The sequence below is a fragment of the Saccharolobus shibatae B12 genome (genome assembly GCF_019175345.1).
In the GTDB taxonomy this organism is placed as follows: Archaea; Thermoproteota; Thermoprotei_A; order Sulfolobales; family Sulfolobaceae; genus Saccharolobus; species Saccharolobus shibatae.
The window spans coordinates 2,210,665-2,268,335 of sequence record NZ_CP077717.1 but is presented as its reverse complement, the minus strand read 5'-3'; the positions used below and the strand labels follow the sequence as shown (position 1 = coordinate 2,268,335).

Annotated in this window: 58 protein-coding genes, 3 tRNA genes, 1 rRNA gene, 4 pseudogenes and 1 riboswitch (2 of these 67 only partly in view); of the genes and pseudogenes, 34 read left to right on the top strand and 32 right to left on the bottom strand. The window is 36.3% G+C overall.

The window, feature by feature from the left end; translation table 11 throughout:
* Window positions 1–620, top strand: a 23S ribosomal RNA gene (locus J5U23_RS11890) (it extends 2,431 nt beyond the left edge of the window).
* A gap of 131 nt (window positions 621–751) precedes the next feature.
* On the opposite strand, the gene J5U23_RS11885 is transcribed toward J5U23_RS11890, so the two are convergent.
* Window positions 752–1,846 (bottom strand): HoxN/HupN/NixA family nickel/cobalt transporter, encoded by a 1,095-nt coding sequence (locus J5U23_RS11885; protein ID WP_218267547.1) that lies wholly within the window; start codon window positions 1,844–1,846, stop codon window positions 752–754.
* A 250-nt stretch (window positions 1,847–2,096) separates the two neighbouring features.
* Between J5U23_RS11885 and J5U23_RS11880 the strand changes: the two genes are divergently transcribed.
* Window positions 2,097–2,915: a sulfurtransferase gene (locus J5U23_RS11880; protein ID WP_218260813.1), complete on the top strand. Its 819-nt coding sequence runs from the start codon at window positions 2,097–2,099 to the stop codon at window positions 2,913–2,915.
* Between the two features lie 3 nt (window positions 2,916–2,918).
* Here the strand turns inward: J5U23_RS11880 and J5U23_RS11875 are convergent, their stop codons facing one another.
* The 7 genes and pseudogenes from J5U23_RS11875 to J5U23_RS11845 form a co-directional block, all read right to left on the bottom strand.
* Window positions 2,919–3,278 carry a hypothetical protein gene (locus J5U23_RS11875; protein ID WP_218258402.1) on the bottom strand — a complete coding sequence of 120 codons (360 nt, stop codon included), beginning with the start codon at window positions 3,276–3,278 and terminating at the stop codon, window positions 2,919–2,921.
* Between the two features lie 9 nt (window positions 3,279–3,287).
* Window positions 3,288–5,056: pseudogene (locus J5U23_RS11870) on the bottom strand (proton-conducting transporter transmembrane domain-containing protein).
* Window positions 5,053–5,658 carry an NADH-quinone oxidoreductase subunit B family protein gene (locus J5U23_RS11865; protein ID WP_218266286.1) on the bottom strand — a complete coding sequence of 202 codons (606 nt, stop codon included), beginning with the start codon at window positions 5,656–5,658 and terminating at the stop codon, window positions 5,053–5,055. The pseudogene J5U23_RS11870 and the gene J5U23_RS11865 overlap by 4 nt, the downstream one beginning before the upstream one ends.
* Window positions 5,655–6,830, bottom strand: a complete 1,176-nt coding sequence (locus J5U23_RS11860; protein WP_218266285.1) for an NADH-quinone oxidoreductase subunit D-related protein — start codon at window positions 6,828–6,830, stop codon at window positions 5,655–5,657. The genes J5U23_RS11865 and J5U23_RS11860 overlap by 4 nt, the downstream gene beginning before the upstream one ends.
* On the bottom strand, window positions 6,827–8,149 hold the full coding sequence (locus tag J5U23_RS11855) for a proton-conducting transporter transmembrane domain-containing protein (RefSeq protein ID WP_218266284.1): 1,323 nt from the start codon (window positions 8,147–8,149) through the stop codon (window positions 6,827–6,829). Before J5U23_RS11855 ends, J5U23_RS11860 begins: the two co-directional genes overlap by 4 nt.
* A gap of 5 nt (window positions 8,150–8,154) precedes the next feature.
* The gene (locus J5U23_RS11850; protein ID WP_218266283.1) at window positions 8,155–8,796 is read right to left on the bottom strand and encodes a hydrogenase; all 642 of its coding nucleotides are present in this window, start codon (window positions 8,794–8,796) and stop codon (window positions 8,155–8,157) included.
* 7 nt (window positions 8,797–8,803) lie between these two features.
* A pseudogene (locus J5U23_RS11845) lies at window positions 8,804–9,789 on the bottom strand (respiratory chain complex I subunit 1 family protein).
* Window positions 9,773–9,857, bottom strand: a riboswitch (Fluoride riboswitch). Its footprint overlaps the pseudogene before it by 17 nt.
* Window positions 9,858–10,496: 639 nt before the next feature.
* Here J5U23_RS11845 and J5U23_RS11840 point away from each other — a divergent pair.
* The 7 genes from J5U23_RS11840 (at window position 10,497) to J5U23_RS11810 (ending at window position 18,645) form a co-directional block, all read left to right on the top strand.
* Window positions 10,497–10,898, top strand: a complete 402-nt coding sequence (locus tag J5U23_RS11840) for a hypothetical protein (RefSeq protein ID WP_218258394.1) — start codon at window positions 10,497–10,499, stop codon at window positions 10,896–10,898.
* Between the two features lie 31 nt (window positions 10,899–10,929).
* The gene (locus J5U23_RS11835) at window positions 10,930–11,628 is read left to right on the top strand and encodes a TatD family hydrolase (protein WP_218258392.1); all 699 of its coding nucleotides are present in this window, start codon (window positions 10,930–10,932) and stop codon (window positions 11,626–11,628) included.
* Between the two features lie 54 nt (window positions 11,629–11,682).
* A complete protein-coding gene (fdhF, locus tag J5U23_RS11830; RefSeq protein WP_218266282.1) occupies window positions 11,683–13,656 on the top strand; it encodes a formate dehydrogenase subunit alpha in 1,974 nt (657 codons plus the stop codon).
* 34 nt (window positions 13,657–13,690) lie between these two features.
* Entirely contained in the window at window positions 13,691–14,434 is a 744-nt protein-coding gene (locus J5U23_RS11825; protein WP_218258390.1) for an SDR family NAD(P)-dependent oxidoreductase, read from the top strand.
* A gap of 80 nt (window positions 14,435–14,514) precedes the next feature.
* Window positions 14,515–15,675 carry an extracellular solute-binding protein gene (locus tag J5U23_RS11820; RefSeq protein ID WP_218266281.1) on the top strand — a complete coding sequence of 387 codons (1,161 nt, stop codon included), beginning with the start codon at window positions 14,515–14,517 and terminating at the stop codon, window positions 15,673–15,675.
* Window positions 15,650–16,447 (top strand): ABC transporter permease, encoded by a 798-nt coding sequence (locus J5U23_RS11815; protein WP_218258388.1) that lies wholly within the window; start codon window positions 15,650–15,652, stop codon window positions 16,445–16,447. Before J5U23_RS11820 ends, J5U23_RS11815 begins: the two co-directional genes overlap by 26 nt.
* A 23-nt stretch (window positions 16,448–16,470) precedes the next feature.
* Window positions 16,471–18,645, top strand: coding sequence for a fibronectin type III domain-containing protein (locus J5U23_RS11810; RefSeq protein ID WP_218266280.1), 2,175 nt, complete (start codon window positions 16,471–16,473; stop codon window positions 18,643–18,645).
* Between the two features lie 209 nt (window positions 18,646–18,854).
* Here J5U23_RS11810 and J5U23_RS11805 read toward each other — a convergent pair whose 3' ends face one another.
* From J5U23_RS11805 to J5U23_RS11795, 3 genes are all read right to left on the bottom strand, one after another.
* Complete coding sequence (locus J5U23_RS11805) at window positions 18,855–19,469, bottom strand: ABC transporter ATP-binding protein (protein ID WP_218258386.1); 615 nt, start codon at window positions 19,467–19,469, stop codon at window positions 18,855–18,857.
* On the bottom strand, window positions 19,462–20,547 hold the full coding sequence (locus J5U23_RS11800; protein ID WP_218266279.1) for a hypothetical protein: 1,086 nt from the start codon (window positions 20,545–20,547) through the stop codon (window positions 19,462–19,464). The genes J5U23_RS11805 and J5U23_RS11800 overlap by 8 nt, the downstream gene beginning before the upstream one ends.
* A 186-nt stretch (window positions 20,548–20,733) precedes the next feature.
* A complete protein-coding gene (locus J5U23_RS11795) occupies window positions 20,734–21,138 on the bottom strand; it encodes a hypothetical protein (protein ID WP_244988793.1) in 405 nt (134 codons plus the stop codon).
* Between the two features lie 390 nt (window positions 21,139–21,528).
* Between J5U23_RS11795 and J5U23_RS16170 the strand changes: the two are divergent.
* Window positions 21,529–21,681 (top strand): annotated as a pseudogene (locus tag J5U23_RS16170) (putative integrase); the annotation flags it as partial.
* A 28-nt stretch (window positions 21,682–21,709) separates the two neighbouring features.
* On the opposite strand, the gene J5U23_RS11785 reads toward J5U23_RS16170, so the two are convergent.
* Window positions 21,710–21,806 (bottom strand) — tRNA-Pro (locus tag J5U23_RS11785).
* A gap of 169 nt (window positions 21,807–21,975) precedes the next feature.
* On the opposite strand from J5U23_RS11785, the gene J5U23_RS11780 reads away from it, so the two are divergent.
* Entirely contained in the window at window positions 21,976–22,200 is a 225-nt protein-coding gene (locus J5U23_RS11780) for a hypothetical protein (RefSeq protein ID WP_218267546.1), read from the top strand.
* Here the strand turns inward: J5U23_RS11780 and J5U23_RS11775 are convergent.
* From J5U23_RS11775 to thpR, 3 genes are read right to left on the bottom strand one after another with little or no spacing between them, the layout of a single operon-like run.
* Entirely contained in the window at window positions 22,183–22,782 is a 600-nt protein-coding gene (locus tag J5U23_RS11775) for an RIO1 family regulatory kinase/ATPase domain-containing protein (protein ID WP_218266278.1), read from the bottom strand. The genes J5U23_RS11780 and J5U23_RS11775 overlap by 18 nt on opposite strands.
* Window positions 22,770–24,008, bottom strand: a complete 1,239-nt coding sequence (cca, locus tag J5U23_RS11770) for a CCA tRNA nucleotidyltransferase (RefSeq protein ID WP_218266277.1) — start codon at window positions 24,006–24,008, stop codon at window positions 22,770–22,772. Before cca ends, J5U23_RS11775 begins: the two co-directional genes overlap by 13 nt.
* A complete protein-coding gene (gene thpR / locus J5U23_RS11765) occupies window positions 23,968–24,552 on the bottom strand; it encodes an RNA 2',3'-cyclic phosphodiesterase (RefSeq protein WP_218266276.1) in 585 nt (194 codons plus the stop codon). The genes cca and thpR overlap by 41 nt, the downstream gene beginning before the upstream one ends.
* 18 nt (window positions 24,553–24,570) lie before the next feature.
* On the opposite strand from thpR, the gene J5U23_RS11760 reads away from it, so the two are divergent.
* Window positions 24,571–25,137, top strand: a complete 567-nt coding sequence (locus J5U23_RS11760) for an AAA family ATPase (RefSeq protein WP_218258380.1) — start codon at window positions 24,571–24,573, stop codon at window positions 25,135–25,137.
* Entirely contained in the window at window positions 25,130–25,567 is a 438-nt protein-coding gene (locus J5U23_RS11755; protein ID WP_218258379.1) for an RNA-binding domain-containing protein, read from the top strand. The genes J5U23_RS11760 and J5U23_RS11755 overlap by 8 nt, the downstream gene beginning before the upstream one ends.
* Here the strand turns inward: J5U23_RS11755 and rnz are convergent, their stop codons facing one another.
* From rnz to prs, 3 genes are read right to left on the bottom strand one after another with little or no spacing between them, the layout of a single operon-like run.
* Entirely contained in the window at window positions 25,568–26,443 is an 876-nt protein-coding gene (gene rnz / locus J5U23_RS11750) for a ribonuclease Z (protein WP_218258378.1), read from the bottom strand.
* Window positions 26,440–27,378 carry a TRM11 family SAM-dependent methyltransferase gene (locus J5U23_RS11745; RefSeq protein WP_218266275.1) on the bottom strand — a complete coding sequence of 313 codons (939 nt, stop codon included), beginning with the start codon at window positions 27,376–27,378 and terminating at the stop codon, window positions 26,440–26,442. Before J5U23_RS11745 ends, rnz begins: the two co-directional genes overlap by 4 nt.
* Window positions 27,375–28,250 carry a ribose-phosphate diphosphokinase gene (gene prs, locus J5U23_RS11740; RefSeq protein WP_218258376.1) on the bottom strand — a complete coding sequence of 292 codons (876 nt, stop codon included), beginning with the start codon at window positions 28,248–28,250 and terminating at the stop codon, window positions 27,375–27,377. Before prs ends, J5U23_RS11745 begins: the two co-directional genes overlap by 4 nt.
* Window positions 28,251–28,304: 54 nt before the next feature.
* Here prs and J5U23_RS11735 point away from each other — a divergent pair, with 54 nt between their 5' ends.
* Genes J5U23_RS11735 through J5U23_RS11700 form a run of 8 tightly spaced genes read left to right on the top strand, consistent with a single transcriptional unit; the run spans window position 28,305 to window position 32,698 of the window.
* Complete coding sequence (locus J5U23_RS11735; RefSeq protein ID WP_218258375.1) at window positions 28,305–29,072, top strand: ATP/GTP-binding protein; 768 nt, start codon at window positions 28,305–28,307, stop codon at window positions 29,070–29,072.
* A gap of 34 nt (window positions 29,073–29,106) precedes the next feature.
* The gene (locus tag J5U23_RS11730; RefSeq protein ID WP_218266274.1) at window positions 29,107–29,844 is read left to right on the top strand and encodes a DNA polymerase sliding clamp; all 738 of its coding nucleotides are present in this window, start codon (window positions 29,107–29,109) and stop codon (window positions 29,842–29,844) included.
* Window positions 29,810–30,802, top strand: a complete 993-nt coding sequence (gene priS / locus J5U23_RS11725; RefSeq protein WP_218266273.1) for a DNA primase small subunit PriS — start codon at window positions 29,810–29,812, stop codon at window positions 30,800–30,802. Before J5U23_RS11730 ends, priS begins: the two co-directional genes overlap by 35 nt.
* On the top strand, window positions 30,792–31,247 hold the full coding sequence (locus J5U23_RS11720; protein WP_218266272.1) for a hypothetical protein: 456 nt from the start codon (window positions 30,792–30,794) through the stop codon (window positions 31,245–31,247). Before priS ends, J5U23_RS11720 begins: the two co-directional genes overlap by 11 nt.
* Entirely contained in the window at window positions 31,244–31,531 is a 288-nt protein-coding gene (locus J5U23_RS11715) for a 50S ribosomal protein L44e (RefSeq protein ID WP_009989178.1), read from the top strand. The genes J5U23_RS11720 and J5U23_RS11715 overlap by 4 nt, the downstream gene beginning before the upstream one ends.
* Window positions 31,531–31,728, top strand: coding sequence for a 30S ribosomal protein S27e (locus J5U23_RS11710; protein WP_218258371.1), 198 nt, complete (start codon window positions 31,531–31,533; stop codon window positions 31,726–31,728). The genes J5U23_RS11715 and J5U23_RS11710 overlap by 1 nt, the downstream gene beginning before the upstream one ends.
* Window positions 31,729–31,730: 2 nt before the next feature.
* Window positions 31,731–32,531 carry a translation initiation factor IF-2 subunit alpha gene (locus J5U23_RS11705; protein WP_218258370.1) on the top strand — a complete coding sequence of 267 codons (801 nt, stop codon included), beginning with the start codon at window positions 31,731–31,733 and terminating at the stop codon, window positions 32,529–32,531.
* Complete coding sequence (locus tag J5U23_RS11700) at window positions 32,528–32,698, top strand: RNA-protein complex protein Nop10 (RefSeq protein WP_218266271.1); 171 nt, start codon at window positions 32,528–32,530, stop codon at window positions 32,696–32,698. Before J5U23_RS11705 ends, J5U23_RS11700 begins: the two co-directional genes overlap by 4 nt.
* Here J5U23_RS11700 and J5U23_RS11695 read toward each other — a convergent pair.
* On the bottom strand, window positions 32,688–34,982 hold the full coding sequence (locus tag J5U23_RS11695; protein ID WP_218266270.1) for an STT3 domain-containing protein: 2,295 nt from the start codon (window positions 34,980–34,982) through the stop codon (window positions 32,688–32,690). The genes J5U23_RS11700 and J5U23_RS11695 overlap by 11 nt on opposite strands.
* A gap of 99 nt (window positions 34,983–35,081) precedes the next feature.
* Here J5U23_RS11695 and J5U23_RS16130 point away from each other — a divergent pair, with 99 nt between their 5' ends.
* Window positions 35,082–36,995 carry a hypothetical protein gene (locus tag J5U23_RS16130; RefSeq protein ID WP_322789637.1) on the top strand — a complete coding sequence of 638 codons (1,914 nt, stop codon included), beginning with the start codon at window positions 35,082–35,084 and terminating at the stop codon, window positions 36,993–36,995.
* Here the strand turns inward: J5U23_RS16130 and J5U23_RS11690 are convergent.
* A tRNA-Ile gene (locus tag J5U23_RS11690) sits at window positions 36,977–37,062 on the bottom strand. The genes J5U23_RS16130 and J5U23_RS11690 overlap by 19 nt on opposite strands.
* Before the next feature lie 308 nt (window positions 37,063–37,370).
* On the opposite strand from J5U23_RS11690, the gene J5U23_RS11685 reads away from it, so the two are divergent.
* Together J5U23_RS11685 and J5U23_RS11680 are read left to right on the top strand one after the other, a co-directional pair.
* Window positions 37,371–38,900, top strand: coding sequence for an ammonium transporter (locus J5U23_RS11685; protein ID WP_218266269.1), 1,530 nt, complete (start codon window positions 37,371–37,373; stop codon window positions 38,898–38,900).
* A 98-nt stretch (window positions 38,901–38,998) separates the two neighbouring features.
* Window positions 38,999–39,072, top strand: a tRNA-Ala gene (locus J5U23_RS11680).
* Between the two features lie 28 nt (window positions 39,073–39,100).
* Here J5U23_RS11680 and J5U23_RS11675 read toward each other — a convergent pair.
* The 4 genes and pseudogenes from J5U23_RS11675 to J5U23_RS11660 all read right to left on the bottom strand — a co-directional run.
* Window positions 39,101–39,247, bottom strand: a pseudogene (locus tag J5U23_RS11675) (putative integrase); the annotation flags it as partial.
* Between the two features lie 487 nt (window positions 39,248–39,734).
* Window positions 39,735–42,314, bottom strand: a complete 2,580-nt coding sequence (locus J5U23_RS11670) for a bifunctional DNA primase/polymerase (protein ID WP_218266268.1) — start codon at window positions 42,312–42,314, stop codon at window positions 39,735–39,737.
* A complete protein-coding gene (locus J5U23_RS11665; protein WP_244988792.1) occupies window positions 42,307–42,468 on the bottom strand; it encodes a CopG family transcriptional regulator in 162 nt (53 codons plus the stop codon). Before J5U23_RS11665 ends, J5U23_RS11670 begins: the two co-directional genes overlap by 8 nt.
* Before the next feature lie 49 nt (window positions 42,469–42,517).
* Entirely contained in the window at window positions 42,518–42,652 is a 135-nt protein-coding gene (locus J5U23_RS11660; RefSeq protein WP_218266266.1) for a hypothetical protein, read from the bottom strand.
* 1,377 nt (window positions 42,653–44,029) lie between these two features.
* Here J5U23_RS11660 and J5U23_RS11655 point away from each other — a divergent pair.
* Window positions 44,030–44,593, top strand: coding sequence for a hypothetical protein (locus tag J5U23_RS11655; protein ID WP_218266265.1), 564 nt, complete (start codon window positions 44,030–44,032; stop codon window positions 44,591–44,593).
* A 501-nt stretch (window positions 44,594–45,094) separates the two neighbouring features.
* On the opposite strand, the gene J5U23_RS11650 is transcribed toward J5U23_RS11655, so the two are convergent.
* A complete protein-coding gene (locus tag J5U23_RS11650) occupies window positions 45,095–45,367 on the bottom strand; it encodes a hypothetical protein (protein ID WP_218266264.1) in 273 nt (90 codons plus the stop codon).
* A gap of 151 nt (window positions 45,368–45,518) precedes the next feature.
* A complete protein-coding gene (locus J5U23_RS11645; RefSeq protein ID WP_244988791.1) occupies window positions 45,519–46,388 on the bottom strand; it encodes an integrase in 870 nt (289 codons plus the stop codon).
* A 642-nt stretch (window positions 46,389–47,030) separates the two neighbouring features.
* Between J5U23_RS11645 and J5U23_RS11640 the strand changes: the two genes are divergently transcribed.
* Genes J5U23_RS11640 through J5U23_RS11630 form a run of 3 tightly spaced genes read left to right on the top strand, consistent with a single transcriptional unit; the run spans window position 47,031 to window position 48,264 of the window.
* Window positions 47,031–47,477: a hypothetical protein gene (locus tag J5U23_RS11640; protein WP_218266262.1), complete on the top strand. Its 447-nt coding sequence runs from the start codon at window positions 47,031–47,033 to the stop codon at window positions 47,475–47,477.
* Window positions 47,474–47,890, top strand: a complete 417-nt coding sequence (locus J5U23_RS11635; RefSeq protein WP_218266261.1) for an OsmC family protein — start codon at window positions 47,474–47,476, stop codon at window positions 47,888–47,890. Before J5U23_RS11640 ends, J5U23_RS11635 begins: the two co-directional genes overlap by 4 nt.
* Before the next feature lie 41 nt (window positions 47,891–47,931).
* Window positions 47,932–48,264, top strand: coding sequence for a hypothetical protein (locus tag J5U23_RS11630; RefSeq protein ID WP_218266260.1), 333 nt, complete (start codon window positions 47,932–47,934; stop codon window positions 48,262–48,264).
* Here the strand turns inward: J5U23_RS11630 and J5U23_RS11625 are convergent.
* From J5U23_RS11625 to gcvH, 3 genes are all read right to left on the bottom strand, one after another.
* Window positions 48,254–48,895: a hypothetical protein gene (locus J5U23_RS11625; RefSeq protein ID WP_218266259.1), complete on the bottom strand. Its 642-nt coding sequence runs from the start codon at window positions 48,893–48,895 to the stop codon at window positions 48,254–48,256. The two genes, J5U23_RS11630 and J5U23_RS11625, sit on opposite strands and share 11 nt — an antisense overlap.
* Before the next feature lie 123 nt (window positions 48,896–49,018).
* Entirely contained in the window at window positions 49,019–50,119 is a 1,101-nt protein-coding gene (locus tag J5U23_RS11620; protein ID WP_218266258.1) for a lipoate--protein ligase, read from the bottom strand.
* A gap of 1 nt (window position 50,120) precedes the next feature.
* Window positions 50,121–50,567 (bottom strand): glycine cleavage system protein H, encoded by a 447-nt coding sequence (gene gcvH / locus J5U23_RS11615; RefSeq protein ID WP_012711182.1) that lies wholly within the window; start codon window positions 50,565–50,567, stop codon window positions 50,121–50,123.
* A gap of 184 nt (window positions 50,568–50,751) precedes the next feature.
* On the opposite strand from gcvH, the gene J5U23_RS11610 reads away from it, so the two are divergent.
* From J5U23_RS11610 to J5U23_RS11600, 3 genes are read left to right on the top strand one after another with little or no spacing between them, the layout of a single operon-like run.
* Entirely contained in the window at window positions 50,752–52,188 is a 1,437-nt protein-coding gene (locus tag J5U23_RS11610) for an RNA-guided endonuclease InsQ/TnpB family protein (protein WP_218266257.1), read from the top strand.
* The gene (locus J5U23_RS11605; RefSeq protein WP_218266256.1) at window positions 52,185–53,210 is read left to right on the top strand and encodes an MFS transporter; all 1,026 of its coding nucleotides are present in this window, start codon (window positions 52,185–52,187) and stop codon (window positions 53,208–53,210) included. The genes J5U23_RS11610 and J5U23_RS11605 overlap by 4 nt, the downstream gene beginning before the upstream one ends.
* On the top strand, window positions 53,210–53,494 hold the full coding sequence (locus J5U23_RS11600; RefSeq protein ID WP_218266255.1) for a winged helix-turn-helix domain-containing protein: 285 nt from the start codon (window positions 53,210–53,212) through the stop codon (window positions 53,492–53,494). Before J5U23_RS11605 ends, J5U23_RS11600 begins: the two co-directional genes overlap by 1 nt.
* On the opposite strand, the gene J5U23_RS11595 is transcribed toward J5U23_RS11600, so the two are convergent.
* The gene (locus J5U23_RS11595) at window positions 53,495–54,409 is read right to left on the bottom strand and encodes an FAD-binding protein (protein WP_218258358.1); all 915 of its coding nucleotides are present in this window, start codon (window positions 54,407–54,409) and stop codon (window positions 53,495–53,497) included.
* Between the two features lie 34 nt (window positions 54,410–54,443).
* Between J5U23_RS11595 and purE the strand changes: the two genes are divergently transcribed.
* From purE to J5U23_RS11580, 3 genes are read left to right on the top strand one after another with little or no spacing between them, the layout of a single operon-like run.
* A complete protein-coding gene (gene purE / locus J5U23_RS11590; RefSeq protein WP_218258357.1) occupies window positions 54,444–54,920 on the top strand; it encodes a 5-(carboxyamino)imidazole ribonucleotide mutase in 477 nt (158 codons plus the stop codon).
* Window positions 54,892–55,989, top strand: a complete 1,098-nt coding sequence (locus tag J5U23_RS11585; protein ID WP_218267545.1) for a 5-(carboxyamino)imidazole ribonucleotide synthase — start codon at window positions 54,892–54,894, stop codon at window positions 55,987–55,989. Before purE ends, J5U23_RS11585 begins: the two co-directional genes overlap by 29 nt.
* A complete protein-coding gene (locus J5U23_RS11580) occupies window positions 55,986–56,339 on the top strand; it encodes a winged helix-turn-helix domain-containing protein (protein WP_218260806.1) in 354 nt (117 codons plus the stop codon). Before J5U23_RS11585 ends, J5U23_RS11580 begins: the two co-directional genes overlap by 4 nt.
* Window positions 56,340–56,346: 7 nt before the next feature.
* Here the strand turns inward: J5U23_RS11580 and J5U23_RS11575 are convergent, their stop codons facing one another.
* A complete protein-coding gene (locus J5U23_RS11575) occupies window positions 56,347–56,868 on the bottom strand; it encodes a type 1 glutamine amidotransferase domain-containing protein (protein WP_218258355.1) in 522 nt (173 codons plus the stop codon).
* A gap of 90 nt (window positions 56,869–56,958) precedes the next feature.
* On the bottom strand, window positions 56,959–57,671 hold the 3' portion of the coding sequence (locus tag J5U23_RS11570; RefSeq protein ID WP_218266254.1) for an APC family permease. 1,207 nt of this gene lie beyond the right edge of the window; only the last 713 of its 1,920 coding nucleotides appear in the window; its start codon lies off the right edge, out of view; the stop codon is at window positions 56,959–56,961.

Below are 57,671 nucleotides of genomic sequence, written 5' to 3'. Positions count from 1 at the left end.
GCTCAGGCGGTACAGAACGCCGCCGTAGAGTGCAAGGGCAAAAGCCGGCCTGACGAGACCCTCCAAAGTACGGGGTCTCGACGCGAAAGCGCGGCCTAGCGAACGCTCGTGTCCCCCCACGTGGGGGCCGGGCATGACAGAAAAGTTACCCCGGGGATAACAGGGTCGTCGCGGGCGAGAGCTCCCATCGACCCCGCGGTTTGCTACATCGATGTCGGCTCTTCCCACCCTGGGGGTGCAGCTGCCCCCAAGGGTAGGGCTGCCCGCCCGTTAAAGGGGAACGTGAGCTGGGTTTAGACCGTCGCGAGACAGGTCGGACTCTAAGGGTGGGGAGTGTGGGCTGCCTGAGGGGAAGGTACCCCAAGTACGAGAGGAACAGGGTACCGGGGCCTCTAGTTTACCGGTTGTCCGGTAGGGCAGTGCCGGGCAGCCACGCCCTGTGGGGTAACCGCTGAAAGCATCTAAGCGGGAACCCCTCCCCGAAAAGAGGCAGCCATGCGGGGTAACCCGCGAGAGCCCACCCCTAGAAGAGGGGATTGATGGGGGCGGGGTGTAAGTCCCGAGGGCGAAAGTCTGAGGGATTTAGCCCGCGCCTCCCAATCGGGCAAGCCCTCTTGTCGTTAACGATTCTAGGCGGTCCGGTAAATCCTAAGCCAGCTGATGGGCCTTCTATATTTGTTTATGTATATGTATAGAAGGAATATTTCTATTAAATAATAAAGCTAGTTGTTGTAAAAATTATATGGTTTCATTATTCTATTTTCTTGATCTTGTATACTATTCCGGATGTTATCCAAGTCACTACAAAAGTAAATATTACATAATATCCTATCGTCTCCCAGTAAACACTGTTTAACGCTGCTATTTGATCCCAAAATAATCCAGTTAGGTTGAACTCGGCTTGTAATATTCCTAACAACTCTATTGTACCTATTCCAAACGCTATTAAAATTGATATTAGTGTCATCGTTAGGTTATACCATATTTTTCTGAGTGGTGATAGGAATGCCCAGCCATAGGTGAACCTCATGAATAGACCATCAGTAGTGTCAACTAGTGACATTCCTAGTGAAAATAGGATTGGGTATAGTAAGATTGTGTAGATTGGTATGTGTATATACGTTGAAGCTAGTATTGCCGATATTGATAGTATTGCAACTTCTGTCGCAGTGTCAAATCCTAGTCCAAAGAGGAGTCCTACAATGTACATTTGCCATTGTTTTGTTATTATTTTGAACAACTTGTTAAAGTACCTATTCATGAAACCTCTTTTCTGCAATATTTCCTCTAGTTTTTGTTTGTCATGTTTTCTTTCTTTATAAAACGAGTATAATTCGTAGAGTACTATTGTGTTTAGTAGGCCTAAAATATAAAGAAATCCTCCACTTATTAGTGTCTCGATCAAATTTCCGGTGTTCTCGAGGGAAGGTAATGAGTTAACTACCAGTCTTGAAGCCATCATTACTGCAAGGGATAGTAAAATTACTACTGTTGAATGACCAAATGAGAAGAAAGTGCCAACGAAGATTGGATTCTTTCCTTCTTGTAACATTTTCCTAGTTACGTTATCTATTGCTGCCAAGTGATCAGCGTCTACTGCGTGTCTTAAGCCAAAGGTGTATGATAAAACTCCTAGTGTTATAAAGGTTCCTATTAGCTCACCGCTATCTGTTTTTATTGTTAGCTCTTTTTGCGGTAACGTGTATAAGAAGAGAAAAAGTAATCCCGTTAGTATTACGTTAATTACGTAGAAAAGTGATAAGGTGACTAAATTTTTGTGGCCAATTGCTTGCATGAACGCATTGAAATTTGGTTTCATCACATATATGGATAGACTATCCATTATATAAAAATTTCGCTATTTTAAACTTTGTGGATTAGTTTAATTTTCTCAGATGTTAAGCTCGTTAAATTTTCTTAAATTCAAAATCAAGCGTCGTTTTAAAAGTAAGTTTCACGTTAGCTTTGATAAAGATTGAAGCTATCCACAAAGCAGCTATTTTAGTATAGATTGTTCTGGTTTCAGTAACTTAAAATGCTGTAAATTGTAGAATATTTGATTAAAAGCTTATTAACCTAAATTGTTCTTACATATTATGCTTGTAAGTATTGAATGGCTTTATAACAATTTAAAGGACGTTAAGGTTGTAGAAATTGATTATAATCCGCAGATAAGTTACTACGAGGGGCATATTCCGGGAGCTGTATTGATAAATTGGAGGGATTTTCTCAGCGATAATTCTAGGGATTTCGCTAGCCCGGAGAAGTTGAGTAAGGTTTTAGGAAATGCGGGGATAAACAACGATGATCTTATTGTGTTATATAGCGATATGAATAATAGATACGCGTTCTACGCTTATTGGATTTTAAAAGCTTACGGGCATTCAAATTTGGCTATTTTAAACGGGGGCATTTATAAGTGGTTGAGGGAAAATTACCCTATTGACAATGATGCTGTAGTAGTCAGGAGGAGTGAATACAAGGCTAGTAAGCCTGATTGGTCCTCAAGGATTTTAGTATGGGAGTTGTTATCTAGGCTTAAAGAAATTGTTTTGATCGATTCTAGGAGCAAGGAAGAGTATGATGGTTTGACTACTGCACCTCCAGAGCACAAGTGTGAACAGACTCAGATGAGTGGTCACATTCCGGGTGCTAAGAACGTTCCATGGACAACTTTGCTTAATGAGGATGAAACCATGAAGCCTAGGGATGAGTTGGGTAGGATTTTTTCATGGTTAAATAGAGAGGATAGGATAGTGGTGTACTGTAGGACTGGTGCTAGGGCTTCTGTTGTTTGGTATGCCTTAAAAGAGGTTTTAGGGTTTAGGTTGGTTAGGCTTTACGATGGCTCGTGGGTTGAGTATGGTAATATGGTTGGTGTGCCAGTAGAGAAATCAATCAGCGACCATTCTTGAACTTCATTTTTCTCGTTCAAGGTATTTATGAAATAAATTGTCTAACTCTTTATACAGTTCTTCTGCTAACGTCTTATCGTAATATTTGCAATTAGCTATTAATCCCGATAAGCGTAATGTTTCAACTTTTGCCTCCTCTGATAGCTGATATAGTTCGAAAGTTAATGCTGATTCTTGTGACGATAGATTAAGCAATTGCCTTAAGAGTTCTGAGCATTCTTCTTCGTACACTCTGTTGCGATCAGTTGTAGTTGATATATCTTCTCCAAGTCTCTCCTCGTTTCCTCTATTCTCCTCTTTAGTTCCTCTATTATTCTTTTCTTCTCCTCTATCTTCTCCTTTAGTTCTTTTTCTCTTGAACATGTAATAGTTTCACCCCATTACTACCACTATTATTAACACAATTAGCGTCAAAATAATGTATATAATGTACCATGATATGGAACTGTTAATGAACGTTTCCGCGAAGATCTTCCCAAATCTCCTTATATCATTAGCTAATTTGTAGAGGTATTCCCAGAATATATCTAAACCGTATGTAGGTAGGAATTTTTCTTCCTCTGGTCTTAGGATTTTCTTTAACATTTGTCTTATGTTATTTGCCATTGCAAAGGCCGTATACTCTGCTTGTTCGTTTACTCCATTGTTCCACGTTTCCGCTTTTCTTATTTTAGGCTTTCCAAAGGCGAGGTAGCTTATAAGGGAAAATATTGTTATCAATAGGACCACATAAAGTGGTGATATTCCTCCGAATGTATTGTTGTAGTAGTGTGTTAGAATCACGCTATTAGTTAGCATTCCGAAAATTATTGCGGAGTTTTTGTAAGGGTATATTAGATAAGGTAACGTGAATCCCAGTATGAGTACTATAAATCCAGAAAATAGGATGGGATATTTCTTTATTTTACTTAATTGTTCTCTTGTATTCTGAAATATTGACGTATAAGTTATGTATCTGACTAATAAGGCCGTTGCCAGACCTTCACCCATTGCTATAATTGCTCCAGTTGCTATAAAGAGGATTGATATCACGTCATGAAGCACGTATGAGAACATGAATAGGTTTTCAAGCAATAACCAAGATGCAACTCCACCTATATTTGGTAATAGCCCAGACATGGAAGAGGCTAATAGGACTAGCCCTATTGAGACGTTTCTTATCTTTTTTGAATAGGTTATACTCTGATGTTCTTGTAAACCAGCAGATAGGAATAGCCCAGTTTTTGCTATAGAGTGTGCGAATGAGTATAAAATTACAGTGATTAGGGAAATGTGCTCTATTGAGGTAATGCTTAGTTGCTTTGCGACCATGTACAAGCTTAAGGCTACTAATATTGCCCCATTATTCTCTATCGTACTAAAGGCTAAAATTCCCTTAGTGTTCTCGTTTACATAGCCGTAAAGTGCTCCAAAGAATACGCTAAATGAGCCTATAGCCACTAGTACGAGTGGAAATCCAATAGGGATAGTTTGCGTTAAGATTGTCATCCTCAGTATTCCGTAAACTCCCATTAGGGTCATTGTGGCACTTAATATTGCCGAAAAGTTAGATGGAGCTGTTCCGTGCGCTATAGGTAACCATTCCGATACGAGGAAGGGCATCATTCCCATCTTTATTATGAATCCAAAAGTAGCTACGATCAAGGGAATTGGGGTTGACAAATAAATGAAGCTTGTTGTTTTCACTATTACGAATCCAGTTAATATGAGATTGTGCTCAGTTCTCCGAACGCCATGAAAACGAATGGCGGTCTATTATTCTTTGCTGTTAGTCCTATTGCTACATATGCTGGAATTGTCATTATTTCCCAGCCAGCGAGGAATAGTAGATAATTATTTGAATAAAGTACAAGGACCATGCCTAAGATCGTGAGTCCGTATAACGGGGAAAGCCATTTCCCGTAATGGTCGTAATCTATTGAGAAAATTGAGGTGAGAAGCCACACTGAGGCTGAAATTATAGAGAAAACTGAGGCTGAAATTATAGAGAAAAATGAGAGAACTCCATTATATTCGTAAATGGAAATGATGAGTAGTATTGATGATGATATTGCGAATAGGATGTAGCCCGCTTTTTTGTTGAAGATAGAAACTATAATGGAAATTACTAGCAAAGGTAATATATAAAGTAAAGCGTTCATTTTCCCTTCACCTTAGTTAACGCTTCAAGTATTGTAAAGGGATTCGGTGGACAACCGGGTATTTCAACTACTGCTTCTAATGGTACTCCTTCACCTATTATTCCCCCTGAGATGACACAAGCACCTAATAATATGATTACTTTGGGTTGCGGCATTGCTTCATATGCTTTCTTCAAAACCTCTTTCATCTTTTCCGTTATTACCCCCATTACTACTAAAGCATCTGCGTGTCTTGGAGTATTGGTGAAGAATATGCCGAATCTCGTCATATCGTACTCCGGTGACGAGATAAGTTTTAGTTCCATGTTACACCCTCCACAAGTTCCAGAATCTATCGGGTAAAGGTAGAACGACTTTCTGAAAATGGGTTCAGTTTTCTTTACTGTATATATTCTTGGATTGAAATTTGGTTTATAACTGGGATAGCATCTCCTGCAGAACACACATCTTTCTTTTATCCACTTTCCATCCTTTATGGCGTTTGTTGGACAGTTTACATTACCTTCTCCTTGTATTTCAGTGCTCCATTCCGCTATTTCCTTCGGGTATTTCTCCGTCATTACTCCCTTTCTTAAACCTCTAATAAACCACCAGTTCTTCACTTTAACACCACCCCTATTTCACTTACCCAAATTCCAAAACTTTCCCAATTGAATTGAAAATCGGTAAATATTGTGTTAATCACGCTTTTCAAAAATAGGTTGAGATTGACTTGTGAAGGAGTGAGGAGTAATACTGAGTCGATAATCCCGTTATTTAACCTGACGTAATAGGCTAGATCACCAGATGGACTCTCGACTCTGGCCAGTCCCTCTCCCCATCCTTGTTTGTGATTTTTCCCTCTCTCGTTATTGTGATTCTTTATTTTATCGTATAACCCTACTAAAATTTTAGACGACTCGATTATCTCCATTCCCCTAACTAGGAACCTTCCGAATGCGTCTGCCTCTTGTGTGATAACTGTTCTAAAACCTAAGTCTTCATAAGGTAAGGCTTTAAAGTCCTTTCTCGCATCGTAATCGAGTCCAGCAGCTCTGGCAGCTGGTCCTATACTGTTTTCATCTATTAATTTTCCGTTTTCTTGGAGTCTATCTATGAAGATTCTACTTTCAAGTAGCCCATCGAAGATTTGTTTGAATTCCTTTGTAATGTCTATTATTCTTAATAAATTTCCAAAATCGCAGTTAACCCCATTAATTGTATTAACGCCAAAGAAATACCTGTGACCACACATTTTGCCTATTAATCTATTGACTTCTTCAACGAGGTGCAAGAGATGGTATGTAGGTACGTTTAGTGATGCGGTTTCAGTTAATCTCGATATCACGAATAAGTGATTTCTTATTCTTTCCAATTCTATTTCACCTATTCTCTTTAGTTGGGTTGGATAGTCTTGTTCCAATTCTAACGAATCTTCTACAGCGAGTAAAAAGGATATTGTGTGGGAAGCGCTAAATGGCGCGTTTATTCTCTCTACTCTGAGTAAGGCATCGTCCACAGTTAAACCGCTTATTACTATTCCTCTGTTCTTGTATACCTCAGCGTCTATTCCTAGAATTTTTTCACCATTAGTTGTAATAATGAATTTTATTGATTCGAGTAATCCTCCAGCTGAGGGTCCGTAAATGAACTTAAAGGAGCCATACGTTTGCGTTATATTTGGTTTGATTTCCTCACATTTCTCTTCTATTATCGTTTTTTCGTAGAGACAATAATCCCCTATTCTGCCTATTTTCCTTCCCTCGCCTTTTTGAGCCCATTTATAGTATTTCATGAGAGGATCACCAGTAAAAGTATACCGAGAACGAGTGGAATTATAGATGATACAAGAGAAATGAACGTGATTAGCCTGGGTTCTTCTGAGACTGTCAGCTCTCTTTGAGTGAATATCATTTTGGTAACGTTATAGTTTATTGAGATGAAAGCTGTTGCCAGAGAGACTACTATTAATATAAACTCTATAATATAACCTTTCTGAATTAATGTTTGTAATATGAAGAATTCTCCTATGAAAGTTGCAAAGGGTGGTGTACCAGTTACAGCTAGAGAGGACAATAATAGCGATACTGAGGTGAGTTTTAGTTTTGTATATAAACCGCCTATGTTTTCAATTCTCTTTTCTCCTAGGACTTTCAATACAATTCCGCTAGAGTAAAAGGCTCCCGCTTTACCAAATGCGTGTGCAAGAAGGAGGATTATTGCTCCGAGGGGTTGGCCTATTGTAAGTCCAAGCAAGGCTAGGTTCATGTTCTCAATGGTTGAATACGCGAACATTCTCTTTATGTGCCATTGATAAGTCAAGATAACCGATGCGGTTATTATCGACAAAGTTGCGAAAATTATAAAGATATTGGTTAATGGATTTACTTGATATACCATGTACACCACGTAAGTTGCGGCCGGAAGTAGTACTCCAGAAAATAATGCGCTTATTGGAGATGGCGCTTCGCTATGGGCATCTGGTAACCACGTATACATGGGGAAAACTCCCGCCTTTGTTCCAAATCCTATTAAAGCTAGAGCTACCGCGAGTTTAGTTATTATGTTGTTTTCTGGTTTTGTAAGTATTTCCGTTACAGTTAATGTATGATAGTTATAGTAGATGAAAATTATTGAGAATAGTGCTAATGTTACACCAGCGGATACTATGATTATATACCTCCACGTGGCTTCCAGTGAGGTTTCAGATGTTTCCGCTACTATTAAAAGAGCTGAGGTCACAGTTGTGAGTTCTATCCCAACCCACATTAGACCGTAATTGTTCATAATAACAGTGAAAAGCATTGATGATGCGAAGCAATTTAGTAGAATATAGTATAATCTTTCACTTACTATTTTGCTTGGTTTTATGTAATTCATGGAGTAAAGGGTAGATAGGAGATAAATTGATGCAATCATCGATAGGAAAAACGTTGTGAACTTAGTGATGAAGAAGAAAGAGTTTCTAATTGGTGCTAAGAAGTAAAGGAAGATGCTGATGATTAATGTTAGTACTGCTGATAGTATGGATAGGGTCTTAATTAGCTTGAGTTTGAAAAAGCCTACGTTACTTATTATCGGAATTAATAATAAGAGTATGGGTTCAATATTCATTTAGATCACCCTTTTAGTTCGTCTAACCTAGAATGTTCTGCTTTTTCTAACGTCAAAATTGAGGAAATTATCACTAGCCCTAATACATCAAGGAATACACTCACTTCTATTAAGAAGGGAATGGACAATACTAAAATACCAAAAAGAATTGTGGAGTTCTCTTCTTCTATAAAACCGACAAATTGAAATATTGTACTCCTTCTAGAAATAATAAGGAATAAACCTTGGAAGAGTAAGATAAAGGCGAACAATAGCATTAGCGTGTTGTTGATTTCCGTACTTATGGGTATTTTCTCCAATACGAAATAATATACTACTAGAGATGCTATAATGGAAAATGCGAGATTCAATATTAGTTCAGATGCTACTCCCTTAGAGCTTTCTCTAGTTCCTGGTTTCTCTTTAACTAGACCTCTAAATAAAAATATTGTGATTATTACAGTTCTCAGTAGTATTATTGTTATTCCTAAAATTATATAGTCGATGGAAAAAAGTGAGATTCCTAGATAGAAGGCTAGAATTGCGATTAAGGTAGATTGAAGGGCTTGTACATATATTGCTGGTTTAAAGTAAGCTTGTCCTTGAATGTAAAAGGCTGAAATTAATATGAACGTTGAGAGTAGTTCTAGGATTTCTGAGTTAATCACTATGCCTTCACCCCAACAAGACAGTAAGCGTTAATGAAAGAAGGGAAAGGAGGAACGCTACTGCTAGATAATCTTGAACTTTAAATAGTCTTAATTTAGCTAGAGTGGTGTTTATTATAACGCTAATAAGGATTAGGAGTAACCATTTGCCGAACATCACTGCAACGTCTATTAAAGAGCCTATAATTCCAACTTGTAAAAACCAAGGGAATATAAATACGTTTAGGAGTACTGAGCCTAATAGATATTGTTTGATGTAAGAACCCCACTTTAGTATTGCGAGTAATTTTCCACTATATTCGTAGAGAACTCCATCGTCTATCATACCCATTTCGCTTAATCCAGGGCTCTCTACGGGTAATTTACCGGTTTCGAATAACCATAACATGAAGAATGAGATCGATACGAAGATGTGGTCTAGTTGAAAGTAATGAGAGAGGCTTTGGGAAACGTAATCTAATGTTACGTAAGGGTTGTTTGACCAGTTATTAATGCGACACCAAAGAAAACCGTTATCAGTGTAGCTTCAGATAAGAAGGTGAAAGAGAGAATTCTACTTACTCCTAATGCTACGAAATTACTTCCACTTTCTAGGGAGGCAATTATTTTTATGAACGCAGCTAAGGAGAAGAGTAATGCTCCCCCTAAGAAATCCACCGTAGGGGTGAGTAAGATGGGTACTGGATAAACTACTGGGATGACGAAGGAAATAAGGAGATAAATTCCAAAAACTATGTAAGGAGCATAAACAAATAGAGATAATGAGTTATTTGAAATAACGGTTTCTTTTCTTAGTAGTTTAATTATATCATAGTAAGGTTGCAGAACACTAGGTCCTTTACGCCCTTCTATTATGGCTTTTCCCCTATCGTAAATTCCTTGATATAATGGGGATAGTAGAATAACTATAATAACTTGAGTTATGGTTGAAACTATTACCTGAGCTTCATTTGCGCCATACTTCCCACCCTTTTGTGGTGAAGTAGGCGTCATCAGCCCCTATCATTAATCAAGAGGCGGTTCGGGGTTACCCCCAGGGGGACGCCATCCCCTACTTCATTGAATAAACTCCGCATGTTAATATCGAAACAAGCCATTTTTAAAGCTATCGCTACACCATAACGATGAAGTAAACTCGAACTATATCATGTTAACTGCTACTTAGAGTAGAGATAGGATCGAATATCAATTTATTGTATCACGTATATTTAGTAACCTAAAATCAGATCATTAAAACTAATAAACATATAACAATAGATCGAATTTATAGAGACTTTCTTTTACAAAGTAACGAAGTAGATAAACGAAGATAAACATAACATATTTTTAACACAACTCGTACATCATGTTCTGGGTTTTTATATCCTCTTCAAAAATAGGAGTTAAGTAAAGAAATCAGAGAGGAAATGTTGTTCCTTCTTCTTCAAACAAAAATGTTAAACCTGGAACTCACATGACCTACCTAAATCCGTCAAGTATCTGATAGCTTTATTATCACTATTATACGAGCTCAAATTAGACAAAAATACTACAAAGCTTAAATGAGATCTCAAACTAGCCGTACTTCCCCTTGAACAAGAGATGTAATTCCGAATCAATGAGAAGAACCAGCCCTAACTCATCTTTTAGATTAATGTAAAAAGGGTTGAATTATCGTATTTTTCTCCTTTTAAACTTTATCCATTTAAGTATTGATTATCATGATAGGCAAGGTAATTGTTGTACTAGCAATCATTCTAGTAGGAGTGTTTCTCTTAACTCATACTAACCTATTCTATCATCCACAGACTCCAGTTTCTAAAGGGCAAGAGTACTATACGACTACAAATGTTCAAAACATAACTTATCAATTTGCTATAGTATCAAATGCTTCAACAAATTACACTGTTCCCTTGAAGTTAAGTTATGGCAATGTTACAATTAAAGTAATGGGACATAACGCGTTTAACTTAACCGTGGTAAATAACTCTACTGTAATTTACTCTGGTATAGTTGATGGATATTTTAGTAAGTCATTTATGATTGGTGGCGACGTTAAGTTAATGTTTTCATCAAGGCAGGGGTTAGAAGTTAATGTAACGATTTTTGATGTGTTAAGTTAGTTTTTTCTTTTTCTCTTCCATTTCTTTTTGTATGTATAAGTACTTTGACGCTCATTGCCATTATTCCTATTTGAAGAAGAAGTATGAAGGTTATCTTATAGCTGCTGTTTCAATGGATTACCAATCCGCTATGGATACTCTCTCCTTAAAGAGTGAGAACGTATTAGTAGGAGTTGGTATTCATCCTTGGCGCGTTCACGAGGAGGATCTGACTAGAGTTTTATCGTTGATTAGTAAAGCTGATTTCGTTGGAGAAGTTGGTTTGGATTACAGGTTTGCTAAGGCTCCTAAAGAGTTGCAAATTAAGTATTTTGAGGAGCAGATAAAAGCGGGAGAAGGTAAGTTGATAAACGTCCACGCTTTAGATGCTTGGGAGGACGCTTTCAACATTTTAGTTAAAAACGACGTGAAGAGTGCTATCTTTCACTGGTATACTGGTCCCATTAATCTGTTGAAGGATATTGAGAGTGCTGGGTATTTCATTTCTATAAATCCTTCCGTTTCTTTCCAGAAGAAGCATCAAAACGTGTTGAAAAATGCCGACCTAAAAAACGTTCTTACAGAGAGTGATGGTGGGTATGAATATAGGGGTAAGCTATTAGAACCTAGTGATATACCTAACGCTATCTCATTTATGAGCAATTTTTTAGGTATAGAAGAGTATAAGCTAGTGAGAATAATAAGTAATAATTTTTTCAAAGCTTATGGAATAAACCCAGTTAATAATTGATATTAATACGGATAGTAAGATCATTTTAAATTTTCTAGATCAGTATAGTATTGTATGGAAGTTAGGAAAACCATATGCCCTTTCTGTGGTGTAGGTTGTGGTCTAGATTTTTATGTAGAGAATAACTTTATATTTAGAGTATCTCCATCACAAGAGCATATTGTTAGTAGAGGACACGTTTGTGGTAAGGGCGCTGTTGCTTCAGAAGTAATTTACGCTTGGGACCGTTTATCTTATCCTTTAAAGAGAGTTAAGGACACTTTCGTTAGGACTACTTGGGATGAAGCAATTAGCGATATTGCTAGCAAGTTAAAGGAAATTAGGAGTAAGTACGGTCCAGAGGCTATTGGCTTTTACGGTGGTTGTCAGAATACGTTGGAGGAAGGATATTCGTTCATGAGGTTGGCTAGAGCTTTGGGTTCTAATAATGTTGACTCGTGTGCTAGGGTTTGTCATGAGCCCTCCGCAATGGCTTTAAAGGAGTTAGTCGGTATTGGGGCTTCTTCTGTTACCGTTTCTGAAATTTTGAAGGCTAGAAATATTGTAATTTCTGGAGAATCTGTGACTGATAGCCATCCCGTTTTATCTCAATATTTAGTTGAGGCTAAGAGAAAGGGTGTGAAAATTGTAGTTATTGATCCTAGGATGACTGGTACTGCTAGGATTGCTGATTTGTTTTTACAGATTAGTAGTAGTACTGATATTTATCTATATAACGCTGTTGCGAACTATTTGATAAGTAATGGATTATATGATAGTAAGTTCGTTGAGGAACGTGTTGAGAACTTTGATGAGTTTAGGGAGATTGTAAAGTCTTATACTATTGAGGAAGCCGAGAGGATTACTGGTGTTAGTAAGAATAAGATTATTGAGTTCGCTAAGATTATTACAAATAAGCCTACAATACTCTCATGGGGTTTGGGTTTAACTCAGTCAGCTGGCGTTAATGCCGTAAAGGCCTACATTAACCTAGCATTGCTTACTGGGAATGTTGGTATTGATGGTGGGGGACTATTAGTTTATAGGGGTCAAACAAATGTTCAAGGTTCTGGTGATTTAATAAAGCCAGATGTTTTCCCAAATGGTCCAATGAACGAGGATAACGCTAAGGAGTTAAGTAGGGTTTGGGGTTTTATTCCTCCAATCAAGAAGGGTTTGAGTATAACTGAGGCTTTTCTAAGGGATAGTAATGTTAAGGCACTTTTTCTAATGAATTACAATCCAGCTTTTAGTTTGCCAAATAGAGACAAGGTTATTAAGTTCTTGAAGTCGTTGGAATTGTTAGTAGTAATGGATCCGTTTATGACTGAGACTGCTAAATATGCAAATTACGTTTTGCCTACTCCTTTATGGGCTGAAAAAGAGGGTTCAGTTACTAATTTAGATCGTACTGTTAAGTGGAGGTTTAAGGTTGTTGATCCTCCTGGGGAGGTTAGGAGTGAGTTGTGGATAATTAAGAGGATTGCTGAGAAGTTAGGTTTTACTGGTTTTCATGACGATCCTAAATTAGTGTTTAAAGAGATGAAGGAGGTTGCAAAGTTGTACTCTAATTTGACCCTTGATGAATTGATGGATTACTCTGTAGACTCCAGGTATCCTAATCACGAGTCTAGTCTGTACAAGGATAGGTTTATGACTCCTAGCGGTAAGGCTAAGTTTGGATTAGTTAGGTATAACGAAATATCTGGTGATAGTTACATTTTAATTACTGGTAGAGTTGTGACTAGGTATAATTCTGATGAGTTGATCAAGAGAGTTCCAGGATATAGGAATTTCAGTTCTGATTTGTTGATAAACCCAGAGGATGCTACAAAGCTGAATATCAAAGACGGGGATATGGTAAAGGTTATTTCTAAATGCGGTATGGCTGTGATGAAAGCCAAGCTAACTAACGAGGTTAAGGTTGGTCATATGTTTGCTTATATGCATGATTACTACGTAAACAACGTTGTCTGCGACGATTTAGATGAGATTTCTAAGACTCCAAGATATAAGATAACCTTTGTCAAGATTGAAAAATTGGGATAAATTATTTTTAAAAAGGAATGTTGTTTCTCTATATATGTCTGAAGTTGCTATTGTAACTGGAGCATCAAAAGGTATAGGGAGGGCTGTTGTTAAGTTACTTAAGGAGAATAATTATACTGTTGTTTCGATTTCTAGGAGTAAATCGGATATTGGTGATGTAATCTATGAGGCTGATGTCAGTGATAGGAGCACTGTATTTAGGATTGTAAATGAGGTACTGGAGAAGTTTGGCAAAATTGACGTCCTGGTTAATAATGCAGGTTTTGGAGTTTATGGGTCTTTTTTAGAGACTGATTTAAATGAGGAGGAGTACATGATTAGGACTAATCTTCTAGCCCCGCTATACTTCATGAAGGCCGTGCTTCCACATATGGTTTCTAGGAGGAAGGGAAGTGTTGTTAATATTGTTTCGGAAGCTGCTTACGTATCTACACCCAAGCTTTTAGTTTACTCAGCAACTAAGGCTGGTTTAGCCAGTTTAACTAACGGTTTGTGGGCTGAAATGAGGAAATATAATGTTAGGGTAAGTGGTGTTTATCCCGGTCCAGTTAGGACTAATTTTACCTCTCATCCTTCATTTAAGAAGAATAATGGCGATCCTTTTGCTAATTATAGCGTTGAGTCAGAGGCTGTAGCTAAAGCCGTTCTAAAAGCAATAAGGACTGGTAAGAGGGAGATTTATGTACCTTCAAGGTTGAAATTGGATCCCTATTTCCTTAAGCTTGCTAACCTTTTCCAGAGTTTCACTTATACTATAGTAAGTAAGTATTTTAGCTAACATATGGGGGAGAAACTTAAAAATGTTAGGTTATTTTATTAGAGAAAAATTTATTATCGGAAATATTACTGACTATACATATGCCGTTAAATAAAGGGTTAACTAGAGTTCAAGCTATCGTGATAGTAATTATTATTATAATCGCAGTGGTAGCTGGGGTTGTAGGATATTATTTAAGTAATCATCCACCTAATTCTATAACTACTTCATCTTCATCAACTACAACTAGTTCTTCCCTATCTAGTATTAGGATATCTTCATCTACTAATATTACTTCATCTCAAGGTATTACAGTCTTCGTAGCGGGTGCTTATCTTGCAATTCTCAACTACCTAGCTGGCCAATTCCAGAACGCTACTGGAATTCCAGTTCATGTTGTAGGTAGTGGCTCCTTCGCATTAGCTTCACAAATAGCTTCCCAGACTCCAGTTCCAGCGAGTGTTTTCATTCCAGTTGCCTATATTCAAGCTGTTGAGTTAACTGGTAGTAGGAATCCCGGTTGGGCTATAGCTTTTCTATCAGATCAGATGACAATAGTTTACTCTAACTACACTACCAAATCTCCTTATTGGTCCCAATTATACTCCAATTACACCATGGCTATGGAGACCAACAATACTAAATATTGGTACAATTTCTTCTACTTGTTGACCACCAAGTTCAGTCTGGGAATTGCTAATCCTAACACTGACCCAGAGGGATTATATGCGTATTTGATACTTCAAATGGCAAGTTATTTATATGCTAATCATAATATAAGCTACTTTGTGGATCTTGTTAAAGCGAATCCAAATGTCAAGGTAGCCCCTAGTACAGCTAACTATGTAGCGCCCTTAAAGGCGGGTACTTTAGACTTCACATTCTCTTATGTTTCCTATGCTGTATCTCAAGGATTGCAATATCTAAAACTACCTCCTTGGTTAAGTTTTGGCTATTATGCGAATGAGACTACATGGTACAGTCAATTTGCTTATAATATAAGTGTAAATGGTCAAACATTAACAATTCATGGAAATCCAGTTTACTTATACATTACCGTTCCATTAAACGCTTCGAATACACAAACTGCATACCAGTTTATTAGCTTCGTATTGAGTCATGAATCTCAACTTACCAAGTTTAATGTAGTTCCAATAAAACCAGCTTTATTGTATAATGAAACTAGTAATATTCCGCAGCCTATATTGAACTTGTTAAAATCTGGTGAGTTGAAGTATGCGGGTAATTTCTCTGAAGTTTAATACCCTACAAGCCATATCCTTTTTTCTATCTCTCCTTTTAGCTTTACCAACTCTCTATTTGCTATTTTACGGCTATGGTCCGTTTTTTGTTAAATCAGTCGCGTTCAGTAGCTCTTTACTTTCGTCAATAGGTTTATCGTTTTTTGCTTCAGCCCTTTCCATTGTAATAATTGTTCTTATCTTTACTCCCTTGGCATATTATTTATCAAGACATAGGAATCCAATTATTGAGACTTTAGTCGATTTGCCAGCATCTATACCGCATCCCCTAGTTGGCATTGCTTTAATTTTCATTGATAGTCCCACTAATCCTCTAGGTGCTTTCCTTTACTCTCATGGTATTATTTTTTACTACACTTATACTGGCTTATTGTTGGCTTTGATTATTGTTTCTACTCCTATCTATATTCGTTCGATGCAGAATTTCTTCGAGTCTCTTCCAAGGTCCTATGAAATATATGCCATGAGTTTAGGTGCTTCCGAATTCAAGGCATTTACTTCCGTAGTTTTCCCTCTTTCAATTAGGGGGATAGTATCTGCTGGGCTAACTTCTATTGCTAGAGCTATAAGTGAATTTGGATCTGTGGTAATAGTTGCACCTTATGTTACTGGCTGGTTGTTTAACAACGCGTATGTGGCTTCAGTATATATTTATAATGAATACGAAACGTATTTTAACGCTTCAATAAGTGCCTCAGCTACTCTTCTCCTTTTCTCCCTTATACTAATAGTTACAAGTAGGATAGTTAACCATCTCTTCTATAAGACATGAAAATCCTTTTAAATTATTAAGTAATGAAGTATGGTAATATGAAAAAACGGTCGCCATTAATACTATTTCTATTCTCTCTATTATTATTACAAGGAATATCTCTTCATGCCTCTTCACCATCATTTTCCGTGAATGTAAGTTATTTGGCATCATTGCCTTACGCAAATTCCCATGTAGCAGTAGTATACTATCAAGGTAGCTTATATATCATAGGTGGGGATTCATATTCAAATCAAGTTTGGATATACTCCAATGGCACATGGAATATCGGGCCTAGTTTGCCTTTTAGTTTAGTTTCACCTTCAGCAGTCGTCTATAATAACACAATTTATGTTATGGGTGGTTATAATAACACTGGGATAAATCCTTACGTTCTTAAACTTAACGGTAATTCTTGGGTTATCGTAAGTGAAATGCCACTCCCAGCATACTCACCTTACATATTTGTTTATAATAATGCGATTTACGTTATTGGTGGAGAGAACACCACTAGTCCAGCTGGCCTTTATTTTCCACCTTCTAATGCAATTAGATTGTTCTATCCCAATAACGATAGTTGGAGGATAATAGGTTACATGCCAGTTCCTACATATGGAGGTGGTTATGTATTTAATGGGACTTCCTTGATAATAGTTAGTGGTTACATTGGATATAGTGCCTATACCAATGACATATTGATTTATAGTCCCCAAAATAATAATTGGACTATTCTTAATGGGGTTCTTCCCTACTGGATTCACGATAGTGCCTTAGCCTATTATAGGGGTGTTTTGTTTATTGTAGGTGGTTATATTTATACTGCAGGTTCTGGTGGAGTTAATAACGCAATCCTTGCCTACTATAATGGTAATTTGCAAAGAGTTGGTTATCTTCCCGTCCCAGTTTATGCCGCTGGTTACGTACAAGTAGGAAATATGCTGTATCTTGCAGGAGGCATTGGTAGTTCATTAAGTGATGTTTCAGCTCTACAGTTGGTTACGTTCAACTTTCCACCTCTTCCTCCTAAGATAACATCTTATTCTGCAGGAAATGGTTCAGTTACCTTAGGCTGGAATCCAGTCAGGCTAGCTAGCGGTTATGAGATAATATATTGGAATAACATGGGATTCAACAGTTCAATTAACGTTGGTAACGTTACTAGTTACACTGTAACTGGACTGAAAGACGGCGTGACGTACTACTTTGAGGTTTTAGCTTATAATTCTATTGGCTATTCATCTCCATCAAGTATAGTCGCGTTAATCCCAGCTTCAGTTCCTAATCCTCCACAACTCGTTTCTGTGAATTACGGAAACGATAACGTTACGTTAAGTTGGTTGCCTCCAACATTTTCTGGTGGGTACCCTATACTTGGTTATTACATTATTGTTAAGAACGAGAATTCAATGGTTAGTTCACATTTTGTTAATAGTACTAGTTTGACAATAAGTAATCTGACTCCAAACGTGACTTATAACGTTTTCATTTACGCTACAAATAAACTCGGTAATAGCTCTCCCCTAGTACTTACCGTTGTTCCCATTACCAAGGCTACCGTTTTTGCATTTATAACCAAGCTGGGTAGTGGGATTTTAGTCAATTGGACTACTTCTTTTCCAGCCAATATAAGTTTGGAACTGTATAATCCCAATGGTAACTTAATTTCTCAGATTGTAAGTGTAAAGGGTAATAGCTATTTGTTTAGAGTTCCTCAAGGTAATTATACGCTAATAATAATAGCCGCAAACTCAGCTGGGGTTTCCAAATACGTTTACCAAATAGTTTATTATTTACCTCCGGTCTCTCCACAAGTCTCGCTAGTGGGATTTGGAAATAATTTATACATCAGCTGGAATGACGAACCAAACGTAATCACTTATCTCGTTTATGTTAATAATAGTCTCGTTTATGAAGGGCCAAGTAACAATGTTGTAACTAATATTAGTAATGGTACTTATTTGGTAAAAGTTATCGGTGTGAATCCAGCTGGTTCTTCACCTCCTGGCATTGCTGTAATTCACTATACAGGTGATTACGTTACTGTGGTTAAGATGAAGGTTGTTAATGTTACCATTGTCAGCAAGATCGCTTCGGCAGTATCAGGCAATGGTAATAGTTTAAGTTTAGGTCAAAGTATTGTTATCATATTACTGGCTGTAATGATTTTGTTGAGCATTGCTATTATTACAAGAAATAGGAGCAGTGGATTTGATTGGTAAATAATGGGACCAACAAGATTTTGAAGCTGGGATCATCAGTGATATAGAAGAATCTTTACAACATCGTAAATTGGTTTCATCCATGAATTCCGTTCTTATCATCTTGGACAACGTCTCCTGATAATTATGTATTTCATGATATAATAAATATATCATGTCACTATTTTCCTCAAATTAAAAGTAGATAATAAAAAACTAAATTTTATATACTATTTGATCTCAATTCTCTCTATTTTTCCTGTTCTTAAATATATTGTCTTATTACATGATTCTTTGAGCAGAATATCATGAGAAGCAAAAATTATTGTACCGCTATACTCCCTTATCATATCCTTGACCACTTTAGAATTTTCTATGTCCAAATTAGATGTGGGTTCATCAAGTAATAATAATTTCGCCTCGGAAGAGAAGGCTAAAGCTAGCTTAAATAACCTTCTCTGACCAGAACTTAGTTGGTAAGGTTTTTTATAAAGAGGCAAATCGAATTTATTAATTAGCTCATGTGTTTTATTTATATTGAAATACCTTAATGATGTTATGAAGTCTAAGTTCTCTTGTAAACTAATATTTTCTAGAAAAATTAAATATTCCTCTAGCATATACATTTCACTTTTCCTTAGCTCTACAGTTGGATTCTTATTAAATACCCTTACGTATCCAGAATCTGGGTTTAACACGCCATAAATTAGATATAGTAAAGTAGTCTTGCCAGAGCCGTTTGGACCTTGAATTAAAACTTTCTCTCCTTCATTTACACTGAAATTTACTTTTAGTTCAAAATTTTTAAATTTCTTAAAAACATCTACTTTAACAATTTCACTCAATACTCCTCACCTTTAGGAATTTATGCTGATTACTGTAAGCAGAAAACACCGTATAGTATTCAATTAAAATAGAAGATACTAATAATCCAATTAGTCCAGCTATGAATGGATAGGCGACCGATAAGGAATACCAGTAGACATCGTATAAATAATAATAAGCCATATATACTATACATGGAATTATGCCTATTACTAGAAACGGTAATACTAGTAGCTTGAAACTTCTCTTCTCGTTAACCCCATTAATTATGAATAGTGCTAGAACATTTGAAAATCTACTTCTAATTCTAAATATAAGGAATAATGAAACTAGAATGTAAATGGTTTCGATTATTTCTGAGGCAGTCCTCAATGAATTAATCTGAAAATACGAAAATGTAAACGAGAAACCAAATCGATTTATAGAATACCAGTCCGAAAGCGGTAAACCATCGTATTTTGTATTAGATAAGAAAGCTTTGAATTCATTTAAAGCAGTGTAATTATCTTTAAGAATTATAGCATTACCTAGTGAAGCTATAGTATAGCTTACATTAGTTAAAGGTAAGATAGCAAATCCATCTGCAGAAAAGAACGCGTTATACAATATTCCGACAACTCTTAAACTTATAATACTTTTTCCTATATATACACTAACGTTATCACCTAGCTGAAGATTAAGCTGATTCATTTTACCAGCTACCAAATACACTCCATATTCTGGATATTTACCTAGCGCGACCATAGAGGAAATAGGAAATATTTTCTTGGCCAAACTTAAATTATTTATTGCAATAGCCTCAACTGTAGCTCCACCATGTCCAGTCCCTATATAAATGTATCCGAAAGGTGCTAAAGAGGTATTACCGAAGAGCTTTTCTAACTGATTTATTACTAAAGTATCGTTATTACTGGCCATACTCACTACGGACAGATTACTATAGCTTGTTGCTCTAACCTGATATATAGATATGGCGCTAAATAAGGAAAAAAAGAAAAGGTGCAAGATTGGAAGAAATAATAAAAGAATTAATAAAAATATTGCTAAATCTCTTATACTACCTCTTGTTAAGAATTGTTTAAAAATATGTTTGAGCATATTAGACACCTAATATGTTTAATCATATTGTAGAAAAAATTAAGTTATTGATAATGTTTGATAAGAATACGGAGATCCTGAACCTAATGATATTGAACGAGCCCACCATGGTGTTATATTAAGATTTATCGCTCCTGCTGCTCCATAATCCACCTGCCCTATCAAGTTTGTGTTAGATGGAATGGGTTATGCTACGTAGTATCCAATAGTTTCAGGTGATGTAATAAACCATATCGAATAATACGCAGCAGCCCATACTTTAACGTTACCCCAGTTAACAGCTACTACATTAACTGGAGGAATACCACCTATTTCTCCAGTTATTTGGAGTTTAGGCATTACTACTCCGTTAATACTGTAGTTAGTAACAACAGCGAAATTGATTGAAGCTGTAGGTACGGGTACTGGACCTACATTATCTGGGCAAACTTCTATACTTCCCATGCCATATGCTGTAGAGCCTATAGCAGCACTTCCACTAGACCATGCAAAATAAGGATTATTCTCAAAAGCTAATGTGACTATAGAGATTATAGGTACTATTATAGCCAATAGTATTATAGTTTTTAAAACTAAATTTTTTCTCATCATATATCACTATATTAACTCATAATTTATAACTTTTTTTAACTCTCGTAATACTTAATAAGATAGATTTAAAAGCCAGAAGCTTATCTTTATAAATCTAGTCTTGGATATAGATATTATAGATGCTTTGTATTTCATAGTGCTACCAGTAATCTATTTATTTTTCCTAATATGAATATTTAGGACATAATCAAGTACTCTATTGCCATTGCCCTTAGCTTGCGGGAAAAATGTCTGATCCTCGAATTTATAGGTTAATAATAACTACACTATGAATCTTAACTGTCTTCTTTCAACTCAACGTGTTTTGACGGCAAAAATTAACGGGTTGCCAATGCTTATAAGTCGGTTTTGGCAATCATAATACGGGGCGAAAAGTTGACGAAAGATAAGATGCGCTATAAATATGGAGATTATATATTGAGGGAAAGAAAAGGGCGGTATTATGTCTATAAGTTGGAAACGATAAACGGTGAGGTAAAGGAAACTTACGTTGGTCCTTTAGCTGACGTAGTCGAAACTTATGCAAAATTGAAAGAAAATAGTGGGATTTTTGGCTATCTCCCTAATATAATGGGGCCGCCGGGATTTGAACCCGGGACCACCAGCGCTCTGGTGGTTAGGGAAGTATCCCCAGGCTGGCATCCTAGTCCAAGCTAGACTACGGCCCCTCTAATAAAGATAGAGGGAGGGTTTAAAAATTAACTCGTTTCTAATACTCACATAATACTTTTACTTTCGGTCTACTCTCTCTCCCTATTTGACACGTTTGTATAACGGGTATCACAGTAGTTTGTGCTATATTAAATGGTGTAAATACTTGTTAATAGGTGGTCATCAATTCCGATAAAATACGTTTGCAGGAATTGTGGAACAATATTACATAAGTTTGAAAAGGTTGGACAAGATTTCTATGGTGTGAGGACTCCTTCAGAGATTAAATCAATATTCGGAGGCAGATGCCCTAGATGTGGACATGAGTTAGGCACTCCGACTTTGGATGACATAAAGATAAATCTTAAAAAGAAGGTAACGAAAGTTATGGTTTTAGAACAACTGAGATAACAGCTGGTCAAAGGTTATTTCAGATTTGGAATATTTGATCCCCAAGTCACGCTTATTTAGATAGTTTGAAAGTAGTTTTGTAACATTTCTGGGCTTCTCTTTTATTGTAGCGGAATCGTAATCAATGATATACGTTCTGTTATTCGTAATCATTACGTTTTTCCACGGTCTGCTCAATTCTTTATGCTCTATGAGCTTCTCTTCAAGGATTTTAGCCCTCTTTAGTAAATCAATAATTGTTTCTCTTCTCTCATTTTTAGTTAAATTTCTACCGCGTATATACTCCATTAAAATGAAGTTCTTACCGTAATCGTAAACTCTTGGAGCTACTTCCTCTCCAGCCTGGATTTGAAATTTTGCTTCAATTTCTAAGGTTTCTTTGGGAGCATCCGTTCTCCTTATTTTTAGGACTTTACGTGGCTCAACTAATACTACTATTCCAGTTTTTCCTTTCCCCAGTACCCTTAACTTCCCCAAGTTTTTTTGGCCAAATGAGTATGCATAATCAAAACCTGCCTTTTTTAGTTCTTCCTCAACTTCTTTGGAATAAGTAGGGTAAATGAAAGAGCTTATTTTAACCAAGTTGGAGTTTTCCTCAAGAATTTCATTATTTGCTGATCTTCCGTGTTTTGTAGCCAATAACTCTCGATATTATACTTCACCTTTAGAACTATATTCTTTTTGGCTATGGCTTCTGCATTGTATTCCTTTCTCTCTTTTATAGAGTACAATCTCCCATCTTCCCCAACCCATATGTTATCGTTTTTCTGGATGAAATCGTCTATGGTTTCTGAGTAGTACTGTGGTCCAATATTTAGATAGTATTGTCCAATGTTCTTACTTTCCAGTTGTACTGCAATAACAATATTACTTGTATCTCCCCATGCTTGTATATCGATTACTCTAAAACCAGATTGCTTTAACGCTCTCTCTATTTTGTTTACACTTCTCTTTATCTGACCCCATATGATATCCTCTGAGCTCTTCTCGTCCAAATTAAGTCTCAAAATCAGCACGTCCCCCTTAATTTTTTCCTCTACTTTTTTTGATGGAAAGAAGAACTCCATAGAAGGATTCTTGAGGTAATATTTTGCTGCAACAGAGAACGTCGCTATGTTCTTTAGTGAAACTGCAGCTGTTACATTTCTTCTAGGATCCACTGGGTCTGGGATAATCAATGGCTCAGAAAACGCTCTCATTGGTTTCGTTAATTCTATTTTTATTGGATGCTTCCACTTAGATGCTGCTTCTAGAACTTTTCTAAAACTTCCATAATATATGACTAGAAGTTCTGTTGCGTATCCAGAGAATCCTTGTACTTTCAATTCAGCCCCGTAAACGCCTATTCCTTTCATGAATCTCTTGAGTAGCCTAACCTCATCCTTTCCTCTCTCATCCAAATGGGAAGTAACGTATTTCGTATGGAATGGTGTTCTATCTACTGCAGTTATTGCTCTATCTCCGCTTTCCACTCTCAATGCTGGGACTATATCTACTTCTACGTTATTTATATTGACTATCACATATGGATGTTCAGCGTATGCTAAAGTATAATCTAGATCTTTTATTCTGTTAATAATATCGTTTAGAGCATTTCTTTCTAGATATTCTTTTCCAACATCTTTAGGATAAAACACGAAAACGTCTACATCTGTATCTTGTCTTAGCCAAGTTCCTTTTCTAAATGACCCCTCAACCTCGAAATCTAATTTGTTTAACCTTTCCCTAATGATTTCCAATACTTTTTCTATTCCTTTTTTGTCTTCTTCAGTGGGTTTTATTATCTTCAGTACTTCCTCCTCTATCAATTGAACTCACTTCAAACAGTTTATCATATATTGGACCTTTTGGAGTTAACGTGCTTTTAAAAAGAACAACATTATTAACTTCAAAGGTTCCAATATCCACGTTCATATTCTCATTAATCGTATTTATGAGGTTGCTAATGGAGTTGTAGCTTTTTATCCTGCCAATTGTTAAATGTGGTGAGAAATCCTTATCGTCTTCTGGTCTTATTTTTCGCTTTAATAGCTCGTTAAGTATATAAGATCTAATCTGTCTAAGCTGTTGTTGACCCTCGACAATTCCAATCCAAACCACTCTTGGTCTTGCTAAATTTGGAAATGCCCCTAAACCTTTTAGTGTAACTTTAAATTTATTGAATTTTAATCCGCTCATTGAATCTTTCACTTCTTCTACTCTGTCATCTCTAACTTCGCCTAGGAATAATAGTGTAATATGAATGTTATATGGTTCGACCAATTTTATGTCAGTTGTTGCATTTTTTACTATCTCGAATATTTCAAGCAGTTTTGGGGATTGCGGTACTTCTATGCCTATAAAGAGCCTCATAATTTTTAAACCTCTATAATGAGTTATTTGGTGGTCACAATTAAAGTCATTCTAATTACTGGAATGCCAGGATCTGGAAAAAGTGAATTTGCAAAGCTATTAAAGGAAATGGGGGCAAAGGTTATAGTGATGAGTGATGTAGTAAGGAAGAGATATTCCATTGAGGCTAAACCTGGAGAGAGGTTAATGGATTTTGCAAAGAGGTTAAGGGAAATTTATGGAGACGGTGTAGTTGCAAGGCTTTGTGTTGAGGAATTGGGCACTAGTAACTATGATCTAGTAGCTTTTGATGGCGTGAGGAGTTTGGCAGAAGTTGAGGAGTTTAAAAGACTTTTAGGTGACAGTGTTTACATTGTGGCAGTTCACTCTCCGCCTAAGATAAGATATAAGAGGATGATTGAGAGGTTGAGGAGTGATGATTCTAAGGAAATTTCTGAGTTGATGAGAAGGGATAGGGAGGAATTGAAATTGGGTATCGGGGAAGTAATAGCTATGGCAGATTATATCATAACTAATGATTCAAACTACGAGGAATTTAAGAGACGCAGTGAAGAAGTGATAGATAGAGTGTTAAAAAATGGTTAAAGTTATGGTAGTCGCAGAGGTTAGACCTTCAGAGGACGTAAATAAGGTTCTTTCAGCAATTTCAAACTTCTTTGATTTTGAGAAAATTAATACAAGGAAGGAAGGAATTATTGATATTTTAGTTCTAGAAGCTAGAACGCTTAAAAGCTTACTAAAATTTCATAGAGTATTAAGGAATGAACGAATTTTGGATTCCGCTAGGAAATACTTGATGAAGGGAATAGAGGGTAACACAATAGCTTTTATGATACATAAACAAGCTGCAGCAGTTGGGGTTCTAAGTTTTGTTGATAGTGATAAGGAATCTCCATTAGGCGCAATTAAATTTTATATAGAATATCAAAATCCAAAAGAAGTAGTCGACTGGTTAGCTCCAAGGACGGCTCATGGTGTACCTCTTTGGGATAATCCTATTCCACCAGATGTTTGACTACTTAAGAGTTATGTAAGATAAGTCATCCGGTAAAATTGATTTAGGGAAAATTCTCCTAGCCACTTTTAAGTGTTCAGTTACATCCTCATATCTGGGACTTATGTGAGTTAAGGCCAATAGCTTCACCGAGGCTTCTAAAGCGACTTTAGCGGCATCTGCAATATTTGAATGACCATACGTGTAGGCTGAAGGCTCATTTAAGAACGTTGAATCGTGAATTAAGAGATCAACACCTTTAACGGACTCTATTACTGATTGGCAAGGCATAGTATCACCAGTATAGGCTACTTTTAATCCCCTCTTTATCACTAAATAATCCTCTGGTTTTAACAACTTTCCATTATATTCCACTGTTTTTCCTTCTTTTAGTTTTCTCATTACCCTCCAGTCCTTTATTTTTTCCTTTTCTAGTTTTTCTTCGTCTATTTTCACTCTATCCCTTTCTGAAATTAAATACCCTTGGGACTCTACGGTATGGCATGTTTTAAATGTAGATATTGTAATATTCTGATCATTGTAATTATCTATAAATTCGATTTTGAATGAAGGATTAAATTTAGAGTATTCAAAGGACGTGTAGAGGAAATCCTTAAGGTCTCTCGGACCGAGAATGTATAGTGTCTCCTTTCTATCTAGGAGACCCATGCTTGCAATTACTCCTAGTAATCCAAATACATGATCTCCATGCATGTGAGTTATTCCTATAATTTTTATTGAATTTATTCCTAATTTATTATTCATTAATGTATATTGTGTTCCTTCTCCACAATCCAATAAAATGTTTAAGCCTTCTCTTCTTACCAAGAATGCTGGTAATTTCCTCTTTTTAGAAGGGGAACCTGCACCTGTCCCTAAAAAGAATATTTGAATCACTTTTTCTGCACCACGTAAATTGCCCTTGTTAAACTCTTATGTGAGTATAAGTAATGTAATCCTTTTATAATAAAACTATTTTCCTTTAATTTGTCTATAAAATTGAATCTTGAATCTGTTGCGAAGGCTAGAAATCCGCTTTTTGTTAATGTTTCCGACGCTGAGGAAAAGAATTCCTCATAGAGTTGCATTAACTCTGCACCTTTATTTTTAGTTGATCTACCATATGGGGGATCTGTTGCTATTGAAGTTATATGGTGAAATGGTAAATTAGTTGCGGAGGAAAATAATAAATTACAATCATAGTTGAAATAATTTAGGTTTGTCTTAGTTTTTTGTAGCATTGTTTTATCTAAGTCACTTCCAATACAGTCATAGTTTAACCATCTAGCTTCAATCAGTATTGACCCAGTACCGACGAAAGGATCTAGTACTTCCTTTTTAGGTCTAGAAAGGTTTACAAGTAATCTTGAAGTCTCGGGACTCATTGTACCCGATTGAGAAAACGGTTTCTTCTCATGTTCAAGGAGGCTTTTAGAGTCAATTTGCCCCTTTATTTTTCCCAATATAATCACTCCGTCAGTTAATATTATGTCAATTTTCTCACATTCTTTCGACACTTTTACTCCTCGTTTTATCTCGTGGTTTATTGCGTTTAAATTATCCTTTTGAGAGCCCATTATCACGTCTTCCTTTATCCAGAAACATCCTCCTCTTAATATCTCATTAATTTTTTTCGGATCATCTGAGATATATATAAGTTCGCCACTTCTTTTTATCCTGGCTGACCTTTTAGCTATATCTCCCTTATTTCCTTCAAATACTGCTACTCCAGTGAAGTAGTTAATCTCAGCATTATCGTCATTAAGCATAGCTTTCAATTCAGCTAATGACAAAAAATAATTGTTCCCTTTTAATACAGCGTAGGTTTTCATAAGCTTAGTGCTATTGATTGTGAGACGTCTATGGTTATTATATCTTTGTCCTTTACATTAATGGTATTGGTTCCTATCAACGTCTTCACTCCCGCCTCTCTTAGCCTCTCTTTTGCATCTCCTACTAGTAATAGGTGTACTGCTACAGCTGTAACGCTTCTAGCACCTAAGGAATAGGCTAAACGTGTAGCTTGTACTATGGTACCACCAGTACTAATTATATCATCTATGAGAACCACATCTTTCCCTTTTAGGTTTATGTTTGGTGCCTCTTTTATTCTAACTTCACCCGTTGTCCTATCCCTTTCCTTTTCGATATAAGAGTATTGAGCACTAATTTCTTCGGCGATTTTTCTGGCTCTATCTAACGCTCCTCTATCCGGTGCCAATATGAATGGGTCTTCAACGATTTCCTTTATTTTTCTCGAAATTTGGTGATAAGGATGAACTATTTTAAGTTCTCCTTTAAAGTATGATAGTTCTTCTGGTTTATGTGGCTCTACTACCACTAAACCGTTAACTCCTACTTCACCGAGTATATGTAATATCGTCTTTATGCTAACTGCTTCTCCATCTTTGAATCTTCTATCTTGTCTACTATATGCTAAGTATGGGACTATGGCAGTTAGTTTCTTAGCTCCTAGATCTCTGATGGTTTCTGCAATTAGGAATAATTCTATTAGATGTTTATCCTGGGGATAGTCTGTTGTTTGTACCAATAATACTTCTTCATTTCTAATTGAAGAGGGTACTCTTATGTAGGACTCCCCATCTGGGAATATCTTACTTTCCACTTTTACTAAAGGTATGGATAATATTTTTGATAAACTTTCATCTATTCCATTTGTGGCTGTTCCACCTATTATTATCATTATTATTATCTTTAAGGGGAAGTTTTTAAGATTAAAAGCTGAGTGAAAAGAGATATGTACTACGTTTTTATACTTGGAACCGCAGGATCGGGGAAGACGACTCTGACAAAAAATTTGCAAGATTATTTACTTGATCAAGAGATGGATACTGCTGTGATAAACCTAGATCCAGCAGTTGAACAGTTACCATATACTCCCGATTTCGATGTTAGGGATTACGTTGATGCTTACGAGGTGATGCAAAACTATCATTTAGGGCCTAATTCTAGTTTAATAGCATCTATTGATTTAATTTTAACCAGGGCAGCAGAGATTAAGTCAGAAATTGACCAAATTGAGGCTAATTACGTATTAGTTGATACTCCGGGACAAATAGAATTATTCGCGTATAGGGAGACTGGTAAGTTAATTTCTCAGCTAATTAGGGGAAGTAATAAGGCATTAGGGCTATTTCTTCTAGATTCTTTTCTTGCTAAGGAAGCTAGAAGCTTTGTATCCTTACTCCTGCTTTCAAGTTCCATAAAATTTAGGCTTGACTTACCCATTATAAACGTTCTTAATAAGGTAGATCTTCTTACAGAAAAGGAGCTAGAACAGATATTAGCGTGGGGGGAAAATGCTGAGAATTTGATTGATGAGTTAGGTAGGGTGGACGAGTATTCCCTTGAGTTAGTTAATTTATTAATAGAAAGCTTGTCTTCTAACTTAATTCCCGTATCATCAGAAGAGGGTAAGGGTTTTAACGAACTATATGCTGAAATTCAAAGAGTAATAGCTGGTGGGGAGGATTATTTGACAGAGGAGTCCAATCCAAAGTTATAAGCTTTATTAGTCCTATAGAGTAATTAAATAACTGATGAAAGCTAAGGTAATTGATGCTGTTTCATTCTCTTATATTTTGAGGACTGTGGGAGATTTTCTGAGTGAAGCTAACTTTATTGTAACTAAAGAGGGTATAAGAGTCAGCGGGATTGACCCTTCAAGAGTAGTTTTTTTAGACGTATTTTTACCGTCGAGTTACTTTGAGGGATTTGAAGTTAATCAGGATAAGGAAATAATAGGTTTTAAGTTAGAAGACGTAAATGACGTGCTAAAACGCGTATTAAAGGACGATACGTTAATACTCTCTTCGAACGAATCCAAGTTAACACTTACTTTTGATGGAGAATTCACTAGATCTTTTGAACTTCCATTAATTCAAGTTGAAACCACACAGCCACCTTCAGTTAATTTAGAGTTTCCATTTAAGGCACAACTACTTACTGTAACTTTTGCGGACATAATTGACGAATTATCTGATTTAGGTGAAGTTTTGAATATATATTCCAAGGAGAATAAACTTTATTTTGAAGTTATTGGGGACCTCGCCACCTCAAGAGTAGAGTTGTCAACGGATAGTGGGACGTTATTAGAAGCTTCGGGTGCAGATGCCAATAGTAGTTATGGAATGGAATACGTTGTGAATACCACTAAAATGAGAAGAGCTTCCGATTCAATGGAATTATATTTCGGTTCTCAAATACCTTTGAAACTTAGATTTAAATTACCGCAAGAAGGATATGGGGACTTTTACATTGCACCAAGGGCAGAGTAATTTAATTAAGAGCTTTTTTAGGAACTACTATTTAAACGCGGAATTGGTATTGCCAAATGACATGGAATTAAGGGAGTTTGCCCTCCAACCTTTTGGCTCAGACACGTACATAAGGCATCTCTCCTTCTCTTCCAGTGAGGAATTAAGGGACTACCTAGTTAACAGAAATTTGCCACTTCATCTATTTTACTCCTCTGCAAGATATCAATTACCAAGTGCTAGAGACATGGAAGAGAAGGCTTGGATGGGGTCAGATTTGTTGTTTGATATAGATGCCGATCATATATGTAAACTAAGATCGATTAGGTTTTGCCCAGTTTGTGGTAATACCATTACTTCTGAGAAATGTGAGAGAGATAACGTGGAGACTTTAGAGTATGTTGAGATGACAAGTGAGTGTATAAAAAGGGGTTTAGAAGAGGCTAGAAATCTGGTTGAGATTCTTGAGGACGATTTCGGATTAAAACCTAAGGTTTACTTTTCTGGAAATAGAGGTTTTCACGTGCAAGTTGACTGCTATGGCGATTGTGCACTTTTAGATTCTGATGAAAGAAAGGAAATTGCTGAATACGTTATGGGTCTAGGCGTTCCAGGCTATCCTGGTGGTAGTGAAAACGCTCCAGGATGGGTGGGGAGAAAAAATCGCGGTATAAATGGGGTTACTATCGATGAGCAAGTTACCATTGACGTTAAGAGGCTAATTAGGATCCCCAATTCATTACATGGGAAATCCGGATTGATTGTAAAAGAGGTAACTAATTTAGATGATTTTGAGTTTAACGAGGCTTTGTCTCCCTTTACGGGCTATACAATATTTTTGCCCTATATTAGTATAGAAACTGAAGTTTTAAGCAGGAATATTAAGTTAAATAGGGGAGTGCCAATTAAGATTGAATCTAGTATTGGGATTTACCTACATTTGAAGAATTTGGGTGAGGTAAAAGCTTATGTTAGATGAATTGGTTAGAAAGGAGTTATCAGAGGAAGAAATTACTGAAATTAAGCTAGAGGAGATAATCAAATACATGACTCTTATTAAAAAGTCTAAAACTTTCGCTAGTGCCGAAATCAGAAAGGAGGAATTGAAACTTCTTTCAGAACTGGCTGAATCATTATTTGAGCTTAGATTGTCGAAGATCCTAGAGGGAAAGGTTAGCAAGGGATTTGATGAATTTATTTTTAATATTTTTAAGTCATTAAAGCAATTTTATGTTGAGTTGTTAATTGGCAGATATATAATTTATAATGACAAGATCTATTGCATAGTGCAGAAACCACTAATTTATAATAACCATAAGGTTGATGAAGGAGATGTTTTAGTTTTACCTATGAGAGAAGCCGTACCATTAATAATAGCAAGTTATTTAACTCCCTATAAAATAGATATTGAAGAACAGTTATGAAAGTCCCTAAGGTCATTAGTACATATTGTCCGAAGTGTAAGACTCATACAGATCACTCTGTATCACTATATAAGAGCGGTAAAAGAAGGAATCTAGCTGAAGGGCAGAGAAGATATGAAAGAAAGAATATTGGATATGGAAGTAAAAGAAAACCAGAGCAGAAGAGATTTGCAAAAGTTACAAAGAAGCAAACATTAGTATTGAAGTGTTCTAAGTGTGGCTATACTATAGTAAAAGAGGGAATTAGAGTAAAGAAGTTAGAATTAGTAGAGGTGGCTAAGTGATGAGGAAATTAAGAATCCTAATTCCAGAACCAAAAAGTAGATTTCTCAGAGTAAAGTGTCCAAACTGTGGTAATGAACAAACAATATTTAGTCACTCTACATTTCCAGTCAGATGTTTGAGTTGTGGGACTGAGTTGGTCTACTCTGTTGGTGGTAAAGCAAAAATAGTTGGAGAAGTAGTTAGAATAATGGGTTAAAGATGATTTACAGTAGAACCAAAATCCCCTCAGAAGGGGAAATTTTAATCGCAACTGTAAAACAAGTTTTTGATTATGGTAGTTACGTTACCTTGGATGAATATGGTGGTTTACAGGCCTTTTTACCTTGGAGTGAAGTAAGTAGCAAGTGGGTTAAGAACATAAGAGATGTTCTAAAGGAAAATAGGAAAGTTGTGGTAAAGGTAATTAGAGTTGATAGGAGGAAAGGTACTGTAGATGTATCATTAAAGAAGGTTACTGATGACGAGAGAAGAAAGAAGAATCTGCAATGGAAGAAAATTCAAAGATTAGATAAAATTTTGGAACTGGTATCACAACAACTAAAATTAAGTGAGAAAGATGCGTGGGAGCAAGTAGCGTGGAAATTAGAGGCTAAGTACGGTGACCCTATTTCAGCAATTGAGAAGGCCGTTAAGGAAGGAGAAAAGATACTAATGGACGCAGGAGTTCCGGAAATTTGGATTAAGCCATTACTGGAAGAGGCTTCAAAGCATGCAGAAGAAAAAAAGGTGAAAATGTCAGGACTTATAACAGTTAGGACTAATGAGCCATTAGGAGTTGAAAAAATTAAAGAAGTAATATCAAAAGCCTTAGAAAATATAGAACAAGACTACGAGAGTATATTGAATGTTAAGATATATACTATTGGAGCCCCTAGGTATAGAGTTGATGTAATAGGAACTAATCCAAAAGAGGCCTCAGAGGCACTAAATCAGATTATATCTAATTTAATTAAGATAGGAAAAGAGGAAAACGTAGATATAAGTGTGGTCAAGAAATGAAGTGGAAAATGAAGAAATGTCCAAAAGACAATACTTACACTTTTAAAGATATTTGCCCTTTATGCGGCTCTAAGACTACGATTCCTCATCCATCTAGATTTTCTCCAGAAGACAAATACGTAAAATATAGAATTGAATTAAAAAAAGGAGTAAAGCTTAACTGTTAATTACTACTGTAGGTTTTAGTATAACACCAGGTTGTGTAAACTGGTACACCATGACCATTATATAAGTAGTGTAGGGAACTCCTCCAGCACCTCCATTTCCTACCGGGAATAGCGCTATATATGCAGGTTGGAAGTACATTAGCTGAACACGTGGTAATGGTGATCCAGTTATAACATATCCAGAACTGCTAGGAACTATTTGAGTTGTAAATGGAGCTATTGGTTGTCCATATCCTACTTGATACAGACTCTCAATGAACATTTGTACTATAAGTGAGTTATAAGCCTTTGGAGTCCACGCAAACGGTTCAGCTTGTGAAACTTGTGAAGCTAAGGCTTGGGCAATAGTTGGATTGGTAGTTGCATAGGTATTAATTATTTGTGTTATTGTATTGTTTAATTCAGTTAGGTTTATGTACTCTTCTAGAGGATACCCCGCTATTGTTGTCATTGCTCCCATAGCTTTTCCAATATCTCCTAAACTTGTTGTATATCCAAAGAATGCACCAGGTAAACTAGGTGGGTATCCTACGTACCATTGTGCTTGGTTACCAGAATATACTAGAGTAACAGCGTCATATGCTACTATATAAACCGGTATAGTATAGTTTGGACTACCATAAGGATACAGATGAAAATCGTTTTCTAGCACATTTGCGGCGAAAGTCTCATTGTTCAAGAACATTTCCGCCATTAGTTTAATTTGTGTACCATTAAGCGTATTATTTTCATCTATAACGCTCCTATTTGTTAAGACTTCTAGCCAATATCCGTAATCCCACCAAGATAACACAAACGCATGCTGTGGCGAATGGGTTCTTATCCAATTCGCTGCAGATACCCAAGAATAGTTAGTTGTTAAGAAGCTTGTAGCAGCATTAGTTATTGCTGGAGGTTCATTGCTTGCTAGTGTTGCTAATCCAGCATCCGCCACTAAGGATATTCCTACGATTGCCAAGAAAAAGGCTACCAATATTTTACTACTGCTTCCATTTTTAACTCCTTTTAGCAGGTTGTCTACAATATAATAGACTCCTAAACCTCCCAATGCAGCTACCATATATGCTGTGTAGTTAAATAGGTAGGGCTGTTGTGATGTGCCAAATATGCTAGCAACTCCCAATACCAGTAACCATAAACCTACTAGGTTTCCTTTTCTTATCAAGTAATACATCCCTATGACTGACAAAAATAGTGCTATTCCGAAATCTTGTATCATTGCAGTTATCGGTTGGGGAATATACTCTGCTACTGTCTTATCTATCGGTATCGTAACTTGATAAAACGGGTTTATTATGGCGTAGTACCTCGAGGGTATTGGTGCTGATGTAGGTCTTAATATAGATAATCCGGATAACCCTATAGTGAATATGAAGATTAGTACCGCGATAACTATTAAATTTCTTGAGTCTACGATTTCTTTAGGAAGTGTTTTAGATAAATATAAGTCTAAATAAAGAACTGCTGAAATTAAGAGTAGTGATAGGCCGTGCGCCAATCCAGACATAAAACCTATGTTATTTGGGGCTAGTGAAGTTAGAAATGAAGTTACGACTACCATTAGTGTGTACAAGTTTGCAGTAGTCTCATCATTCCTATTTAGCAGAATTAGTAAAAACGCTGCCACGAGCAAACTTAAGTCAATATATGTATAACCTCCCCAAGAGATCTCAGCTAAAAATAATACAACGCCTGCAGGTACACCATACCAGATGTTCTTCTTCTTTAAGCCTTGATTAAAGAGGAAAATTGCAAATAGGATAAACACTGCACCCCAAGATGTCTTAGGAAGACCACCTAACAAGTTCTTATATGTTAAGGCAGGAGAAACTGCGATTATTGCAGCTGCCATATAACCAGCTAATCTGCTATTAGTTATGGATTCTATTGAAAGATATGATGCTACGACTCCTAGTCCAGCTAATAAAATATCAGAAAATATTGCCACCGTATATACTGCGTTTGCTCCGTAAGTCCCATAAAAGGGCAATGAGGCTAATGCCACTAAGAAGGGCAAACCTATAGTATTCCCCAATTCGATGAAGTATCCCCATGGGAACCAACCTAATACATCTGGAGGTACTGCGTACCAGTTTCCATGAACTTGAGCTATTAATAATGCATTATAGAAAAGATACCAAGGATCGAATTCGTTAACTGCTAAAGGCCAATTAGCACTTAGGCTTCTAATTAATATCGAAACTAATGAAAGACCTACTATTAGGGGTAAATCTATGAATGATGTTTTCCGTAAATCTCTTCTTAGTCCCTTAACTGACTGCATGGCTGTAGTGTATTAAGTATTATACATTTATTAAACTTATTCCAAGTATACAGTTTTAGTTTACAGAGGATCATTTTAAAAATAAAGCTCTAACTTCATATGATAAGGAACAGCGCATTTGCATTTTTAGGGATTATAGTAATTAATGTTCTTGTTATCTACTCCTTTCTCTATATGCCGTTTATGTTTTCCACATTCTATCCTTCCTTCTTACCTGGGCCTATCTACGATTTTAATCCTATAAAATATGCCGAAAGTTTTCCAGTGAGCACTAATTACTCATCATTAACTTCTGGCAACCCGCAACCCCTTTTCATTTATAACATATCTGGAAAGCCAATTCTAGGACAGATTATCGATATTTTAAAGCTTAATGCCAGCCAGGTAACTCCAGAAGCTTATTGGAGAGTAGCAAATTTAGCAGGTTTCTTCTCTAATTATACTATAACAAAAAATTATTCCGTATACTTTCTAAATCCCTACTATTATGATAATATATCAGAACAACCTAATGTCACAGAAATCTACCTGAACATTTCAGATGTATATGCTTCTCCCTTTTATACCTCTTACCCTCCAAGTGATAAAGTTAACACTAGCTTCTCGTTTATTACTACGGATTCATTTTCTATCCAGAGCTATGCCAGTTGGAACTTTACTAATATTGAATGGCATTTTGGAGGAAATATATCTCAGAACGAATCTTACTATTACTATACCGCTACATTGAATTTGAATAAGTATATAGTTGTTAATAACTCTCACTACTACTATGATGGATCTCTTAGTACTCGAATAACCGTAAAACCTTGGGGAGTTTCTCCAAACGTTATTTCAAGCTATGTGGTGTATAATCAAAGCTTAAGTATTCCCTTAATTCTTCATCTATCTGCAAATTCAGTAAAGCATCAGATAGGCAATTACTCTTATGTCCTTACTCCATCTTATCCACCTAAAGTTAACCCAGAGTTTTATGGCTATATTTTTTATAATTATTTAGTTTATCTTTCTTTAAAAGTAAATGTTTATAATGGTTCATCCCCAATAACCTTCATTTTACTTAACGGCAGTAAGGTATATGCAACAGAAGAGAGATATTTTAATTTCACTCTAGATTTGAAGGAAACTAGTATTTCTCCAAAAACTTTCAATATTAGCTTATATACTTATGATAGTATTAAAGTGGGAAGCTATTATGTTGATAGATATTGGTCACCTGGATATATACTAATTTGTCCGCAGATATATATTATCTATAACGGAAATTTGAAACTCTTTAAACTGAATTTTTTTATTCAAAATCACATGATAGAAACCCCACCAGATTGGGTTTTTAATCACGAGGCATTTACTGAAATATATGGGAACAATTATGCTGATATGTATTTGCAACAAGTAGGCTACTATTACGGTCTTAATAAGTTATTGAGTGAAATAGTGAAGAACTTTACTACAGACGAGAAATACGAGAAGTACTTAAGTTGGGAGTTACTACTTCTTTCTTCTGAAATTTCTATGCAGATTAATTATTCTAATCCTGCTCAAAATTACACTATGGCGTTGGTAAGCAAAGAGGGTAGTGAGTATCAAGCTTTCATGCAAATGGTTTATATAGCGTCTTGGAGCTTATGGTATACTACGTTTAATGGTTCATACTATTTTCTAGGTAAATGGATTCCTTGGACTTACGGTCTTTTCACTGGTTTTTCCATTCCAAGTTTCTATAATAAAACAGCAATTTTACCTCATATAATATTAAATAGCTCTAATGCCTCATACTTATTTTTTAATATTGAATCGTTCAGGGTAACCTCATGGTGGTATGAAAATGTAAGTCCAAGTAATGGCTCAATTCATATGGACCATTTTAATGTTTATTCGTATGTTCCTAAGGAGGGAGACGTTTTAGTTTTACATAAATATTATAATTTTAGCAATATTGTATATATACCTACATCATCTACTGAATTTATTGTGATGGAAAATATAAGTAGTGGGCCCGACGGGATTTGAACCCGTGACCTCCCGGTTTCTGAGCACCCTATCAGCCGGGCGCTCCACCAAGCTAAGCTACGGGCCCTCTTAATTTATATCTCAAATTTCATAATATAAAGCTTACTTAGCATTTGTTATCTTCCTTTTAGTATCATGAGAAGATATCGAGTATTCTTGAATATAAACAAGATTGTATGATTTTCTAATATTGAAAAATCTAAATAATTTCTAACATTCCTATTCAAGTAATATGAAAATAATTTAGAAAGAAGCATCAAGTCTTTGCCATATATATAAATATATTTTAAAAATATAACCATATTAATGAAAAGCTATTATGTAGATCCATAGAAATCCTTAATAATTATTTTTTACCTCATTACCTAGATATAGATGAAAACGTGGAAATACAAGGTATTATTGATTAGCCAGATAATATTAATAATGTTTTTATTTTCAACCATTTTAACGCATTCTCAAACTGCTACAAATTCATCTGCAATTCAACAATTGAATCAGTCAATACAATCGATCCTTAATAGAACGTCTAGTTATCCAGCTGCAGCAGTACCATCTTGGCTTGATACTGGTAGTAACGCGTGGATGCTAACTGCAGCTACTTTTGTAGGATTGCAAAGTGTACCTGGCGTTGCATTATATTATGCTGGATTGTCTAAAAAGAAGTATGCAGTTAACTCAGCATTAATGGTATTTTATGCATTTGCAGTAGTGTTGGTCATATGGATGATAGCTGGTTATAGTTTTGGTTTCGGTTATCCAGCATTACTTTCCATTCACGGTTACGGAATATTTGGATATCCTGTTCCAGCGTGGGGAGGACTTTTTGAAGCTTCAGAAACTACATATGGCCCTAGCGGTCTTCACGCAAATATACCGACTGCCACCTTTATATTCTTCCAGTTTGTGTTTGCCGCAATAACGCCGATATTATTAGCTGGAGGAGTACTGGAGAGAATGAACTTCAAAGCTTGGATGGTTTTTGTGCCCTTCTGGTCTCTCCTAGTATATAGCCCAGTTGCATATTGGTTGTTTGCGGGAGGGTGGTTAAATCAATTGGGTGCTGTGGACTTCTCTGGAGGTTATGTTATACATGTTGATGCTGGAGTGGGAGCTTTGGCTGCGGCACTAGCAATAGGTCCTAGGTTAGCCTCCGAAAGAAGACTAGAGGCACACAGCTTGCCTTTAATTTTAGCTGGAGCAGGGTTAATTTGGCTAGGCTGGGATGGGTTCAACGGCGGTGATCCACTAGGAGCTACAGTAGATGCTGCAATAGCAGTGCTGAACACAAATATTGCAACTGCAGTAAGTGCTGTAGTATGGATGTTAATGGATATGAAATTCTTTGGAAAGCCAACGTTAGTCGGGGCTACCAGTGGTGCTATAACTGGCTTGGTCGCAATTACACCAGCTGCAGGCTACGTAAATGGGTGGGAAGCTGCGTTAATTGGAATCGCCTCTGGAAGTATACCATGGATGGCACTATATTGGTTAGAACCAAAACTAAGAGTTGACGATACGCTTGGAATATTTTCTACTCACGGGATAGCTGGAATAGTAGGTGGTTTATTAACCGGAGTTTTTGCGAATCCTGCAGTTACACAATTTATATACCCAGGTTTAACCGGTGCCCTTTATGGTAATTGGTATCAGCTAGGAATTCAAGCGCTTGCAGCAGCAATTGTATTCGTATATGATTTCGCAGTGACTTTCGGTCTTCTAAAGTTCATAGGGTTATTTATACCATTACAAGCACCACCTCAAGAACTAGCGATAGGAGATTACGCTATGCATGGAGAGGTAGCATATTCGGAATTATTAGCTACAATTCCAGAAAACGCTAAATCTAAGGAACAACAAGTCGTCTTGCCTAAGAAAGAAGAAGAGGAGAATAATGAAGAATAGATAAATAACTTTTTCTTTAGATTAAAGTTATTTATTTTCTATCTCCAGAAATATTGTATGAATGCTTAATAACTTGTTATATCTAATTTTTAATTGTTGGGCCGGTAGCTCAGCCTGGAAGAGTGCTCGGTTCGCACCCGAGAGGTCCCGGGTTCAAATCCCGGCCGGTCCATTGTGGGGGACACCCCCACACCCCCACTAACGTAAAATTCCACGATCTTATCTAAAGGACCTATGTAAGTTTCCCTTACGTAACTATTGGAGTCCTTCTCTATCTTATACACATAATACCTATTCCCTCTCTGACGTATTTTATATTGCCCCAGAGAGAAAACCTTATAACCCATATTTTAACTTTGCCCCTTTTCACTAATATAAACTTTTAAGCACGGTGTTTTGCCCTAACCAATCGTGGAGTTGAAAGGAGAGGGCAAAAATTCTTCAATAGTGTAACAAATCTAGTTTTTCAGATAATGCTTATTTAATTTACTACAATAAAAATTAAGCGAAATAATTTGATTGGAGATTAACTGCCCTTATTTAGTAAGGGAGAGTTATACTAACCTTACTAACTTTCAATTCAACATCACGAGCGCACGTGCTTTTTTATGTGTATAATGTATTAGTAAGGTTAGTAAGGATTAGTAAGGTATTTTTTTGGGTGTATGTACCACTTTTTTGTTTTTCACCCCACTCTATTTTCTGGCCCCTTCCCGCCCTTACTAACCTTACTAACTTTCAATTCAACACATGATAACTCGTAATCATTCCCAAGAATTGAAAGTTAGTAAGGTACCCTTTAATCTACTTGTACTAAAGAGAAATTCAAAAAGACTATTTGCTTATCTCGGCAATTAAAGGCGTATACATTTTCCTCTTGTACACATTAACGGTCTTTCCTTCAATTGATATTGAGGATTTGTGAAGTCCTAATTCCTTTATAAGTCTCTCAACACTCCTATCCCTCATGCCCTTATTCTCAGTCATCCACTTTCTAAACTCCGAAACAAAGCCGTGATTACATACCACCATATCTTTTTCAAAGTAAAATCCGAATTTTATTAAGTCATCCTTATTCTCTGGTAGTGGGCGTATTCCCATAGTCTTTTTGTATATAAATTCCTCAAATACTTGCTCTAAGTCCTCCTCAGTCTCTGTTTCCACAGTCTTCAGTACTGGTAATGGAAATTCATTAAACCCCTGAACTGTTGGAGTAAGCTCAATCTCATATCTTCTGAATAATTCAACCCATGACTCATATCCAACCTGAATTATTGAATTCAGTAAATCGGCTCTCTCTTTGTTGAAGTCCAAAGCCTTCAACTTTTCGCTAGCTATCTGAAGGAGTTCAATGCCTAAACTGTGGAGTATATCGTGAAGATTATAGTCATTCTTCATCTCATATTTTAGGAGTGCATCATACTCCTCAGCTTTTCTCAAATCTATTCCCTCATCCTGATCTATAGGAATGAAGATGACTTTATCGGAACTTTCACTGTCAATATCCTGAGTGAAATTAGTATCAGCTAAGACTGAAGATAATGCTAAGAATACACCATTAAACTCTGAGTTTGATGAAGTTACCTTTCTAAGTACGAAACTCTGTGCTGAGGAGTGCAAATTTCTAAGCATTTCCCTCATTTGATCATTATCGTTTGCTATCTCATTCCATTCCTCTATTGGAGTAATCAGTGTGTTTTGTGACAACAAGTGCCTCAATTGTGTTTCGCTTTTAGGTTTTATAGGAGGTAATGAGTTGTTACCCCAATATAGATATTGGTTTAGTACTGTCAGAGTAGTTTTTCCGGTCTTTGGCCTTCCAGTCATTATAATGTGTGGGAAATAGCCTATTCTCTGTCTTAAGTAATGAGCAAAGTTTCCCATCAAACCAAATGAAAGTATCCAAGTTACTAAGTCGGGGGCTTTGAATGAAATGACAGTACCTAAAATCCTTCTAAGGACTTCAACTTTCTTTTCCCTGGATACCTCTGGAGGTAATTTGTATTTGTCTATCTTCTTCCACGGTGGATTATATAGGGACTCAGTAGCTATATTCAACTTCTCACCGTCAAACCATACTCCTACTGCGTAATATCCAGAAGTGCTTTCAAACTTGTTGTTAAGCAACATCTTAAATTCGTTCTCCTTTGTCAAACCATATTTCTGCTTAACTAGTGTAGTTATTTCGTCAATACTTCCCGTTATTATATTGCCGTTAACTGCGGTTATCTTAATGAATTTGTCTTCTAAATCCACGCCAATTCCATTAAACCTTACTTCCTCAATCTTATTCACTTTCAGAGATGAGACCCGTTTTTTCTCGTCAATTTTTGTATTTTTAACCTTTGCTATCCTCTTTATGAATACCCCTTTATTATTAGCAATAATGAAAGTACCGTTACACACACCATTTTCGTATTCTAGACATAACTCATATTTTTCCTTCCATGCGTTTTTGAGGGTTGTTAGGAAATATTTGCGTGTATCCCACTTCTCATTATTTTTAGCCTTAGAATCATTTGGTAAAACCTGGAGTATTAGATCCGGATCCCCAACCCCGTGATATAATAATGTCTTGATTACCTTGAAGTCTCCACGACTCCTATCGATTCCTACATCAGCGTAAGTTTTTCCTTCGCAAATAACTTTATACTCTAACCTCTCGTGGTTCAGCTTACTGCAAATTTTACTTTTAGCCTCTTCAACACTTTTGAATTTATTCTTCTTTTTGAGTTTAGCAATAAACTCCTCAACATCTTTATCCTCTTCTGCTTTTAGTTCTTCCTTCCTATCACTTAACCATTCTATCACGTCGCGTGATGGTTCAATTCCTATCTTCTTACCCTTCTCTATCAAAAAGTTTAGTATATCCTTTAGGTCAGCTTTTCCTACCTCATTATTATTAATAGGTCTATAGCGCGTGGTGTAGTCTTGTCCTTTCCATGGACACTTGTCAGTATTGCAGTGCTTATGGTTAATGCACGACTCTGGCCCTAATACATAACTGTCAAAGCTCTGTAGGTCAGCTATCCCTTTGCCGTCTTTAGTAAACACGGGGTTAAACTTGTGCTCTGGAATGTCATCAGCAGTGACGTAAACATGGAGTCCACCGTGAGGTGTATCGACACAGAGAGTCTCACTGCACAGTTTGTTAAGCCCATCTTCACCAATCCACGCCTTCAATAACTCCTTATTCTCAAAGTCTAAGATTACTAAGTTCTTCTGACCGCCCGGCACTGCATAGTTGTAACCCTTCTCAACCATCTCCAGGTATTGTTTCTTCTCTTCATCAGTCAGAGGCGTCGTGCTATATTTTCCCCAACCTTTGATCACTGGTATCTTGGTCTCTGGGGCAATGGGGAAGATAGCAAAGCCGTGTTCAATAAACCATTTAGCCCACTCTACTCTATCCATGTTGTATCGCCTCTACTAATCTTCCGTCTACCCTAACCTGAGGGCACTCTGCATAATAGCCCATGTATCCACAAATACTGCTATCGCTTAGACAATGCCTTCCGAATGGGCATGAAGGTTTTTTATTTTGCTTAAGAGAGTTTAAACTAGCCATACACATATGCCCCACTGATTTTTTGATGATTGTCCCGTGTTGGCTGAGGTTAATGATGACTTTGTCTTTTCACTTCCCTAATTTCCGCCAACTCTTTTACTATTCCTTCACGTATAATTTGGCTTTTTGATATGCCGTATTCTTTAGCCGTTTCATCTAGCAGTGTGAAGAGTTTTTCATTCATCTTTATGCTTACCCACTTAGTTAAAGTGAACCACCCATGTAACTACATTCTCTTTATGGTTTAAAAAGTCTTTTATTTCATTCAGGTTTTAGACCGAAAAAACAAAAATTTTCACGTTTTCTTAACGTTTTTTCACGTTTGAAAACTTTATATCAGCCGTGATTTTTACGGGTTTGTTGAGGAGTATAGGCCCATGCACGTGCTTTCCACTTCTCTTCAAGAATATTTTGCATAATAACAAAATGTTTACAAAACTATCTCTGCTTTTTTCTGGTTTGAGAAAATGTTTGCAAAAAGTGGTGCTGAAAAAGCTCAAATAAACTACGGTTTTTCTTTAACTTTCTTTATATAGCCCATCCATGGGCTAAACAGAGTTCATTAACGCAAAATCATTTTCATCAATTCTCTCTATGCTTATCTTTTTTAAACTACCTTAATAGCATTCTCTTTTTAGAGATTGTTAAGTAAACGAGTATTTCGTGTTGAGATTATTATATCATAGTATTTATTTATTGTTATCAATAAAAATTGTTCTTCAAGCGGTAACGCAAAAAACTACATATAGTGAAGAAGAAGAGGATGCAAGACAGAAAAACATGAAGAATAATCACTCTTCTTTCTAAGAAGATGAGTCTCTTCGTGGAGAATATGAAACGGTGTGTTTATTCTTTCCATGACTCATTAAATCACGGTCAAAGGGGCCTCTTCTTTTTCTTTTTTTATATGCTTCTTCACCACTTTCCACACAAGAAGGAACAAATGTTTTGAAAATATTTCGCTACCTTTCAATATATACTTTCTTGTGGCCTGAGAAAGCGGAGACTCTTAATTGACCATGGGTTGCCCATTAAACGGCTTTCTAATTTAAAGAAAGAGTAAGTAGGAGGAGAATAATCAGGAGGTTGTTTGGGGAGCAAACATTATTTTTAAAAATCCTCTCGTGTTTTTAAAAACAGTCATCGAGATTTAGCGCTAGACTGCGATCTTCCGCCAAATCGTAACGGGGGAAGAAAGTATATGTGATAATAGCCGTGCTTTTAATCATAAACTGTTTGTGGTGGCTCACATTCGTTTATCTAAACACTGAGCAATTCTCCCTAACTATCGTGGTGATTAATCTTCAGAACTATTTTTCTGGTTTTGCTTATGCGGTTAGATATATTGTGCTTTTTTGTTTTGCTAATCTGCTATCCCCTAGACACTTTTAGCTGACGGCTCCCCATGAAATTCTCAACATAATAATTTTCACGCTTATAAAAAATACCTAAGTTAGCAAGACAAAAGTAAGGGAAACTATCAATAAGTAATTATTGGAAATTTCTCTTATTAGGAAAAGAAAACTTAAATAAGTAATCCGATTAAAATATCTTGATTAATATGAAAGCTAGAGTTATAGCGGGTATCGTGCTATTAATAGTTGCCATAATACTTGCCCTCTTCATTGCAATGGCATATTTCAACCCATCATTTATCAATAATGCCGGGGGAAGTGGCAATGCCACTGGATCCTCATCATGTCCAGATTTGCAAAACCAGGTTAATACTCTTCAGAGTCAGATAGCCAGTTTGCAAAGTCAACTCCAGAACTACCAAAGTCAACTCCAGAATTACCAAAATATAGTTAATTTGCAAGATTCTCAAACAATCGTAAATAACTATGCCATTAATGAGCCCGCATCACAGTATTATGGAATACCCTTCAATGCACAATACGCTGGATATGTTATAGTAAACGTACAATCCTCAACTACAACTAAAACGCAAGTGTACATTGTCGAAAACACTAACAACGCAGGGCAAATAGTTAGCCAAACATATAGTATAGGAAGTGGAGGAGTAGTGTACTTTCCAGTCCTTCCTGGACAAGTAACCGTTTATATAGGAAATAGTGACTTCTTCAATGGTGCAAGTCAAACGGTAACAATAACTTACGTGTATTAACAATATAAGTCTTTTTTCCTTGGACTGTTCTCATGTAGTTATGAAACTCGAAAATTATTTGTAATATTATACTGGCTTATTTCTAATATACTGTACCCCAATAAGCCTCATTTAATGATATTATCTCCCTCGAAAATACGTTAGTATTTTGGAAAAGTTCTTAGACTGTGATCTAGTGGTATATCCTTTGCCTAAAGCTATAAATTTTCTGAAAGCACTAGTGAGGATAAATAACTTGTACTTGTTACACTACCTATGATGACATCACAACCTCTACATAAATGTTTTATAAGACAGTATTTTTCTCTTCACATTGCTATATCATTTTAGCGAATAAAAACGGCAAAAATAATTTTTACGAATAATACAATATTTTTTGCAAACATTTATCGAATCTGATGACTGTTTGAGAACATTCCCTTTTAGGTGGCCAGTAAGTCAAGTAAGCAGAAACCGGGGTGGGGGGGATATAGTAAGAAACTTGACAAACAAAATGTTCAGTTAGCCGTTTTCTACAATCTCTAAAATATGGTTTGCTTTCTCAACAGCTTTCTTGATAATGAATTCTCTTAACTTATCGTTAATTTCACACGCTCTCATTAGTAAATCATCACTTGGCGCATATCCCTTCATCATCTTATAATACCACGGTTTCGAAATTATCTTTTCCTCCATCATTACCCTAAACACATCACTGAATTGCTTAACCAACTCCTTCTTGTCATTAATATCAAGAATTGATACAATGAATTGTAAATCCTCCTTTGAAACCATAATTCAAAATAGTCTACGGGGTATATAAGTTTATACTGGGGTGTATAAGCACGATAAATGATTATCAAATATCATGAAACCCTATGAAAGTCCGACCCCGGAACAGTCGGATACATTCTTGCATAAGAGACCATGAAGAAAAGCCCGTGCTCTATGTCTTAAGAAAAGGCTTAATTACCTCAAATACCTTAGGATATTCTTTATCAGCTAATGCTATTAGGTCTGTGTAATGTCTGGCCCCTATCGACAAACCGCTAATCCTTCCTTCTAAAAACTCAGATAAATCACGGTCTTTGACAGTTACCCTTGCCTTCTGATTAAACCATTTTCTGAGGTATTTTTCGCAGAGCCCGGATCCGCAAAATGCCTTTTGTACCGTATCCTCATGAGCTTTCAAGGGTTTAAGGCTCTCAAAGACTGACTTAGGTAGATAGCAGACTAAAGTATTTTTACTTTTCCTCATCAAGTCTAGGTGGATCCTAACGTAATCTCCTAAATCCACCACCCTGACTTTATCCTTATTATTCAATAGGTAAAGTATCTCCGTCATCCTGAGACCCGTGCTTACCAATACGTTATACACCCCAGTATACTGCTCAGGTAAGGAGTCCCTGAGTTTCAGTACCTCAGCGTCTGTAGGAACGTAGGTATCCACGCCTCTCTTCACTTTCTCAGGTAGGCCTTTCCTTAACTTTACTATCAGTTCCTCAGAGTCATATTTACGCTCATACCATGAGAAGAACCGGGATAGGGATTCTTTCCACATTCTCCTAGATCCACCTGACCATAATTTTCTGACATCTTCGGCATTACAAAGTCTCTTTCCTTCTGCCCTCTTCAAATAGTAAAGCCAACCTTTAATAGTAGTTTGTTTAACGCCTTCATTTATTAGATCAATTCTAAACGTTTCAACAAGTGATGGAGTAATTTCTAAGCATACGTTTGGGGCAAAAGTCGTGCTTATATAGTTGTTTTGAGAGACATTATTTAGGAGTTGTGACGTTTCGGCGAAGGTTCGCACCCGAGAGGTCCCGGGTTCAAATCCCGGCCGGTCCATTATTATGATGACCGATGGGCGGCTTGATTTATGATGATCCATTGTAGCACTGATAGAAAGTTGAGACGAACATAACTAGTTTAAGATATTCCTATTTTCAGATTTTTCTGAATAATTCAAGTTATCATTTATAATTAAGATTTCCTAAAGTAGTATAATAACATACAGTAAAGTAATAACAGCATGGAATGATTCTAGATACTACTGACTCCCCAACCTATGAGGGTTCCTTTAGCGGTTCATGGGTTCCTCCCATTGATGCTGATTTACTTGAGGGGCAGCCGGAGTGTCTAGAGATCCATCATCTTATACATGCTAACGTTCTCTCACTTACAAACTTTTCTCCACTTCGCCTACGGGCAAGCTTTCAATTGTAATAAACGATAGATGTACTATTTATTTATGAGAAAGTCAACTAAGGTTTAATTATATTGAGTTCTTTACACTTTGCAATGCATTCCGAGATATCCACAAATTTCCATTGACTACTTGGTGAGAAGCATTCACGTACACAAGGATCTTCTACTTTTGACATATAATCACCAATGTTAATTTGATAAATGAGATAGAAAAAAATTTTTCTGTTTGGATGAAAGGAAAACTAATATGAAAGAAAAGGTAGGAAATTTAGAGCTCGAAGTTGAGGCAGTAATAGATATCAACGGTGAGGAGTATAAGGTTGTAAATGTACCCAATGCTGATGAATATAGGGGATTTCCTCCCTCATGGGACTTTGTGAAATTACATATGCTAACATGGAGGCCTTATTTTAAGGCCAAGATGATCGAGATTAATAATCAGCTTATTCCTGCAGTAGGAAATTTTTTACTTAATTTAGACGAAGATATGTATGAGTTGTTATTGGACATTTATTATACGTTTAAGGTAAATAAGCCTTCCATAGAGACTAACATCAGCACAGTAATTACTAGACAAATAGAGAAGGTTGAAGAGGAATTTGGCAGGAGATTTAATGAAGAAGAAAAAACAAGATTATATATTAAGTATGGAATAGAGACTGCAATATTAAGAGATATAGGTGTTATAAATTGACAACGATAACGTTTACTGCAGAAGGTAAGCTAGAGAGGGATAAGGTTATTGTAGACTTAAATGGAACTGAGATAAGAGTAGGTTTATTAGGATCTGATAATCCTACTCCAGAGGAATTCTGTCTTGCTTCTGCAATATCTTGTCTTATCTTGACTGTGTACTATATAGCAAGAGAAAAAGGTGTTGTTATCAATTCTATTGAAGGATATATTGAGGGGAAAATGGATACTAATGGATTTCAAGGATCGAAAGAAGTCCCTCCAGGTTTATTAGAGGTTAATTATGAGTTAATAGTTGAGTCGGAAGATAGTAGGATAAGTGAAATATTAAAAGAAGCTGAAGAACGATGTCCAATGAGGGATACGTTAACTAGGAGTGTTAAAGTAAATATTAACTGGAAAATCAAAAGTTGACTTTTTTAATTTTTAATTATATATTTTATACCGGGGTACTTATGGCAGTGGAGGGAAGTATATTAGGTGTCGGAGAGAGGGAGAGAAGAGAAATTGTAGGTTATATCCAAATGCTTTTAGATTCAATTAATGATCTAATGATAAAGTATAAGCTAGAATTAAAGAACATGGGTGTAATTAATAGATTAGCTATCATAACTGAGATAATTACTATGCATAAGTACAATCCAGAAACATATATGGGAACTTACTGGGAGGAACTGGTAAGTATAATTAATACGATTAAACAAGACCAGAAACTTGCCAATGAGTTAAAGGATATAGAGGAGTTAGTCGAGAAGATAAATAGTCTGAGGCAGTTAGCTAAATTTTAATTAGAAATTCCGGAAGTAGTTCCTTCGCTTTCTTTAAGTGTTTTTCTATTTCCCCTTTAGCTAACTGTTTAAAAGGTCCCTTATACCACTCTTTCATCTTTATCCTACTTCCAGTACCTTCTGATGTTATGTAAAAATCAAATCCGAATGATACGTTAAATAATGGTATTTTCTGTGACGCATAATACCTAGTTATGTACCTATCATCGTCTAACTTTACATTATACACAGTTAAAGGAGTATCCCAACTTATGACCCATTTAATTCTTAATAAATGAACTCCCTCTCTTATGCTAGAAACTGCTTTAATTTGTGGTATAAACAAGGTCAAAATTGCTGGATTTATAATTTTTTCATTAACGCTCTTGGGAGGTAAGGGGACTAGAAAATCAATAATGTCGCTTATGGATCCTTTAACTTCAGTACTTTTCTTTACTTTTACAGAATAAACTCCATCTTTTTCGTACTCTTCACACTCATATTCCAATTCATTGCATATATCTTCCAATGTATTTTTTCCATCTTTATCTACTTTAAATATAATCTCATTTTCGTCGGATTGTATATTCTGCATCACTATAAACTTCCTAACATTAGCATCTCTTTCTACTGTCAAATCTATCTCTTTCATACATGTATTATGTTTATATTATGAGTAAAAAAGCCTTTCTTTACTTTTACACTACTATATAACTATTAAATATTACTAACCAACTTTAAGTAATGTAATATAATAAGAAAATAAGGCAAAAATTTAAATAACCTCTTGTATTTCAGGTTTTCTCATAATTTCAGTTAATGCATCTATTAAATCGTTTTCATTAAAACCAAATATCACTGGTTTCTTCTCGTTAAATGCGTCAAGAATTACTTTTCTTATCTCCTCCAAATTACTTGATACTCCCCTTAGCCTATCTTCCAAATATTCTATGAATCCATTCGGTGACATGACGAAAAAGTCACCAGAAATTGATATTTCATCAATTTTCTTATTTACTATTTTAAGGGTAATTCTTAACAACTTTCTAGCCTTATAGTCAAGGTGACAAAGAGCTACTGCTGACGAGATTTTAACGCATCTTTCTGTGTGAATATTAGGGTGTCTATTATCCTTGTAAAATATCCATTCCTCTTTAGCCTTTTCACTTGCCAGTTTCTCCCATAATTCTATTTCCTCTGGTGTTAATGTCGAATCCTCGAATTTGATGCCTAATTCTCTTTCAAAGGCTTCCTTAAGTTTTCTGTTAATTTCATCCCTAGGTGGAACATATCCTAATTCATTTTCTAATGATGTTAACCATTCTGACATATCCTTAGCCATTTTGTCCCTAAACTTTTCTGTAGGAACCTTTATGCACTTACTAATTAGATCAACGTCTAGACTTAACAAAATATTTCCAGCTAATACAACTGAATTACCACGTGTCATTGCACCGTTTCCACTTATTTTCTTTCCATTGACTACTATATCCTGATCCCTTAAATCTGCGTTCAACCCATATGAACGTAAAACGTTTATTACGGGCGTGAGGAATTTCCTATATAGTTCAGTGGGATTTCTTGGTGCATCTTCTTGCCTAACCACAATAAAATAATCATGTTCGCCTGCTGTTATTACTACTGTCCCTCCTCCTAAATCACGCCTAACTACTGGAATTTTCATCTTTTTGGTAAATTCTAAATCAACTTCGAGCCATACTTCTTGATGGACTCCTACATTTACAAATGGCTCCTTAACTGAAAAAACCAATAATGTATTTTTCCCTCCTCTATTTACATAATCTGCTACCGATACGAACGAAGTTACCATGTGATAGCCGTCTTGAGGAGGGAGAGATATAAATCTCCAACTCATTTTATAGCCTCTTGCATGTTAACTTTTCTGAGGCTATTAACTCCTTCAATTTCTGTATTGCTGCTTGTCCACTAACTAGTTGTTTCAACTCCTCTGGATTGCTCATCTTCATCTTTACTAACCATCCTTTTCCATAAGGATCTTGATTTATAATTACTGGACTTTTCTCTGCCTCTGCATTAACCTCAACCACTTCTCCAGTTACTGGTGCGGGAACTGGTCCAGCCCACTTCCCACTTTCCATGGTGGCTACTGGCCTTCCTTTCTCCACTTTAGTGCCTTTTTTCTTTATTCTTACCTTGACTATCTTTCCTGCCATTGTTTGTGCGAGATCAGTTATTCCTACAACAATTGTATCTGAGCCCTCTAATCTAGCCCAAACTGTGTTTTTACCTTCTATAAAATAGTAAAGATTTTCTGGTATTTCACAGTTTGATTCAACTACCATACTAGGTCAGTAATATAATAAGTCTAATTAACTAAAAAAGTTTGCTTTAGAAAGCAGTTATCAGAAAAATGAGAATAACGAAATCTTATTTTTTAGATAGTTCAATTTATGATAAAACGAACTACAAACTTCGTCTTTTTAAGGCAAGGTAAAGCTTTTTAACCAACTTAACAAACGCTCTCCTATGACACCTCCTTCCGGTCAACTTACTGAGGATGAGGAGCGGGAGCCGACCATTACTCCCGCAATACCAGAAGGAGGTGTCTACGAAGTTAAGTTCGGGAATAGGAGGACAAACGTACTTCGTCTCCTACCAAACGGTCACCAACACAAAAAATTACTGAAATTAGCAGACGTTTCAGCCAAGTTGTTCAACGAGATAAACTACGAGAGGAGGCAACAATTCTTCAATGAAGGAAAAGTAGACTTCAAAGGAACGTGGGGCAAGTACTATGAGAAGTATAAGAACACACTGGGTGTTAACGCTCAAGCAGTAATGCAGAAGAACAACGAGGCGTGGTCCTCCTTCTTCTCCCTACTTAAACTCAAGAAGGAGGGAAAACTACCACACATGGATCACGTATCTCCTCCACGTTATTGGAAGGATAGGGAAAACAAGAAGAGAAAAAGGATTCTCATGGTTAGACAAGACCGTTATGAGGTGGATGAAGAGAGGAAGAAACTTATCCTCAAGGACTTTCATATGGAGATCGATTTTGAAGGTAGGTTAAGGTGGTACGGTAAGCAAGGTAGGTTAGAGATTATTTACGATGAGGATGTGAACAAGTGGTATGTACACATTCCCGTAGATGTTGGTGTTGAGACTACTAAGAGAGGTAAGCAATCAAAACACGTAGTTCATGGTGAAAGGAAGTCAATTCAAGTAGTTTTACCACAAGGTAATAAGGTAGCTTCTATTGACTTGGGTGTAAACATCCTTGCTAGCGTAATAGTAGATGATGGTACTTGGTTGTTATACAAGGGAGTTAGGGCAAAGGAGGATTACTTTTACTTTGAGGGGAGGATTGCTGAAGTTCAATCGCTTGCAGATAAAGCTAGGAGCGTGGATGAGTACGAGGCTTATGAGGAGTTAACGGGAGAGAAGAGGAGGCTATTCGAGAAGTTGCAAAGGAGGTTTCTTCATTTATACAGAGCTCTAGCAAGTGGTATTGTTGAGGAACTTCACAAGTTGGGCGTTTCCACAATCTACTTGGGCTATCCTTATAACATCTCTCAAGATAGGGGTAATAAGTACACGGTGAATGTGTGGTCTTATCGTAAGCTCATTGAGGCTATTGAGCTTAAGGCTCAGGAATACGGTATGAGGGTATACGAGGTGGTGGAATACAATACTTCTAGGTTCTGTGTTTATCATAACGTTGAGGTAACGAGAAAGCCGAGGGGAGTAGTTTATTGTTCTCTAGGTCATAAGCTGCATAGTGATTTGAATGGTGCATTAAATATACTAAGAAAGGGGACAGGGAAAATAATAAATAGTATAAAGAAGCCTCTTTCCTTCATAGTAGACCATAATCGAATAGCTCCCATAAAGGGGAGTAACGCTCTAGACCCAAGCAGAACCCTCGCCCCATTTAGGACGGGGGGTGGGTGGGTCAGATGAACACTAAGGAAAGATCATTGCTTGTAAGCTGGATAATATGGAGTGCAGCGTACTACATGTATTATCCGTTTATATCCATTTATCTTTCCCGTTTCGTGGAGGAATCTAAATTAAGCCTATTTTTCGCAGTATTTCAAGCTGTGTCTTTGCCTCTTCCATTAATAGGGGCTAAAATAGGCAAGGGTAACAGAATTCTTCCAATAATTATTGGAATGCTAGTGGGAGGGATAGGTATGGCAATGCTTCCTTTTTCCAGAAACATTTTGGAGGCTACCATATTTATGTCTCTTAATTATTTCATATTCTTATCGCTTCCCTCCTATTATTCTCTGATGTCAGAGATCGGTGAAGGCACTATAACTAGAATATGGTCCCTATCGATCTTACCTTCTATAATGATGCCTTCATTGGGTGGAGTTATAGCCCAATATTTAGGTTTAAGATGGCTTTTTGTGATAGGTGGAATGATTCTTGCTATATCTTTCTTACCTATGGTGAATTTTTCATATAATTCGTTGGGCCGAATTTCATTGAGCTCTAAAATTAACATGAGGTCATTTCTTCCAGCAATTTTAATCTTGCCTATAGCGATGGAATTTCCTTATATTTATCTAGTAGTCTATGACTATTTTCATTTAACTAAGGAAATTGTTGGAATCATAGCTACTTTGGCGGAGATTCTTGGTATAATATTAAGCTATCTAGCGTCAAAGCTAATATCTAGAAAGAAATATTTCCTCTCACTATCTCTATTTCTCTTCTCTTTAACATCCTTGTACTTTCTATCCCCAAGTATTGCAATCTTTTTTGGCTGTTGGGAGGCAATTGTACCGTTGACCTTGGAATACTTCTCATCCAGGAAAACGGTCTACGATTTTGCACTGATCAATATTATGCAAGGTCTAGGCTGGATTTTCGGATACCTAATAGATTATCTCATTCCAAATATAAGCCTTTTATTATTAAGTAGTAGCCTTATAGCTTTTTTATTAGGCTTGATAATATTATTTACCAAGGATTGATGGCAATGAATGTTAAAGAGTTAGCAATTCTCACTTTGTTATCGGAAGGTGAATTAAGCGTTAAAGAAATACAAGAATACGTAAATATATCGAGAAGGAATCTTGTAAAAACTATAAGAAAATTAGAGAGAAAAGGTTATATTCAAGAGAAGGCGTATGTAGGAGACGATGTTATAGTCGAAATTACTGAATATGGAATGGAAATGTTATATAAAAACTTCGTGTATTTAAGAGATTTAATAAATGAAATGGAGAATGTTTTGTGTACTAAGTTCGATTGTTAGTCACGTAAATATATTATAGAAGTCCAATATTCGTTTAAGCTTATAGAAGACTGGATGAGGTTTATTTCTGGGATAATATTTGAAATCTTTTAGTAACGAATCGTCAGTAACGTAAACTTTGAGTAAATTAACACCGTATATTCCATACATATAATATGGTGAGACTTTTTCTGCAACGGATATGAAGTCTTCCACGAAATCACCTATCTCAACTATATAACTATTTTTATCAGATACCTCAGAGATCATGGGAATTCCCTCATCTTTAGAGTAACCCTCCAATTCAAGTTGAGTTATATATGATGCATGAACTTCAAAGGTTTTACTATCCCCTTCATATTCTACTAGGAGCGCAATTGGCTTCAGACCTATTAACTTTCTTAACTCATGTTTAAATTCCCTCTTATCAGTTATTCCTCTTTCATATATGAACACCTTATTTGGTCTCTCATACAGTCTTAGACTAGCCTTTGTTATTACTCCAAATAAACCTTGTGAACCAATTACAATTCTCCATCTGATTTTTCCAAATGCAGTTATGAAATCTACCCACTCTGTGAAATTCCAAGGTGTGCCATATGCTGTAGATAAACTAGATATTTCATTAAGCGCCAATAGGCCACCTATACTTCCATCATAAATTGATGGGAGTAGTAAGTCCTTTTGTGATGCCTCTTCTCTTATTTTCTTAACATCAGCACCACTGTCAGCTATTACCTTGTTTTCACTTATTTCGAAATTATTGAGTCTTTCAGTCGTAACTATGATTATATCGGGTTTGATTTCCCTTTTAGTATGAGCTCCAAATCCCCTTATGCCAACTTTCTTATTTTCCTTTTTAGATTCACTGATTATCTGAAAGACCTCATTCTCATCCGCCGGGTTTACTTCTATCACAAATATTATCTTTATCAAAAAGATATTTAACCATAAAACCCACTTACCTAGTGTGCCAAAAGTAGCTGTAATTATGGGAAGTAAAAATGATTGGGAATATATGAAAGAAGCTGTAGAGATTTTGAAACAATTTGGTGTAGACTATGAAGCTAGGGTGGTTTCAGCTCACAGAACACCAGAATTTATGATGCAATATGCTAAGGAAGCGGAAAAAAGGGGAGTTGAAGTTATTATTGCCGGAGCTGGTGGAGCTGCTCATTTGCCTGGTATGGTCGCTTCACTTACAAGTCTTCCAGTTATAGGTGTCCCTATTCCCTCAAAGAATCTAAATGGTCTTGACTCACTTCTTTCAATAGTACAAATGCCCTATGGGGTTCCAGTAGCTACAGTTGCAATAGGCGGTGCTAAAAATGCTGCACTGTTAGCAATAAGGATTTTAGGAATAAAATATAAGGATTTAGCAGATAAAATTAAAAAATTCTCGGAAGATATGAGCAATGATGTTCTCAATACTAGACTGGAAGCCTAAGATTGGGATATTAGGAGGAGGACAACTAGGTTGGATGATGATATTAGAGGGAAGGAAATTCCCATTCACCTTTTACGTGTTGGAAAACGATAAGAACGCTCCTGCCTGCAGAATTGCGGATAGGTGTTTTTCTCCTCAAGAATATAAAGAATTTGTTGATTCCTCAGACGTCATTACGTTTGAATTCGAACATGTATATGAAGAAGCACTAAAGTATGCTCAAGAGAGCGGAAAGTTATTACCCAGACTTAATTCTGTAGAGTTAAAGAGGGAACGTTATAAGGAGAAACTCTTCTATAAACAACACAATTTACCTACTCCTAGATTTTTCGTAGCAGAGGATGGCGAGGAGGCGCTAAAAATACTTAGGGAGGAGTTCAACAATATAGGAGTTATCAAGGAGTCTAAAGGAGGATATGATGGGAAAGGCCAATATTTTATATTTAATGACGTTGAAAAATACCAATTCCTAAGGGAAAAGAAAGAAAAAATGGTAGTTGAGGAATATGTAAACTTTGACTTTGAGGCTTCGGTTATTATAGCTAGAGACAAAAAAGGAAATTTTGTCAGTTATCCCCCCACATATAATTACAATGAAAAGGGTATTCTAGTTTACAATTATGGGCCTTATTTCAATCAAGAAATCATTAACGTAGCTAAAAGATTAAGTGAGGAACTAGATTACGTAGGGACTATGGGAGTTGAAGTTTTTGTAACCAACGGTCAAGTTTTAATTAACGAGTTTGCTCCTAGGGTTCATAATACAGGTCATTATACTCTAGATGGAGCTCTTATCTCTCAATTTGAACAGCACTTAAGGGCTATAACTAATATGGAGTTAGGTCAAACCACTATTTTATCTCCTAGTGGAATGGTTAATATTTTAGGTACAGATAAAATACCAGTTGAAGTATTAAAATATGGTAAAGTTTACTGGTACTCTAAAAGCGAGGTAAGAAAGAGGAGAAAGTTGGGTCACATTAATGTGGTGGGGAATAATCTTGAAGAAGTTAAGCAAAAAATTGATAAAATTATGCAACTAATTTATCCTAATGGGTTAGATTTATGAGGTTCAAATTTAAAATCTGGATTGAGACAGAAGAGGGGAAACCACTTATAGGAAAAGGTGGAGTGAAATTATTAAGGGCAATTGAGGACACTGGTTCTCTTTCCAGCGCTTCTAAATCAGTTGGTGTTTCATATAAGTTTGCTTGGGAATACGTCAAAAGAATTAATGAAATTTTAGGTGACTCCGTAGAAATGAGAAAAGGAGGAAAGAACGCAGGAGGTTCTAAGGTCAATGAGAAGTTAGATAAACTACTAAGCATCTATGAGGAAGCACAAAAGGAGATTTCAGAAATCCTTGAAAAATATAATAAAAAGATAAATGAGCTATTAAATGAAGAGAAAAAAGGTTAATAATAATTTATTTTAGACTCTTTAGCGCCTTAGTTAAAGTGGACGCGAATGCTGGTAGATCACTAGGAACCCTAGAGGATATCAGATTTTCATCAACTACTACATCGTTATCAATGTAAATTCCTCCTGCGGCGATTACATCATCTTTTATTGAGGTCACTGAGGTTAGTCTTCTTCCTTTAACAAGATTAGCTGAAATTAAGATTTGAGGACCGTGACATATTGCCGCAACTGGCTTTTTCAACTCAAAGAATTTTCTAGTAAGATTTTTAACTTCCTCTAAGGTCCTTATATGTTCTGGTCCTCTACCTCCTGGTATGACCAGTGCTATGTAATCCTCTGGCCTAACATCCTTGAACGCAATGTCAGAAATTACAGTATATCCGTGCTTCCCTGTAACTCTGGCATTAGCCTCTTTCCACGCTATTACAGGTTTAAAACCTTCTTCAATTACTCTGTAGTAGGGATATAATAGCTCGATATCCTCAAACTCTTCTCCAACTATAAATAAGACCTTTTTCGAGTCCATAGTTTAGATATCTAGCCTTCAGCTAAAAAGTTTTTCTATATATAGACAATTTAACTAAAAAAATATAAAGTTTCCTTTTAAATGAGAGAATTATTTCTCTCCTAACTGTTCTCTAACTATCTCTTCTATCTCATCAGTTCTAAATCCGCTATATACGGCAGCGTAGTGGAATACTAGTCCAACAATTGCAGCAGCTATGGTATCCCACGGAAAAGGTATTGGGGCTGAAGTACCTAACGGGCCAAATCCTCCGAAGAAGCTGATTATATAGATTACTAGTATTAGCCCTATTAACCAGAATCCGCTCCTTATATATTGTTTACCCTTTCCATTCGCTAAAGCATACCCAATTAAGCTAGGTACTACTAATATTCCTAAAAATCCTAAGAAATATAGAACAAAGCTTGAAATTATATCACTTATTGGCGTTCCTGGTGGTACAGTTAATATGTTAATATAGGCAAAATATGCCAAGAGTATATTAAATATGAGTTGAGCCACACCTAGTACTATTCCAACAACTGAGTTTAGTTTTAATTCTCTTATCGCATAATATATCCAAAATAGTGGAACCCCAACGAATAATGCAGTTAGCACATAGTATAGTGTTGTAAAACCAGCCCAATATACGATTAATATTGCAGCGATAGTAGCTATTGGTGCTATGATACTAGCACCACTCAGTTTTACTCTTCTCTTTAGATCTGGTGCGGTTTTTCTTAAGGTTTGTAATCCTATACCTCCCATAATATATGTAAAGACTGTTGCTAAAGAAATGAATCCCACTAACAGATACCAGCTTG

Coding starts and splice junctions, on each gene's coding strand:
- J5U23_RS11795 (WP_244988793.1), bottom strand. CDS start 21,138: ATGATGAGAAAAAATTTAGTTTTAAAAACTATAATACTATTGGCTATA.
- J5U23_RS11705 (WP_218258370.1), top strand. CDS start 31,731: ATGATTTACAGTAGAACCAAAATCCCCTCAGAAGGGGAAATTTTAATC.
- J5U23_RS11610 (WP_218266257.1), top strand. CDS start 50,752: ATGACACCTCCTTCCGGTCAACTTACTGAGGATGAGGAGCGGGAGCCG.
- J5U23_RS11835 (WP_218258392.1), top strand. CDS start 10,930: ATGTATAAGTACTTTGACGCTCATTGCCATTATTCCTATTTGAAGAAG.
- J5U23_RS11880 (WP_218260813.1), top strand. CDS start 2,097: ATGCTTGTAAGTATTGAATGGCTTTATAACAATTTAAAGGACGTTAAG.
- J5U23_RS11630 (WP_218266260.1), top strand. CDS start 47,932: ATGGCAGTGGAGGGAAGTATATTAGGTGTCGGAGAGAGGGAGAGAAGA.
- J5U23_RS11575 (WP_218258355.1), bottom strand. CDS start 56,868: ATGGACTCGAAAAAGGTCTTATTTATAGTTGGAGAAGAGTTTGAGGAT.
- J5U23_RS11695 (WP_218266270.1), bottom strand. CDS start 34,982: ATGCAGTCAGTTAAGGGACTAAGAAGAGATTTACGGAAAACATCATTC.
- J5U23_RS11745 (WP_218266275.1), bottom strand. CDS start 27,378: ATGAAAACCTACGCTGTATTAAAAGGGAACAATTATTTTTTGTCATTA.
- J5U23_RS11605 (WP_218266256.1), top strand. CDS start 52,185: ATGAACACTAAGGAAAGATCATTGCTTGTAAGCTGGATAATATGGAGT.
- J5U23_RS11810 (WP_218266280.1), top strand. CDS start 16,471: ATGAAGTATGGTAATATGAAAAAACGGTCGCCATTAATACTATTTCTA.
- J5U23_RS11715 (WP_009989178.1), top strand. CDS start 31,244: ATGAAAGTCCCTAAGGTCATTAGTACATATTGTCCGAAGTGTAAGACT.
- J5U23_RS11755 (WP_218258379.1), top strand. CDS start 25,130: ATGGTTAAAGTTATGGTAGTCGCAGAGGTTAGACCTTCAGAGGACGTA.
- J5U23_RS11665 (WP_244988792.1), bottom strand. CDS start 42,468: ATGGCTAGTTTAAACTCTCTTAAGCAAAATAAAAAACCTTCATGCCCA.
- J5U23_RS11825 (WP_218258390.1), top strand. CDS start 13,691: ATGTCTGAAGTTGCTATTGTAACTGGAGCATCAAAAGGTATAGGGAGG.
- J5U23_RS11875 (WP_218258402.1), bottom strand. CDS start 3,278: ATGTTCAAGAGAAAAAGAACTAAAGGAGAAGATAGAGGAGAAGAAAAG.
- J5U23_RS11820 (WP_218266281.1), top strand. CDS start 14,515: ATGCCGTTAAATAAAGGGTTAACTAGAGTTCAAGCTATCGTGATAGTA.
- J5U23_RS11585 (WP_218267545.1), top strand. CDS start 54,892: ATGTTCTCAATACTAGACTGGAAGCCTAAGATTGGGATATTAGGAGGA.
- fdhF (WP_218266282.1), top strand. CDS start 11,683: ATGGAAGTTAGGAAAACCATATGCCCTTTCTGTGGTGTAGGTTGTGGT.
- J5U23_RS11625 (WP_218266259.1), bottom strand. CDS start 48,895: ATGAAAGAGATAGATTTGACAGTAGAAAGAGATGCTAATGTTAGGAAG.
- J5U23_RS11730 (WP_218266274.1), top strand. CDS start 29,107: ATGAAAGCTAAGGTAATTGATGCTGTTTCATTCTCTTATATTTTGAGG.
- gcvH (WP_012711182.1), bottom strand. CDS start 50,567: ATGGTAGTTGAATCAAACTGTGAAATACCAGAAAATCTTTACTATTTT.
- J5U23_RS11855 (WP_218266284.1), bottom strand. CDS start 8,149: ATGAATATTGAACCCATACTCTTATTATTAATTCCGATAATAAGTAAC.
- J5U23_RS11660 (WP_218266266.1), bottom strand. CDS start 42,652: ATGAATGAAAAACTCTTCACACTGCTAGATGAAACGGCTAAAGAATAC.
- J5U23_RS11640 (WP_218266262.1), top strand. CDS start 47,031: ATGAAAGAAAAGGTAGGAAATTTAGAGCTCGAAGTTGAGGCAGTAATA.
- J5U23_RS11800 (WP_218266279.1), bottom strand. CDS start 20,547: ATGCTCAAACATATTTTTAAACAATTCTTAACAAGAGGTAGTATAAGA.
- J5U23_RS11700 (WP_218266271.1), top strand. CDS start 32,528: ATGAAGTGGAAAATGAAGAAATGTCCAAAAGACAATACTTACACTTTT.
- J5U23_RS11670 (WP_218266268.1), bottom strand. CDS start 42,314: ATGGATAGAGTAGAGTGGGCTAAATGGTTTATTGAACACGGCTTTGCT.
- J5U23_RS11815 (WP_218258388.1), top strand. CDS start 15,650: ATGCGGGTAATTTCTCTGAAGTTTAATACCCTACAAGCCATATCCTTT.
- J5U23_RS11760 (WP_218258380.1), top strand. CDS start 24,571: ATGAGTTATTTGGTGGTCACAATTAAAGTCATTCTAATTACTGGAATG.
- J5U23_RS11710 (WP_218258371.1), top strand. CDS start 31,531: ATGAGGAAATTAAGAATCCTAATTCCAGAACCAAAAAGTAGATTTCTC.
- thpR (WP_218266276.1), bottom strand. CDS start 24,552: ATGAGGCTCTTTATAGGCATAGAAGTACCGCAATCCCCAAAACTGCTT.
- J5U23_RS11580 (WP_218260806.1), top strand. CDS start 55,986: ATGAGGTTCAAATTTAAAATCTGGATTGAGACAGAAGAGGGGAAACCA.
- J5U23_RS11735 (WP_218258375.1), top strand. CDS start 28,305: ATGTACTACGTTTTTATACTTGGAACCGCAGGATCGGGGAAGACGACT.
- J5U23_RS11685 (WP_218266269.1), top strand. CDS start 37,371: ATGAAAACGTGGAAATACAAGGTATTATTGATTAGCCAGATAATATTA.
- J5U23_RS11860 (WP_218266285.1), bottom strand. CDS start 6,830: ATGAAATACTATAAATGGGCTCAAAAAGGCGAGGGAAGGAAAATAGGC.
- J5U23_RS11840 (WP_218258394.1), top strand. CDS start 10,497: ATGATAGGCAAGGTAATTGTTGTACTAGCAATCATTCTAGTAGGAGTG.
- J5U23_RS16130 (WP_322789637.1), top strand. CDS start 35,082: ATGATAAGGAACAGCGCATTTGCATTTTTAGGGATTATAGTAATTAAT.
- J5U23_RS11720 (WP_218266272.1), top strand. CDS start 30,792: ATGTTAGATGAATTGGTTAGAAAGGAGTTATCAGAGGAAGAAATTACT.
- J5U23_RS11650 (WP_218266264.1), bottom strand. CDS start 45,367: ATGGTTTCAAAGGAGGATTTACAATTCATTGTATCAATTCTTGATATT.
- J5U23_RS11620 (WP_218266258.1), bottom strand. CDS start 50,119: ATGAGTTGGAGATTTATATCTCTCCCTCCTCAAGACGGCTATCACATG.
- J5U23_RS11600 (WP_218266255.1), top strand. CDS start 53,210: ATGGCAATGAATGTTAAAGAGTTAGCAATTCTCACTTTGTTATCGGAA.
- prs (WP_218258376.1), bottom strand. CDS start 28,250: ATGATAATAATAGGTGGAACAGCCACAAATGGAATAGATGAAAGTTTA.
- priS (WP_218266273.1), top strand. CDS start 29,810: ATGGGGACTTTTACATTGCACCAAGGGCAGAGTAATTTAATTAAGAGC.
- J5U23_RS11655 (WP_218266265.1), top strand. CDS start 44,030: ATGAAAGCTAGAGTTATAGCGGGTATCGTGCTATTAATAGTTGCCATA.